Source organism: Ornithinimicrobium murale (assembly GCF_003352835.1).
GTDB classification, from domain to species: Bacteria; Actinomycetota; Actinomycetes; order Actinomycetales; family Dermatophilaceae; genus Ornithinicoccus; species Ornithinicoccus muralis.
In genome coordinates this window covers 109,325-164,003 of sequence record NZ_QLVD01000019.1, presented here as the reverse complement: position 1 = coordinate 164,003, position 54,679 = coordinate 109,325, and the positions used below count along the sequence as shown (strand labels likewise).

The 54,679-nt window shown below is 66.5% G+C and carries 52 protein-coding genes, 27 tRNA genes and 2 pseudogenes (2 of these 81 cut by a window edge); 45 read left to right on the top strand and 36 right to left on the bottom strand.

Features of this window, described 5'->3' with window-relative positions; genetic code table 11:
• The 6 genes from DPQ65_RS07350 to DPQ65_RS07325 all read right to left on the bottom strand — a co-directional run.
• A protein-coding gene (locus tag DPQ65_RS07350) for a hypothetical protein (protein WP_114906687.1) crosses the window boundary here: on the bottom strand, positions 1-479 show its beginning. The gene continues 1,024 nt to the left of window position 1, outside the view; 479 of the gene's 1,503 nt are visible here — the first part of the coding sequence; its start codon is at positions 477-479; its stop codon lies off the left edge, out of view.
• A gap of 109 nt (positions 480-588) precedes the next feature.
• Complete coding sequence (locus DPQ65_RS07345) at positions 589-1,893, bottom strand: SAVED domain-containing protein (protein WP_114906686.1); 1,305 nt, start codon at positions 1,891-1,893, stop codon at positions 589-591.
• Positions 1,890-2,420: a Mov34/MPN/PAD-1 family protein gene (locus tag DPQ65_RS07340; RefSeq protein WP_114906685.1), complete on the bottom strand. Its 531-nt coding sequence runs from the start codon at positions 2,418-2,420 to the stop codon at positions 1,890-1,892. Before DPQ65_RS07340 ends, DPQ65_RS07345 begins: the two co-directional genes overlap by 4 nt.
• A 23-nt stretch (positions 2,421-2,443) precedes the next feature.
• Positions 2,444-3,742 carry a HesA/MoeB/ThiF family protein gene (locus DPQ65_RS07335; protein WP_114906684.1) on the bottom strand — a complete coding sequence of 433 codons (1,299 nt, stop codon included), beginning with the start codon at positions 3,740-3,742 and terminating at the stop codon, positions 2,444-2,446.
• Positions 3,729-4,265, bottom strand: coding sequence for a ubiquitin-conjugating enzyme family protein (locus DPQ65_RS07330; protein ID WP_238146739.1), 537 nt, complete (start codon positions 4,263-4,265; stop codon positions 3,729-3,731). Before DPQ65_RS07330 ends, DPQ65_RS07335 begins: the two co-directional genes overlap by 14 nt.
• A gap of 74 nt (positions 4,266-4,339) precedes the next feature.
• Entirely contained in the window at positions 4,340-5,305 is a 966-nt protein-coding gene (locus DPQ65_RS07325) for an SMODS domain-containing nucleotidyltransferase (RefSeq protein ID WP_114906682.1), read from the bottom strand.
• A 306-nt stretch (positions 5,306-5,611) separates the two neighbouring features.
• On the opposite strand from DPQ65_RS07325, the gene DPQ65_RS07320 reads away from it, so the two are divergent.
• From DPQ65_RS07320 to DPQ65_RS07310, 3 genes are all read left to right on the top strand, one after another.
• Entirely contained in the window at positions 5,612-5,980 is a 369-nt protein-coding gene (locus DPQ65_RS07320) for a helix-turn-helix domain-containing protein (RefSeq protein WP_114906681.1), read from the top strand.
• A gap of 3 nt (positions 5,981-5,983) precedes the next feature.
• Entirely contained in the window at positions 5,984-6,556 is a 573-nt protein-coding gene (locus tag DPQ65_RS07315; RefSeq protein ID WP_114906680.1) for an ImmA/IrrE family metallo-endopeptidase, read from the top strand.
• Positions 6,557-6,750: 194 nt separating this feature from the next.
• Complete coding sequence (locus DPQ65_RS07310; protein ID WP_114907000.1) at positions 6,751-7,143, top strand: hypothetical protein; 393 nt, start codon at positions 6,751-6,753, stop codon at positions 7,141-7,143.
• Positions 7,144-7,154: 11 nt separating this feature from the next.
• Here DPQ65_RS07310 and DPQ65_RS07305 read toward each other — a convergent pair whose 3' ends face one another.
• Complete coding sequence (locus DPQ65_RS07305; protein WP_114906999.1) at positions 7,155-7,463, bottom strand: helix-turn-helix domain-containing protein; 309 nt, start codon at positions 7,461-7,463, stop codon at positions 7,155-7,157.
• A 178-nt stretch (positions 7,464-7,641) separates the two neighbouring features.
• Between DPQ65_RS07305 and DPQ65_RS07300 the strand changes: the two genes are divergently transcribed.
• The 4 genes from DPQ65_RS07300 to DPQ65_RS07285 all read left to right on the top strand — a co-directional run bounded on the left by DPQ65_RS07300 (position 7,642) and on the right by DPQ65_RS07285 (position 7,978).
• Positions 7,642-7,715 (top strand) — tRNA-Ile (locus DPQ65_RS07300).
• A gap of 17 nt (positions 7,716-7,732) precedes the next feature.
• Positions 7,733-7,805: transfer RNA gene (locus DPQ65_RS07295), tRNA-Val, on the top strand.
• 10 nt (positions 7,806-7,815) lie between these two features.
• Positions 7,816-7,892, top strand: a tRNA-Pro gene (locus DPQ65_RS07290).
• A gap of 9 nt (positions 7,893-7,901) precedes the next feature.
• Positions 7,902-7,978: transfer RNA gene (locus DPQ65_RS07285), tRNA-Arg, on the top strand.
• A gap of 598 nt (positions 7,979-8,576) precedes the next feature.
• Here DPQ65_RS07285 and DPQ65_RS16480 read toward each other — a convergent pair.
• From DPQ65_RS16480 to DPQ65_RS07240, 8 genes and pseudogenes are all read right to left on the bottom strand, one after another.
• Positions 8,577-9,623, bottom strand: a pseudogene (locus DPQ65_RS16480) (recombinase family protein); the annotation flags it as partial.
• Between the two features lie 184 nt (positions 9,624-9,807).
• Complete coding sequence (locus tag DPQ65_RS07270) at positions 9,808-10,017, bottom strand: hypothetical protein (RefSeq protein ID WP_114906679.1); 210 nt, start codon at positions 10,015-10,017, stop codon at positions 9,808-9,810.
• Positions 10,014-10,628: a hypothetical protein gene (locus tag DPQ65_RS07265; protein WP_202863043.1), complete on the bottom strand. Its 615-nt coding sequence runs from the start codon at positions 10,626-10,628 to the stop codon at positions 10,014-10,016. The genes DPQ65_RS07270 and DPQ65_RS07265 overlap by 4 nt, the downstream gene beginning before the upstream one ends.
• Positions 10,629-10,648: 20 nt before the next feature.
• Complete coding sequence (locus DPQ65_RS07260; protein ID WP_114906678.1) at positions 10,649-11,140, bottom strand: single-stranded DNA-binding protein; 492 nt, start codon at positions 11,138-11,140, stop codon at positions 10,649-10,651.
• 91 nt (positions 11,141-11,231) lie between these two features.
• Complete coding sequence (locus DPQ65_RS07255) at positions 11,232-13,004, bottom strand: type IV secretory system conjugative DNA transfer family protein (protein ID WP_114906677.1); 1,773 nt, start codon at positions 13,002-13,004, stop codon at positions 11,232-11,234.
• Positions 13,001-13,564, bottom strand: a complete 564-nt coding sequence (locus tag DPQ65_RS07250; protein WP_114906676.1) for a hypothetical protein — start codon at positions 13,562-13,564, stop codon at positions 13,001-13,003. Before DPQ65_RS07250 ends, DPQ65_RS07255 begins: the two co-directional genes overlap by 4 nt.
• Positions 13,564-15,060, bottom strand: coding sequence for an ATP-binding protein (locus DPQ65_RS07245; RefSeq protein WP_114906675.1), 1,497 nt, complete (start codon positions 15,058-15,060; stop codon positions 13,564-13,566). The genes DPQ65_RS07250 and DPQ65_RS07245 overlap by 1 nt, the downstream gene beginning before the upstream one ends.
• Positions 15,061-15,941: 881 nt before the next feature.
• Positions 15,942-16,310 (bottom strand): annotated as a pseudogene (locus DPQ65_RS07240) (hypothetical protein); the annotation flags it as partial.
• A gap of 116 nt (positions 16,311-16,426) precedes the next feature.
• Between DPQ65_RS07240 and DPQ65_RS07235 the strand changes: the two are divergent.
• Complete coding sequence (locus tag DPQ65_RS07235) at positions 16,427-17,494, top strand: CHAT domain-containing protein (RefSeq protein ID WP_114906674.1); 1,068 nt, start codon at positions 16,427-16,429, stop codon at positions 17,492-17,494.
• 3 nt (positions 17,495-17,497) lie between these two features.
• Here the strand turns inward: DPQ65_RS07235 and DPQ65_RS07230 are convergent, their stop codons facing one another.
• The 17 genes from DPQ65_RS07230 to DPQ65_RS07155 form a co-directional block, all read right to left on the bottom strand.
• Complete coding sequence (locus tag DPQ65_RS07230) at positions 17,498-18,967, bottom strand: SCO6880 family protein (protein ID WP_114906673.1); 1,470 nt, start codon at positions 18,965-18,967, stop codon at positions 17,498-17,500.
• Between the two features lie 6 nt (positions 18,968-18,973).
• Positions 18,974-20,401 carry a TrbL/VirB6 family protein gene (locus DPQ65_RS07225; protein ID WP_114906672.1) on the bottom strand — a complete coding sequence of 476 codons (1,428 nt, stop codon included), beginning with the start codon at positions 20,399-20,401 and terminating at the stop codon, positions 18,974-18,976.
• A gap of 41 nt (positions 20,402-20,442) precedes the next feature.
• Positions 20,443-20,784: a DUF6112 family protein gene (locus DPQ65_RS07220; protein WP_114906671.1), complete on the bottom strand. Its 342-nt coding sequence runs from the start codon at positions 20,782-20,784 to the stop codon at positions 20,443-20,445.
• 106 nt (positions 20,785-20,890) lie between these two features.
• Positions 20,891-21,157: a DUF6112 family protein gene (locus tag DPQ65_RS07215; protein ID WP_114906670.1), complete on the bottom strand. Its 267-nt coding sequence runs from the start codon at positions 21,155-21,157 to the stop codon at positions 20,891-20,893.
• 6 nt (positions 21,158-21,163) lie between these two features.
• A complete protein-coding gene (locus tag DPQ65_RS07210; RefSeq protein ID WP_114906669.1) occupies positions 21,164-22,825 on the bottom strand; it encodes a M23 family metallopeptidase in 1,662 nt (553 codons plus the stop codon).
• An 18-nt stretch (positions 22,826-22,843) separates the two neighbouring features.
• Positions 22,844-23,536, bottom strand: a complete 693-nt coding sequence (locus tag DPQ65_RS07205; protein ID WP_114906668.1) for a hypothetical protein — start codon at positions 23,534-23,536, stop codon at positions 22,844-22,846.
• Positions 23,537-23,599: 63 nt separating this feature from the next.
• Positions 23,600-24,607 carry a ParB N-terminal domain-containing protein gene (locus DPQ65_RS07200; protein ID WP_114906667.1) on the bottom strand — a complete coding sequence of 336 codons (1,008 nt, stop codon included), beginning with the start codon at positions 24,605-24,607 and terminating at the stop codon, positions 23,600-23,602.
• On the bottom strand, positions 24,604-25,527 hold the full coding sequence (locus DPQ65_RS07195) for a hypothetical protein (RefSeq protein WP_114906666.1): 924 nt from the start codon (positions 25,525-25,527) through the stop codon (positions 24,604-24,606). The genes DPQ65_RS07200 and DPQ65_RS07195 overlap by 4 nt, the downstream gene beginning before the upstream one ends.
• Positions 25,528-25,616: 89 nt before the next feature.
• Positions 25,617-26,084, bottom strand: coding sequence for a hypothetical protein (locus DPQ65_RS07190; protein ID WP_114906665.1), 468 nt, complete (start codon positions 26,082-26,084; stop codon positions 25,617-25,619).
• Complete coding sequence (locus DPQ65_RS07185) at positions 26,081-26,869, bottom strand: DUF2637 domain-containing protein (protein WP_202863042.1); 789 nt, start codon at positions 26,867-26,869, stop codon at positions 26,081-26,083. Before DPQ65_RS07185 ends, DPQ65_RS07190 begins: the two co-directional genes overlap by 4 nt.
• The gene (locus DPQ65_RS07180) at positions 26,866-27,777 is read right to left on the bottom strand and encodes a bifunctional DNA primase/polymerase (protein ID WP_202863041.1); all 912 of its coding nucleotides are present in this window, start codon (positions 27,775-27,777) and stop codon (positions 26,866-26,868) included. Before DPQ65_RS07180 ends, DPQ65_RS07185 begins: the two co-directional genes overlap by 4 nt.
• Positions 27,777-28,913: an ArdC-like ssDNA-binding domain-containing protein gene (locus DPQ65_RS15845; protein ID WP_202863040.1), complete on the bottom strand. Its 1,137-nt coding sequence runs from the start codon at positions 28,911-28,913 to the stop codon at positions 27,777-27,779. The genes DPQ65_RS07180 and DPQ65_RS15845 overlap by 1 nt, the downstream gene beginning before the upstream one ends.
• Before the next feature lie 231 nt (positions 28,914-29,144).
• A complete protein-coding gene (locus DPQ65_RS07170) occupies positions 29,145-29,966 on the bottom strand; it encodes a helix-turn-helix transcriptional regulator (RefSeq protein ID WP_238146737.1) in 822 nt (273 codons plus the stop codon).
• Positions 29,967-30,098: 132 nt separating this feature from the next.
• Positions 30,099-30,230, bottom strand: a complete 132-nt coding sequence (locus DPQ65_RS16290) for a hypothetical protein (protein ID WP_269457387.1) — start codon at positions 30,228-30,230, stop codon at positions 30,099-30,101.
• An 18-nt stretch (positions 30,231-30,248) separates the two neighbouring features.
• Entirely contained in the window at positions 30,249-31,061 is an 813-nt protein-coding gene (locus DPQ65_RS07165) for an ABC transporter permease (protein ID WP_092105123.1), read from the bottom strand.
• Positions 31,058-32,770 carry an ATP-binding cassette domain-containing protein gene (locus tag DPQ65_RS16385; RefSeq protein ID WP_331712243.1) on the bottom strand — a complete coding sequence of 571 codons (1,713 nt, stop codon included), beginning with the start codon at positions 32,768-32,770 and terminating at the stop codon, positions 31,058-31,060. Before DPQ65_RS16385 ends, DPQ65_RS07165 begins: the two co-directional genes overlap by 4 nt.
• Complete coding sequence (locus DPQ65_RS07155; RefSeq protein WP_092105121.1) at positions 32,770-33,222, bottom strand: MarR family winged helix-turn-helix transcriptional regulator; 453 nt, start codon at positions 33,220-33,222, stop codon at positions 32,770-32,772. The genes DPQ65_RS16385 and DPQ65_RS07155 overlap by 1 nt, the downstream gene beginning before the upstream one ends.
• A gap of 576 nt (positions 33,223-33,798) precedes the next feature.
• Here DPQ65_RS07155 and DPQ65_RS07150 point away from each other — a divergent pair.
• The 27 genes from DPQ65_RS07150 to DPQ65_RS07020 all read left to right on the top strand — a co-directional run bounded on the left by DPQ65_RS07150 (position 33,799) and on the right by DPQ65_RS07020 (position 47,563).
• Entirely contained in the window at positions 33,799-34,317 is a 519-nt protein-coding gene (locus DPQ65_RS07150) for a TIR domain-containing protein (RefSeq protein WP_070162311.1), read from the top strand.
• A gap of 53 nt (positions 34,318-34,370) precedes the next feature.
• Positions 34,371-35,156, top strand: a complete 786-nt coding sequence (locus DPQ65_RS07145) for a macro domain-containing protein (RefSeq protein WP_238146736.1) — start codon at positions 34,371-34,373, stop codon at positions 35,154-35,156.
• A complete protein-coding gene (locus DPQ65_RS07140) occupies positions 35,153-35,629 on the top strand; it encodes an HIT family protein (protein WP_114906661.1) in 477 nt (158 codons plus the stop codon). The genes DPQ65_RS07145 and DPQ65_RS07140 overlap by 4 nt, the downstream gene beginning before the upstream one ends.
• Positions 35,630-35,747: 118 nt before the next feature.
• Positions 35,748-39,287: a MobF family relaxase gene (gene mobF, locus DPQ65_RS07135; protein ID WP_114906995.1), complete on the top strand. Its 3,540-nt coding sequence runs from the start codon at positions 35,748-35,750 to the stop codon at positions 39,285-39,287.
• A 146-nt stretch (positions 39,288-39,433) separates the two neighbouring features.
• Positions 39,434-39,790, top strand: a complete 357-nt coding sequence (locus DPQ65_RS07130) for a sulfate permease (RefSeq protein WP_114906660.1) — start codon at positions 39,434-39,436, stop codon at positions 39,788-39,790.
• A 132-nt stretch (positions 39,791-39,922) separates the two neighbouring features.
• Positions 39,923-43,552, top strand: a complete 3,630-nt coding sequence (locus DPQ65_RS07125; RefSeq protein WP_114906659.1) for a YobI family P-loop NTPase — start codon at positions 39,923-39,925, stop codon at positions 43,550-43,552.
• A 95-nt stretch (positions 43,553-43,647) separates the two neighbouring features.
• Positions 43,648-44,175: a hypothetical protein gene (locus DPQ65_RS07120; RefSeq protein ID WP_114906658.1), complete on the top strand. Its 528-nt coding sequence runs from the start codon at positions 43,648-43,650 to the stop codon at positions 44,173-44,175.
• 493 nt (positions 44,176-44,668) lie between these two features.
• Positions 44,669-44,740: transfer RNA gene (locus DPQ65_RS07110), tRNA-Met, on the top strand.
• Positions 44,741-45,029: 289 nt separating this feature from the next.
• Positions 45,030-45,102: transfer RNA gene (locus DPQ65_RS07105), tRNA-Arg, on the top strand.
• Position 45,103: 1 nt separating this feature from the next.
• Positions 45,104-45,180 (top strand) — tRNA-Met (locus DPQ65_RS07100).
• Position 45,181: 1 nt separating this feature from the next.
• Positions 45,182-45,263: transfer RNA gene (locus tag DPQ65_RS07095), tRNA-Tyr, on the top strand.
• Positions 45,264-45,294: 31 nt separating this feature from the next.
• Positions 45,295-45,370 (top strand) — tRNA-Gly (locus DPQ65_RS07090).
• Positions 45,371-45,442: 72 nt separating this feature from the next.
• Positions 45,443-45,515, top strand: a tRNA-Lys gene (locus tag DPQ65_RS07085).
• A gap of 140 nt (positions 45,516-45,655) precedes the next feature.
• Positions 45,656-45,730, top strand: a tRNA-Phe gene (locus DPQ65_RS07080).
• Positions 45,731-45,780: 50 nt separating this feature from the next.
• A complete protein-coding gene (locus DPQ65_RS07075) occupies positions 45,781-46,044 on the top strand; it encodes a hypothetical protein (protein ID WP_162802077.1) in 264 nt (87 codons plus the stop codon).
• Positions 46,045-46,181: 137 nt separating this feature from the next.
• A tRNA-Thr gene (locus tag DPQ65_RS07070) sits at positions 46,182-46,254 on the top strand.
• 5 nt (positions 46,255-46,259) lie between these two features.
• A tRNA-Leu gene (locus DPQ65_RS07065) sits at positions 46,260-46,343 on the top strand.
• Between the two features lie 12 nt (positions 46,344-46,355).
• Positions 46,356-46,439: transfer RNA gene (locus DPQ65_RS15600), tRNA-Ser, on the top strand.
• A gap of 43 nt (positions 46,440-46,482) precedes the next feature.
• Positions 46,483-46,555, top strand: a tRNA-Val gene (locus tag DPQ65_RS07060).
• 2 nt (positions 46,556-46,557) lie between these two features.
• A tRNA-His gene (locus DPQ65_RS07055) sits at positions 46,558-46,630 on the top strand.
• Positions 46,631-46,632: 2 nt separating this feature from the next.
• A tRNA-Glu gene (locus DPQ65_RS07050) sits at positions 46,633-46,706 on the top strand.
• 27 nt (positions 46,707-46,733) lie between these two features.
• Positions 46,734-46,808 (top strand) — tRNA-Gln (locus DPQ65_RS07045).
• Between the two features lies 1 nt (position 46,809).
• Positions 46,810-46,886: transfer RNA gene (locus tag DPQ65_RS07040), tRNA-Asp, on the top strand.
• Positions 46,887-47,063: 177 nt separating this feature from the next.
• Positions 47,064-47,136 (top strand) — tRNA-Asn (locus DPQ65_RS07035).
• Between the two features lie 13 nt (positions 47,137-47,149).
• Positions 47,150-47,225 (top strand) — tRNA-Gly (locus DPQ65_RS07030).
• A gap of 27 nt (positions 47,226-47,252) precedes the next feature.
• Positions 47,253-47,339, top strand: a tRNA-Leu gene (locus tag DPQ65_RS07025).
• Positions 47,340-47,490: 151 nt separating this feature from the next.
• Positions 47,491-47,563, top strand: a tRNA-Lys gene (locus DPQ65_RS07020).
• Positions 47,564-47,567: 4 nt separating this feature from the next.
• On the opposite strand, the gene DPQ65_RS07015 is transcribed toward DPQ65_RS07020, so the two are convergent.
• Entirely contained in the window at positions 47,568-48,419 is an 852-nt protein-coding gene (locus DPQ65_RS07015; protein ID WP_114906655.1) for a C40 family peptidase, read from the bottom strand.
• A 166-nt stretch (positions 48,420-48,585) separates the two neighbouring features.
• On the opposite strand from DPQ65_RS07015, the gene DPQ65_RS07010 reads away from it, so the two are divergent.
• The 4 genes from DPQ65_RS07010 (at position 48,586) to DPQ65_RS06995 (ending at position 48,997) form a co-directional block, all read left to right on the top strand.
• Positions 48,586-48,670: transfer RNA gene (locus DPQ65_RS07010), tRNA-Ser, on the top strand.
• A gap of 5 nt (positions 48,671-48,675) precedes the next feature.
• A tRNA-Cys gene (locus DPQ65_RS07005) sits at positions 48,676-48,749 on the top strand.
• 1 nt (position 48,750) lies between these two features.
• A tRNA-Glu gene (locus DPQ65_RS07000) sits at positions 48,751-48,826 on the top strand.
• A gap of 99 nt (positions 48,827-48,925) precedes the next feature.
• Positions 48,926-48,997: transfer RNA gene (locus DPQ65_RS06995), tRNA-Arg, on the top strand.
• Positions 48,998-49,197: 200 nt separating this feature from the next.
• Here the strand turns inward: DPQ65_RS06995 and DPQ65_RS06990 are convergent.
• The gene (locus DPQ65_RS06990) at positions 49,198-50,490 is read right to left on the bottom strand and encodes a DUF7007 domain-containing protein (RefSeq protein WP_114906654.1); all 1,293 of its coding nucleotides are present in this window, start codon (positions 50,488-50,490) and stop codon (positions 49,198-49,200) included.
• 24 nt (positions 50,491-50,514) lie between these two features.
• A complete protein-coding gene (locus tag DPQ65_RS06985; protein WP_162802076.1) occupies positions 50,515-51,492 on the bottom strand; it encodes a hypothetical protein in 978 nt (325 codons plus the stop codon).
• Between the two features lie 38 nt (positions 51,493-51,530).
• Here DPQ65_RS06985 and DPQ65_RS06980 point away from each other — a divergent pair, with 38 nt between their 5' ends.
• The 6 genes from DPQ65_RS06980 to DPQ65_RS06960 all read left to right on the top strand — a co-directional run bounded on the left by DPQ65_RS06980 (position 51,531) and on the right by DPQ65_RS06960 (position 53,896).
• Positions 51,531-51,737: a hypothetical protein gene (locus DPQ65_RS06980; RefSeq protein ID WP_114906652.1), complete on the top strand. Its 207-nt coding sequence runs from the start codon at positions 51,531-51,533 to the stop codon at positions 51,735-51,737.
• 12 nt (positions 51,738-51,749) lie between these two features.
• Positions 51,750-52,064 (top strand): hypothetical protein, encoded by a 315-nt coding sequence (locus DPQ65_RS06975; RefSeq protein WP_114906651.1) that lies wholly within the window; start codon positions 51,750-51,752, stop codon positions 52,062-52,064.
• Positions 52,061-52,702 (top strand): peptidyl-tRNA hydrolase, encoded by a 642-nt coding sequence (locus tag DPQ65_RS06970; RefSeq protein WP_162802075.1) that lies wholly within the window; start codon positions 52,061-52,063, stop codon positions 52,700-52,702. The genes DPQ65_RS06975 and DPQ65_RS06970 overlap by 4 nt, the downstream gene beginning before the upstream one ends.
• The gene (locus DPQ65_RS06965) at positions 52,699-53,052 is read left to right on the top strand and encodes a hypothetical protein (protein WP_114906649.1); all 354 of its coding nucleotides are present in this window, start codon (positions 52,699-52,701) and stop codon (positions 53,050-53,052) included. Before DPQ65_RS06970 ends, DPQ65_RS06965 begins: the two co-directional genes overlap by 4 nt.
• Positions 53,049-53,216 carry a zinc finger domain-containing protein gene (locus tag DPQ65_RS16585; RefSeq protein ID WP_475120344.1) on the top strand — a complete coding sequence of 56 codons (168 nt, stop codon included), beginning with the start codon at positions 53,049-53,051 and terminating at the stop codon, positions 53,214-53,216. Before DPQ65_RS06965 ends, DPQ65_RS16585 begins: the two co-directional genes overlap by 4 nt.
• Before the next feature lie 86 nt (positions 53,217-53,302).
• Positions 53,303-53,896, top strand: coding sequence for a hypothetical protein (locus tag DPQ65_RS06960; protein ID WP_114906648.1), 594 nt, complete (start codon positions 53,303-53,305; stop codon positions 53,894-53,896).
• Here DPQ65_RS06960 and DPQ65_RS06955 read toward each other — a convergent pair.
• Positions 53,893-54,679, bottom strand: partial view of an RNase H family protein gene (locus DPQ65_RS06955; RefSeq protein WP_162802074.1) — the 3' portion only. The gene runs 59 nt beyond the window's last position; only the last 787 of its 846 coding nucleotides appear in the window; the start codon falls outside the window, past its right edge; the stop codon is at positions 53,893-53,895. The genes DPQ65_RS06960 and DPQ65_RS06955 overlap by 4 nt on opposite strands.

Here is a 54,679-nt window from a genome sequence, read left to right as displayed (position 1 = left end):
TCGCGGAACGGAATTCCGTCGAGCATGGCCGCCAGCGAGTCCTCCGTGATCACTCGGGTCTCGACGTCGGGCAGACCCTCGACCATCCAGGCGTGGGAGCGAGCAAGTTCCTCGAACATCGACTCCTGGTAGGGGAACTGCTCGTACGTGACCCGAGTCATCAGTTTGACGAGGAAGTCCTCGGACCCCACATCAGCATCGTCGATGTCCATCGCGATCTGGAACTTGTGCATCAGCTTCCGCAGCGCCTTCTCATCGACGGCCTTCGAGCGATACTCATTGCCGTAGAGAAGCGAATCTCGCGCGGCCGCAGCCAATCCCCACGGCGGCATCCGATGTTTCACAGCATCTGGATACGGCGGTTCGCCGAGCGATGCCGAGGCCTGCGCGATCGCCGGGATCAGCTCGCTGGGTTTGAAGGCGCGGCACGCTTGAGTGAATGCCGAGTAGGGCAAGCCCGGATCGCGCGAGAAGCTCATAGACGTCCGTGTCCTTCGGAGCGCCGTTGTCTAAACGTCGAGCGAATCCTCCACGCGAGAGTGACGCTCAACATGGTGTTACGGGCGACCGCAAGGTCGGTTGGCGCAGTCAAGACGCATCCGGGAGGAGCACATCTTCGATGACACCTGAGCTTGCAGATGTACGTAAACGCATGGTGGGCACGTACCTTGCGCGGTAGTCTTCACCGTCGATGGGGTCGGAGTCGTCCCATTCATGGACTACTACGCGCAGGGTGTTGGTCAATCGCCCGATGAGAAGCGCAAGTGGGAACGGGCACCGCAGCAGGAGGTGCACCTCGGCGTTGGAGTTGTCGTTCGACAGGGCACGGATGTGCGCGGCGACGTCGGCGGCGATCAGGCCTGCATCAGTGGGGTCGAGGAGCGTGCCGCTCGCACTTGTGAGATGACGCCAGGCCGCGAGAAACGGCCTATGGTCTTCGATATAGCGGGTGAAGGCGGTGTCGCTGCGTTGGGGCAGGAGATCGACATACACGGCTGCGGAGGGGCGGCCGGTCGTGATCGCAGATGGCTCGCCGCCTTGATTTGCGATTTGCACTTGCGTTTGCGTGATGAACCGCGCTTCGCCATCGCTCGACCAGGTGGCGCCCTGTTGGTCGATCACGTCCATGTGTCCGATTCGAGACGAAGGCAAGGCCGCCCCGACCGCGAAGGCCACGGAGAGATGAGCCCCTCCAGCAACACGTAGGCGATGTGCCCCGGAACGGGTCACGGCATCGGGGAGGAGACCGATGGTGTCCTTGAGGTCTCGGAGCCCATCGGCGCTCGGAAGCCGTTCGTGATCGGAGGGCATGAGCCGGATGTCCAGTTCGTCACCGGTTCGGTCATAGACCTGTGGCGTGTTCCTGGTTTGGAGGCTCAGGTGGAACGTCTGGTCGGTTGCCTCGATTCGCTTGCGAAGAGACGCGATCCGGTGCCAGACCAAACCGCGGATCAATGCCAGCAGACCATCGCGCTCGGCGGATTGCTGATCTACACCGCTCAAGGTGCCGGGACGAATCTCTAGGAGCCGGTCAGGAGCGTCGTAATTTGTTCCGCCGTCGTCTGTCTTCACCGAGTTGATGATGCCGAGTGCAAACACTTCGTGGTCGCGGTGTAGCTCAAGGAGTTGAGGTGCTTCCAACGTCTTCACGACTCTGCTGTTCACCACGTCCGGTGTCGTCACGAGAACGCCGCCGGAGATGCCGGCCGCTATCGCTTGCTTGAGTCGGGCCTCGGTGTCGCCTGGCGGCAGATCGTCTCGGTCCCGCCAGACAGGGATGCCGGCGGCCCGGAGGAGCCAGGCGAGCTCCGTAGCAACACCAGTACCGTCCTTCTGGCGGTACGAGATGAAGACAGGGTCTGCTGGGTCAGGGGCGGCGGAATCGGATGTCATGGCGTCTCCTTGTGTTCTTCAGTTACGAAGGTGGCGTGCCTCACCGCGTCACTGGCGTGCGGGCTGTTTACAGCAGGCGCCGTAGGAAGCCTCTCGGGTAACACTGCCAAGATGCGGTCCCGTTCTACGAGCCAAATTGCAACGACCACTTGTGCCGATGAATCGAATCCAGCGATGATCGCGACGAACTTGTCGAACCCCAGTTCGGGGTCGTGCAGATGGCGCATGTAGGAGTGGAGATCAACCTCGCTCGGGGAGAGTCCTCCGGTCGGGTGGGTGTGCCATTCGCCTATCCACTGGCTACGGTCCTCCGACCAGGCGTAGTCCGCGAGACGCCGGGCATGGTCGAGGTCTCGCATAAAGGTGCGTTCGCCGCGGGTGGCGTTGGGTCCAGGTCCACCGGCGTGTCGGATGTCGATCCCATCAGTCGCGTCGTTCCCGAGCAGGATGCCGCCAGTTTCGAGTCCATCGACGGACCGCAACGCCTCGCGCGCGATCGTGCTGAGTGCGACGTCAGTGATCGTCACCGGAGGCACCTCTCTTCGACCTGTCATCCTGGCGAGCAGGTCGGGCACGATGCACGAGGTCTGGGAATGGACGACCACCGAACATCGCCGGCTTGGCTGAGGTCGAAAGGGGCTGCGAGGTCGCCTGCTGGTCGGAGACCGATTATGGCGTGTTCGCCGGGAACCTGCTGGGTGTGGTCACCGTGAAGCGATTCCAGCAGTGTCGCGATCGCTACTTTTGCGGCGAATGTGCCGATGTATCGGAGATCAGGCGGCACAGCCGTCATTGGCTGGTGGACGCGCCCGGTGCCGTAATCCAACTCCTGATCCGCCTCAGCGTCCATCGCTCCCTGATCTGCAAGCTGCTGCCGTAGACAGAGGAGACATCCGAACCGGGGTGTTGGTCGCAGCCTGATGACTTCTCCGATCGAGCCATTGTCGAGCACGCACGCCAGGATCGCCGGCCTCCGTGCGCGCCTGGAGAGGTGGCTGACGACACGCCTGGGAGCAATACCGTCTGCGGCACAGAGCACCAGATCGACGCGGTCGACGATGCGCCGGATGTAGTGCGCCTCGGCAACCACGTCGCGTTGGTGGGCAAGCACTGTCTGTTGCGGCCAGCGCTGGGCGAGGTGATCTTTCATGGCCGCCACCTTGAACCGCCCGACGCTTTCGGCGCCGAGAGTGTGGCGGAGCATGTTGTGCCAGAGGAATCGGTCCGGGTCGACAAGTTCCACACGTCCGACTCCGTATCCTGCGAGCGCCTCTGCTGCGGCGCTGCCGATGCTGCCGCAGCCCACGACCATGACGCTGTTGGCGGCGAGCTGCTCGATCGGCCACTTGCCAGCCAACTGTGCCAGGCCAACAACTTCTGGCTCTATCTCGATAGCGAGCGGTTCCACACCGCTGCGCCGGACAGCCCATCCCGCAAACTCCGAGGCACCGGCCTCCACCAGCTCCGGTGGAAGATCGGGGTCGTGAGTGACGACCACGCCAAGGTGGTTGCCGGGATCGGCAACGCCCGGCACCAGCTCCCTGAATTCTTTGAACCCTATGGAGATATCGGGGCGTCTGGACAAGAAGAGATGGTGAAGATGGGCGTCGTTGGGTGCCACCCTGATCCACTGAGCGGCATGGTGAGGGTCGCCTGAACGAAGCGCGGAGTACTCGCGTGGGACTTCGGCTGGAAGACGGATGTCTTTGCCGGTTTCCACGGTCTGGACGACATACATATCGTCCGCGGGAACGCGGCGGAGCACCAGCGATCCGCCCGACAGGTCGGAGCCTGCGATCTTGGTGACCGCGTCTCTGGGCATCACGATGTAGGGGTTATGGGGAGACATCTGTGTCTCCCGCCTCGGTCGGGTCCGGTGTTGGAGCTGCTCGCTGAATCGCTCGGTCAATCAGGTGGTCGTGTGAGGGGTCAGAGACGATGCCATTGACCGACATCTCATTGATGACTCCAGCCTTCATGAGGGCGTACTCGATTCGCCACCCCGATGCCTTCGCCAGAAGCTCGGTGAGGCTGGCTTCGGGCTGCCAGCCGCCATCGCTCTGGAGCAGACAGAGCGATCCTCCTGGGGCTACGTGCCATGCGGACTGTGTCTGTTCCCAGATCGACGGCTCGGGATCGAGGGAGTAGATGGTCGGCGGCACCATCGGGTGCGCCGCGGAGTAGGCGACGAGCACCCGCAGTTCCTGGTCCCCGAGCAGCTCGTCGAGAGCATTGGGCTGCGGCCGCTCGAACGGCCAGCGGGGGAGCACGCCGATCCATCCGCCGTGCGGCAAACCGTCGTCTGCTGGACTCTGGTATTCGAGCAACGGCGCGAATGCCTGGACTTCATCTTGGTCGCGCGCCAGTCGCACAGGTTCACGTTCAGTCCAGAGCACGGGGTTGAGCGCCGCGGTGCCCGCGCCGCGATCCGGCCCTGTTGCGCGAGTCATCCCTGCGGAGTGTCCTTCACCGGTCGGGGCGCCGCTGGTACGACCGCAGGCGCCGGGTTGCCAGTGGAGGCGGGAGGCTTCGGGAAGTCGTCCCCAAACACCTCACCCCAGTGCTTGATCGCAGCGGCAGTGTCGTTGTTCGCCTGTGCCTGGAAGGCCTTGATCGCGTTATCTCGTGCAGATCGGAGGGAATCGGCGAACTCGCCGTAATCGATGTCAGGCTGAATCGGTCCACAGAGCCCAGCAGGATCGGCGACTTCGTTCCCGCCCTTAATGTGGTAGCAGGCGCTGACGAAGAACTGCTTGATCGCAGCGGGCTGGTTGACGTCCGTCGGCAGGAAGTCGAGCGCGAGGACCTCCATGACGAGAGACTTGATCTTGGTGTCTTGCTCGGCGGCCCACCACTTGAGCATCCGAACAGTGCCGGCGAACTTGTTCCACTGTGCGTGCCTATCCGCGACCTCGGCGATCAGGGACTCGGGGTCGCAAGCGACCCAGTCTTCCGAGAGTGCTTCAGGAATGAGGAGCCGCCCATCGCGGCGAAGTGCTGGCATGGCATCAACCGTGAAAGCGTCAGGATCGTCGGGGTCATCTAGGAAGCACTTGACGGCATGGTTGCGCCACCGGGCCAGTCGGACGGCGTGGTCGTAGGTGCCGTTCGTCGCCCCGAGCAGCGCGTTGACACGCTGGCGCGTGTGATCGAGAGCGTCCGCGGCGGAACCTCCTGGCGCTCCCCACTCAGGATGCTCGTCCTGATCGAAGACGACGATCACATCGACGTCATGGATCGGGTCCTTGTGCGTCCCTCGCGCGAGCGATCCGGACGCGATGACTTCCTCCACATCGTCCTCGGTGCCGAAGGCACTCTTGAAGAGATCGCGCCGGGCGCGCGCTTCGCGGACGTGTGTGATGTCAGCGTTCACGACGTCCTGAAAGGTCTTGAAGGCGTCCGTCACGCTCATAGTCGTTCTCCTGGTTGGTTTGTCGTTCGATCACCGTAGTTACTGCCACCGACATTGCTGCGTCGAGCAGGTGCGGCTCGTTGCCTACTTCTTCTTGCTGCGCTTGCCGGTGGTCTCGTTGGTCGTGGTCTTCGGGTGACGCTTCACCGTGGACTGCTTCACGAACCGACCCGTGACCGCGCTGCGCCCTCGCTTGCCTGCCATGCTCCTCACCTCCTCGGTGTTCTAGACTCGATGCTGCGTTTCAATTCTAACACACTCCGTGTCGGAGGCGACGGACTGTCGCAGATGTGACACACTGGGGGTATGGCCAAAACCACGATCAATACGGCCGCGCTGTACTCCGCCCTAGACGCCGCGCGTCAAGAGCGCCAACTCTCATGGCGAGCACTGGCCGGCGAGATCGGCGTGAGTCCCTCCTTGCTCTCCCGGCTCGGCAACGGCCTCAAGCCAGATACCGACGGCTTCGCCACGATCATCGCCTGGCTCCGACTCCCGGCCGAGGACTTCTTCGAGCACGAGGGAGAACGTGACGCCGACGACACTCGCGAACCCGACCTCATGGCCCAGCTCGCACCGCTCCTGCGCGCCCGGAAGGACCTCAGCGAGACCGACGTCAGGTACCTGCAACAGGTGATCGGCGCGACCATCGAACGTGCACGGGCCCAGGGATGACTCGTGCGTCGAGGATTCAAGACCGAGGCGAAGAGCCTCGCGCTGGAGCTACGGGCCGAGATCGGCCTCGACGCGCATGCGCCTTTCGACCCCTACGCCTTCGCTTCTGAGTACGGCATCCCGGTCGTCCAGCTCAGCGACCTTGATGGTGTCGCGCGTGACCACTTCCTACGAGCGGACGGGAGCGCACTATCCGGGGCGCTGATCCCGAACGGCAGCGGGGTGGTCATCCTGGAGAACGATGCTCAGCCCTTGACTCGTCGGCGCACCACCATGTGCCACGAACTTGCCCACGTCGTCCTGGAGCACCAGTTCGGCGTTTCGCTTTCCGACGAGAGGAAGTGTGGGCTGGGCGGCGACCAAGAAGCCGAAGCCGACTGGCTCTCGGGGGAGATGCTGATCCCCAACGACGGAGCCTTCCGGCTCGCCCGAGCGAACGCCACCGACGAGGAGGCCGCGGATGCCTACGACGTCAGCCTCGCTGTCGCCCGCTGGAGGATGAACCACAGCGGCGCCCGCAAGGTCATGGAACGCGCTCGCGCCAAGTGGTCCAAGGCGCCCAGCTCCTACCGATAGTTGCGACCCAGCAGCGGGCGATCGGCCTGGGCTCGGTGCGAGTTCGCCCGTCCCTTCCTTCACGTCCGGCCCGAGGCGTAGACTTGGCCCTGAGGCCGGATTTCTCCTCTGTAATGCGCCGCTCGCGGCAGACCCTCGGGTCACTCTTCAACGCACCGCCTCGTCAGATGAACTGTGCGATGGAGAGGAAGACCATGATCCGTCTGATCTGGACCGTCAGCGTCCACACCCGCTACTTCCTGCGGCGCTACATGCCTACCAACATCCTGCTGGATGCGATCCGAACCCGCCGACGCGGCTTGAAGTGGGGTATCCCCGCGATGCTGCTCGCAGTCCCGTACCTGCTGATCGCGAACGTCTGTGTCCAACTCATCGACGACGGCGCCCCCGGATGGCTCCACCTCGCAGTGCTGTGGGCGATCTGGAACATGCTCAAGATGCTCTGGATCGGGCCGGTCAGCGCTGTGCTCCTAATCCGCGCCCGTGTCCGCGAGTCCATCACCGCCCGTCGCGAGCGCGCCAGCTCGCCCGGCGAAGCAGACGTCGCCGAAGAGCGGTCCGTGGTGGACGCGATAGATATCCGCTGAGGTGTGAGAACTCAGGCACCGACCCGGCGACGACCGCCGGCACGGATCGTCCCGCCGCACGCGAGCACAGCCGAGCGCACGGCCTCATGGCTGACTCCGAGTCGCGCGGCGACCTGAGCGAGCGTCATCCCACCCGCATAGAGCTGAGCGGCGTCCTGTCGGAGCGCGTCCGGCAACTCCGGGCGACGCGCCGCCAAGCCCGCCTCCCGAGCTATCTCCCGCACAGTGCCGCGGTGCACGTTGAATCGCGTCGCCAGCTCCCGCACGGGCACACCATCGGCGTAACCGGTGATCAGCTCGGCTCGATTGGAGACGCTCAAACGGGTTTGAGACTGCCGCGAATTCTCACGCACCGGACCGCGCTCATCGGTCATCCGAGCACCCCGAGCGCGCGGCTGACGAGCCCGAGAACCCCGTAGAACACGGGAAATCAGCGATCCGAGCGGCTTCCGGGGGTTTGAGAAGCTGCTACGGAGGTCCACTTCTCGTGCACGTCGTTGGTGCGTAGCTCAGTCGGTTGGAGCGTTGCCCTGATAAGGCAGAGGTCGCAGGTTCGAGCCCTGCCGCACCAACCGCGTGCACGAGCCCAGGTCGCGTAGCTCAGTTGGTAGAGCACCTGCTCGACGCGCAGGGAGTCGCAGGTTCGATTCCTGCCGCAACCACGCAACACCGCGGGGTATGGCGCAGCTTGGTAGCGCGTCCGCTTTGGGAGCGGAAGGTCGCAGGTTCGACTCCTGTTGCCCCGACCAGCACCAAATGCCCTCGTAGCTCAGACGGATAGAGCACCGGTTTACGGAGCCTGGTGTCGCAGGTTCGAGTCCTGCCGAGGGCACCAGAGCGTCGTTGTTCAAACCAGCGACGTTTCCGGTTTGATCTGCCCCGTTTCTGCCTGCTGTCTGGCGTGCGAGGGCGGTGGCCTGGACTTCGGGGTTGAACAGGGTGTCGAAGGGCACTCCTGGTTCGGCGTCGATGGCGTCGTCGTCGGTGACGGTGAGGCGTTCGAAGAAGGCCTGGTTGGCGATCCGGCGGAGTGAGTCGTCGATGCTCATGTAGATCGCGTGGGCGTTGCCGGCCAGGGCCAGGCAGTCATCGAGGTGGGCGCGGGCCTGGTCGTACTCGATCTCGCTGGCCTCGATCCGTGAGTCGAGGAACGCGATCTGTCGGGCGATGCGGTCCTGTTCGGTCTTGAGCAGGTCCAGCGGCACGGCCCCGGCGTAGTGGGCCTGGAGCAGCTTGGTGCGCTCGTCGTAGAGGCGGTCTCGTTCGGCGACCTGTGCCTTGCGTTCGGTCTTGGCGGTGGCGAAGAGCCGGTCGAACTCGCCGGTGATCAGCTCGCGCAGCGCGGTGACGATGTGGGCGGGTATCTGCACGCGGCGGTAGTAGTCCTCGACCGCGGCTTCCACGTCGGGCACGAACATGGACTTGCGGTCGCAGTTGGTGCGCTTGGAGTGTCGGCCGGCGCAGATGAAGTAGGGGTAGATCACTCCGCTGCGGCTGCGGGCGTTGGACAGGATCAGGCGGGAGCCGCAGGTGCCGCAGAACACGGTGCCTTTGAGGTAGTGCTCGTGGGCTTGGGTCTTCTCCCCGGACGCCTGGTGGGCTGCGAGCACGGTCTGGACCCGGTACCAGACCTCGGGTGCGACCAGGGGTTCGTGCAGGCCGTCGTAGGTCGCGCCTTTGAACTGCACGTTGCCCTTGTAGTACGGGCTGGCCAGCATCCGGTGGATCGAGGACAACGCGGGGGCCTTGGCGGGCCGCTTCGGTGTCGCCACGGTGGTCAGGCCACGGTCGATGAGTTCTTCGCGCAGTGTCGCCACCGAGTAGTTCCCGGTCGCGTAGGCCTCGAAGGCCCACCGGATGATCGGGCCGCGCTGCGGATCGACCTCGATGGTGCGGACCTCGCGGCCGAGTTCGTCGCGCCGGGTGACGTTCAGATAGCCCATCGGGGCTTTGCCGTTGGTGCCGCCGGTGACTGCCTTCTGGTTCATGCCCTTGGAGACCTCGTTGGCGAGGTTGCGGGAGTAGAACTCCGCGATGGTGGACATGATCCCGTGCAGCAGCATCCCCGAGGGCGTCTCGTCGATGTTCTCGGTCGCAGAGACCAGCAGGACGCCTGCTTCTTTGAGCGCGAGGTGGATCGCGACGTCGTCGGCGCGGTTGCGCGCGAGCCGGTCGACCTTGTGGACGATGCAGTAGGCCACCGGGTGGGTCTTGACGTACTCGATCATCTGCATCAGCGCGGGCCGGTCGGCCTGGCGGGCGGACTCGCCGGCGTCGACGAACTCCTCGACGATGACCGCGTTGACCTCCTGGGCCTTGCGCAGGTTCGCCTGACGCTGGGCCGGGATGGAGAATCCTTCGTCCTGGCCGCCCTTGGACGCCTGCTCCTTGGTGGAGACGCGCAGGTAGGTCACCGCCAGTGTCGTGGTCGCACCGATCTGATCGGGCGCCGTTGCCAGCGGAGGGTGCGTGGTGCTCATGGGTCGTGTTTCCTTCCCCAACAGGTGGGGCCAACACGAGAGCGCGGGGCTGCTCGTGCGGTGCGACGTAGGAAATAAACACGACCCGTGCCATCCGCTTGCGGACGGGCTGGGTAGGCCACGAAGGGCTAGTGAACAAGACGCCACACCACGACCACCTGGGTGGCCGCTGGCATGCGTACGCTTACGATTCTACGCTCTGGCCACCAGTGTGCTCAGGAGGACTCTCCTGCCCAGCGTTCTCCTGGTGTTCTTGGCGGGCGCGGGCCTGGGCCATCCCGATGAACACCTGGGCGAGCTTGTGCAGGTCCGGGCTGGGACGCAGCTCGGCCTCGACGCGGTAGTCGCGCATCCGCTCCGGCGGGACACTCGGGCTTTCGGCTCCGGTGGTCATGGCAGCTCTCCGGTGTCGAGGTCGAGTCCGGCGAAGAACGCGTCTTCGGCTTCACGGCGGGCCTGAACCTGCTCGAACACGTACTGCACGAAATCCTCACCGCGGTCGGCGATCGTGGTGTCCTCGATCGCGGGGGCTGGTTCCTCGCCGGGCCAGACCGCCTGCCGGGTGGGTCGGTCATGATCCAGTCGAGTGCCCGAGGCGGCCACCCAGTCACGCAGCCGAGCGCGAGCGTCGGCGAAGTCACGGTGCCAGCCGATCGCGGCCGAGGCGTTCTGCTCGGGGTCGTAGGCACCCAGCCAGTGCAGATGCAGCGCGGACAGCTCCCACACCAGCTCGGGATGGCGGTGCCAGAACGGCGGCAGCACGCTGACGGGCAGCCCGTAGGTGCGGCGCAGCCACGCGACCCAGTCGTTGAGTGCCAGCCACTCGGCTTCCAAGTCATCGGCGCTTAGCAGGTTCCAGTTCACCGGATGCGGCACCGCTGGCGTGTCGGCGTCCTCGAAACCGTCCACGTCACCGGTCTCCGGCGTCTCGTCTGCGTCCGCCGTGTTCTCGATGTCGTGGAAGTCCTCGTCGGACGGGTGCTCGTTCGGAGTCTCGTCGTTCATGCTCGTCTCCCCTCCTGCGGTCACAGGCCGATATGCGGCGTGGCGGACTGGGACTGCGGTACTCGCCGCTGGGCCTGGTCGACCTGCGGCGCCTCCGCGCTGGCGGCGTCCCGGCTCGGGGTCTGGCGTTCGAGAGTCCTGCGAGGGGCGCGCCCGCCGGTGTTCTTCGACGGCGGGGTCGCGGGCAGGAACCGGGTGGCCTCGAACTGCTCCTCGCGCTCGCCGGTGTGCTTGTTGGTGTACTCGCGCAGCGAGCCTTGGGCGATGAACCGGTCCTTCTCGCGCAGGTGCTCGATGCCGAACTGGGCAGCACCCTTGAACGCAACGACGTCGTGGAAGGTGGTCGGCTGGTTCTGCCATCCGACCTCGGGGTCGTAGTGGCGGTGGCGTTGGCCGGCCTTGAAGTACAAGCGGGCATCGCCGTTCTCGGTGTAGGTCAGTCGCGGCTTGGAAGCCACGAAGGCGTAGATGCTGTCCTTCAGCTCCAGCCCAGTCGTTGAATCGGTACTCATCGCACGTGCTCCTGCTCACGCAGCCACCGGAGCGGTGACCGCTGGGACAGGTAGGTGCACGCGCGCACCACCACGACCGAGGGCGGCGGGCTCAGCGCTGGAGCAACGCTTCGACCTCGGCCCGGTCCGCCTTCAACTGGGCAGCGTCGGGTCGGGAGGGCCAGGGGCGTAGGTCGGTGATGATCGGTGGCGTGGAACGCAACAGCGTTACCCCGGTGCCGAACGGGAGGGTCCTGATCCGGTCTGGCGGCAGGATCGGTACCCGGCGCACCGAGCGCTGGTTCGATCGGGTGCCGTGGTCGCCAAGGGTCACGCTGTCGGTGTACTCGTCGCGTTCGCCGATGAGGGTGGAGAGGTCTTGGAGGTCGCGGGAGTTGGAGGCGCCGCCGAGGATGATCTTGACGATGCTGGCATCCCAGATGGCGCCGGCGGCGTTGTCGGACCACTTCTCGCGTGCCTGGGCCAGTGACTGCAAGACCGGGAGTGCGGTGATGCCGGTGCCGCCGCCTTCTGCCATCAGCGTCGGGAGACTTGGCAATCGGGCGAGGTTGCCGATCTCATCGAGTGCCAGCAGTAGTGGTGGGTCGAGGCGGGCGCCGGGAGAGCGGGCCGCGATCCGGCGTGCGGTTTCGATGAGGTCTTCGACGAACGCGGCCACGAGTGCGGCGGATGCGCCGGCTCCGGCGCCGGTGGCGAGCAGGTAGAGGGTGCCGCGCTGGCGGATGAAGGTCTCGGGGTCGAAGTCCTCACCAGCTCGTGGTGAGACGGCATCGAGCACCCTCGGGTCGGCGAGTGCTCCGAGGGCGAGGGCGACGCCTTGCCAGATGGAGTCGCGGGTTTTGGGGTCCGAGTCGATCATCGCCCCAAGCGAGTCGGCCCACCCGGTCGCGGCTTGGGTGGTGTTGGTGAGGATGGCGACGGCTTCGGCGGCAGCGGTGGGGTCGAGAGTCCACCGGAACAGCTCCGATGGCGGGCGTCCGTCGAGGGCGGCGGCGTGCAGGAGGGCTTGGAGGGCGGTGCGGGTCTTGCCTTCCCAGAAGCCCCCGGACTCCACACCGCCAGCGGAGAGTCCGGTGGCGGCGGCGAGTCCGGTGGCTCGGATCATGGCGGTCAGCGGGTCATCGCAGCCACGGATGGGTGACCAGCGCATGCCCGCGGGGATACCTTCGGCCAGGTGCTGGGGGTCGAACACGGCTACCGGCCGCCCCTCGCGCTGGCGAGCCTTCAGGGTGGCGGTGAGGTTGTCCGGGCGGGTGCTCGTGGTGACTACGGCGCCGGGTGCGTCGAGGATGGCGTTGATGACCACATGCAGGCCCTTGCCGGAGCGCGGTGGGCCGATGAGCAGGATCGAGTCCTCCACGCTCGCCCACACCTGCCTGCCTCGCGAGCGGCCCAGCAGGTAACCGACATCGGAGGGCGTTGGCTCATCGAGTGACGGGCGCAGTGCCGTGGCCCGGCGTAGGAGTGCCTTGGCGGAGGCGTTCTGGGTGACCTCGTGGGCGGTGGCGGTGCCGGCCAGGCGTCGCGGGTCGGTCTCGACCTTGCGCGAGTGGCGACGCAGCCGCACCCACACCCACGTACCCGCCGCACCCAGAGCACCGAGGAGCACGGCGGCGGTGATCCAGTACGCAACAGGGCTCAACCCCTCGGCATCCAACGCCATCGCGGGGTCGGCCTGATTGAACAGCACACCGAGCCCGGATGCAGGGCCGGACGCGGGTTGGGGTACGCCGGTGAGGAACGCCGCCACGCTCCCGGCGGCGCGTAGAACGAGCGCGAAGCCGAAGGCGCCGATCAGGGCGACGATGGCGGCGTTGGTCAGCTCATCGCCCATGCTCCCGGTCTGCCGCTGCCCGGTGCTCATGACACCCGCCGGATGTGCAGGGTGCCCGAGACCCGGCCCAGCAGCACAACCTCACCGGTCCCGCCCGCCAGGGCAGGCGCGAGGTGGCCGGTGTCGATCACGGCGCGGGCCTGGCCGGTGCCGGTGGCGTCGGTGTGAGCGACGATCAGCGCGACCCCGACGTCCTCACCGGGCACGAACCCCTCGCCGGTGACCTCGACGAGTCTGGAGGCAGGCTGGTTCTCGCCGCCACGGCCCCGATTCTCGGCGTCCTCGACTTCGGCCAGCTCGGGTCGTGCGGGGCGACGGGCGCGGATGAGGTCGGTGAACACGGACCCGTCGCTCTCGCGGACCTCGATCCGCACAGCGATGGTGCGGTCAGCGGTGACGGCATCCATCAGCTCACCGAAGGTGCTGCGCGTCCACGCGGAATCCTGTTGTGGTGGCGGGAACGGTGCGCCGTCGACGGTGACGTCCAACGTTCCGTTCTCGGCGACCGTGACGACGACGTGCGGGAGTACAACCGGGGTCTCCGCGGGGTCCTGCAAGGTGGTGCGGCGTGGCTTCTTCGAGGCCCCCATCACATGACCCCCTGAGTGAGGCGGGAGCTGGTGTCGAACAGCGACAGCTCAGCCGGGTGGAGCTGGTGCTGGGTGACGAAGGCTCTGTCCTTGATCCGCCACAACCCCTGCCCGACCCCGAGGCTGGGGAGGAGTTTCTGCTCGGTGCCGGTCAGTCCGAGGGCGGTCGCGGTGGGGCCAAGTTGGTCGGATTCTTGCCGGTAGACGATCCTGGTCTCCGCGTTGGCGAGGAGGCTGTTGGCGAGGGAGCGCATGGCTGAGCCCTGGTCGCCGACGTTGTCCAGGTCGGAGAGTTTGTGGAAGATCAGCATGTTCGCGATCCCGTAGTGCCGCGCGAGCCGCCAGTGGGCGTCCATGCGTTTCAAGAGCGCGGGGTGGGACATCAGGCGCCAGGCTTCGTCGTAGATCACCCACCGCTGACCGCCGGCCGGGTCCAACAGTGCGGACTCCATCCACGCGCTGGAGCACGTCATCAGCACGCTGATGAGGGTGCTGTTCTCGGTGACGCGGGAGAGGTCGAGGCTGATCATCGGCAGCGACGGATCGAAGGCCACGGTCGATGGGCCATCGAAGAGCCCCTGGAGGTCACCTGCCACGAGCCTGCGGAGGGCGTGGCCGACGAGCCGGCCGTCCTCGGCCAGCCGGCCGTCAGCGTCCGTATCTGAGCTGTTGGGGTTGAGGACATGGTCGACGACCATTGGCAGGATCGGCACGTCGTTCTCCCGCACCGTCTGCGTCAGCGCCAGGTCGACGGCGGTGTGCTCCAACGGCGTCAACCCCCGCGCCAGCACGGTCTCGGCCAGGGCGCCGATCAAGTCGCGGCGTCGCGAGGCCACGGTCGTCTTCCACTGCTCGTCGGTGAGCCCGCCGGGTCGGTGGCCTTCATCGAGGGGATTGAGTCGAGTGTTCAGGCCGTGGCCGAGGACGATAGCCCTCCCGCCGACGGCTTCGGCGACCGCGGTGTGCTCACCCTTGGGGTCACCGGGGACGTAGACCCGGCGCCCGAACGGCAGCGATCGTGTGTAGAGGGACTTGGCGAGGGAGGACTTGCCGGAGCCGACGATCCCGGCGAGCACCACGTTGGGTGCTGTGATGATCCCGCGGGCGTAGAGCACCCAGGGGTCGTAGACGAACGATCCGCCGGAGTAGAGGTCTTGGCCCACGAACACGCCATCGGAGCCGAGTCCGCCTTCGGCGACGAACGGATACGCCCCGGCGAGGGTCGCGGAGGTGTCTTGGTGGCGCGGGAGGCGGAATCGGCCCGGCGTGCGCAGCGCTGCCGGGCCGGGCTCACTGGCAGCGGGCAGGTAGGTGGTGGCGCGGCGTTCGGCGCGCTCGGACTCTGCCTTCGCCCGCGCGGCGTGCTTCTCAGCGGCGCGTTGCTCGGCCTGGAGCCTCGTGGCGGCTTGGCGGCGTTGTTTGCGGAGCCGGCGACGTTCTTTGGCGGGGGCGACCAGGACCGAGGTGTGCAGCCGTTCCCGCTCGGTGCCGGTCACAGCGACAACCCCCGCCCCGAATCGGCCGAGCTGCGGGAGGGAGTAGTGAACCAGTCGCGGTCCGCGCCCAACGCCGCACGCCGCGCCTCATGACCCTCCCGGTCCGACGCTGCCTGCTGCGCACGAGGCGACGGCCCCGTACTGATGCTGGCGGTCTCAGGAGCAGGCGGATCAACGCGGAGTGCCGGGTCGGGCGGGGTGTCGAATTGCCGGTAGAGGCCGACGTGGGCGAGGGCGTGGTTGTAGGTCACCGCGTACTCGCTGCTGGTGAGGGTCCGGTCGGTGCCACTCGCCGGCGGCTGATCGTCGTAGACATAGCCGTTCTCCAATGCCGCATCGGTGGTCTCATCGCCGTAGTCCCAGCCCTTCAGGTGTTCGATGGCTGCGTCGGCGCCGTCGCGGTCGATCAGGTCGAGCAACGCATCGGCCTCCTCGCCCTGAAGGAAGACCACGCTGAGCCACCGCCGCCCCAAGTGCGCGGCTTCGGGATCAGGGTTGGTGGGGCCGTGCTCGCTCAGTTCGGCCAGGGCGTCGGTGTTGGTGCGGGCGGCCTCGCCCACCCACGCGGGGAACAGGCCCTCGTTCTCCGGGTTGCTGCCGGGGTGGTCGAGGGCGTACTGGCGAGCCTCACCAGCGGCGCTCAGGAAGGTGGCCAGGTCGCGGAGGGCGCGGTCGGGCTCAACGGCGGTGCCGGCGCCCGTGAACAGGTCCCGGCCCTCCACCGCTTGGCCGGTGGTGGTGTCGGTGATCCGGTAGGCGTAGCGCTGATGCTCAGCCACCGGCGTATCGGGCCACACCGCTAACGTGAGCGTCCCCGCCTTCACGGTCGTGGTCGCGGTGGTGGGGTCGCCGTCGAGGCGTGCGGCCAGCCGTTCCCGCGCGGCGTCTCGATCCAGGACGGGTTCGGGGTGCCAGGCGATGCGCCCGGAGTGGGAGAAGGCGGTGTCGAGCCGGTCGTAGGCCTGATCGAGCAGGGTGCCGGCTTGGTGCAGCTCATCGGCGGCTGCCAGCGCGGACGCCGCACCCGCGGCGGGGTTGCCGTCGTCGTCGGACGCGCGATCCCGCGCGTTCAGGTGGGTGTTGGCGAGCTGGTCGAGGACTTGGCGCAGCGACCGCACTCCGGCCAGGAGGTCACCGAACACGGTGTAGGTGTCGGCAGGGTCGTCGAATACGCGGGAGGCGTGGGCGAGGCCGCGTAGCGCTTCGGAGGCTTCGGCCGCGTCGGCGAGCGGGTCGTGGAACGTCGGCATGGGAGCGCCTTTCTGACCTGGGATGTGTCAGCCAGGTGCACGACGATCTCCCCGGAGATGTCCGTGGCTCGGCGTAGCGTGACAACCAAGGACGCGATGGGGCGAGGAGAAGTCAGATGAGCGCGAGCCAGTACCGAGGACAGCTCGAACGCAAGCGCAAGCAGCGGGTCGAGGCGGAGAGGAAGGCCGGGGACTACCGATCGAAGGAGTCCGTGAAACGCGCCGAGGCCACCAAGGCTCGCCAGGCAGCGGCGAAGACCAAAAGCGAGTCCACGATGAAGAGCAAACTTCGTGGGGCCGAGCGAAAGGACAAGGAAGCTGAGACCGCGGGGAAGGAAGCGGGTCGCTGGCAGACGAAGGCCGCCGGTTATGCGAAGGAAGAGTCGTCGTTGCAGGCCAAGCTCGCGCGGGCGGAGCGGTCCGAAGCCGATGCCGCCGAGCGACGGCGTCAGCGAGAGCAACAGCAGGCCGACCGCCGTGCCGCGACCGAGAAGGCAGCTCTCGACTCGCGCATCAGCCAGACCGAATCCGCCGTGGATCACGCGCTGCGCCAGTTGCCCGCACCGAAGCCCGAGAAGCTCCGGGTGCTCATCCTGGGGGCGTCGTCCGCGGGGGACCTGCGCGTGGGGCGCGAGCAGAAGCGCATCCGATCAGCGGTCGAGTCGGCATTGCATCGCGACCAGATCGACCTCGACGTGCGGCCCGCTGCTACGACGGCCGACCTTCTCGACGGGATCACGAAGTTCCGACCGCACGTGGTGCACTTCTCCGGACACAGTGACGACGACCTCATCGTGTTCGAGGATGAGCAAGACGAACCCCACGAAGGTGTGATCGTCACCGCCACGGCTTTCGCGAACGCCATCCGAGCCACCGACGACCCGCCACTGCTGGTCTTGCTGAACTCCTGCAACTCCGCATCGCAGATCGATGCCCTCGTGGAGCAAGTGGTGCCGTTCGCCATCGGGATGGCCGATGAGATCGACGACGGCGACGCGATCAACTACGCAGCTCAGTTCTACGCCTCTATCGCCAACGGTCAGTCCATCAACTCGGCCCACCTGGCCGGCAGGGTCCGCCTCGAACTCGACGGCCTCGATGGCACCGACCTCCCGGCCCTGGCCTGGGCTCCCGACGTCGACCCGGCCGCAACCATCCTCGTCAAGCCAACCAGTTCAGAGTGACGGTCAGACGCGGCGGCACAGCGGTAGTGCGGCGGCGGTGAACGCCGCGGCCTGCTGACCGACCAACAACCGGGTCTCGCAGGAGGCTTGGATGGCGGCCTGCTCGATCGCCGCGACCCCGGCCTCGAGTTCTTCGACGGTGGGGGCGGATACGGAGATGAGGCCGGTGTATCTGAGGACGCCGTGTCCTGCGGTCAGGTCGGCTTCCTGCTGGAGCACGTCTTGGTACTCGGCGGTCTGGGAGGCGTCTTCGATCTGCCCGATCTTGGCCCGCTGCGCCTGATCGGAGATGTGCTCGACCTTCTTCTTGCGGATGTCCCTGGCGGCCTGATCGGAGCGCATCGGCGTGCAGATCAGCGAAAAGCTCCGTTGGATACCCGTGGAGAGCAGCACTGGCGACAGGAAGCCGGGATAGACCAGCGACCGTGGCCATTCGCTCACCCAGAGCACGGCGTGGTGGGCGGAGTCCGTGCGCAGGCGAGTCCATGACTCGTTGACCGCGACGGGTCCGGCGGTCGCGAGGGCCTGGCCGAGTTCGCCGTGGCGCTCCAACGTGGCGGCGATCGCCGGGTCATACGCAGACCGCAGGATCACCGCGATCTCACCCGGCGACAGCCATCCCAAAGGTGTCAGGTCGGCCGACCGCAGAGCAGCCACGAGCGTGCTCATCTCTTGGCGCAGGACGGCGGCGGCGCCGCGGATACCGCCACCGGCGGTTCTGATCTGCCGTGCCGCGTTCTTCATGTCCAACGACAGCGACAGGGTGGTGGCGTGCCGTTCGCCGGCGGGTCCGGCGCGATCGATCAACTCGGCGTAAGTGGTCGCGGCCCAGGTGTCGTCTTCGGTGCCGTGGGCTTCCCACCATTCGGCCAACCCTGTCCCCGAGTCCGGCAGCGTCCGCTCCAGCACCTGCAACGCGGCGATCCTGCCCGAGCGGCACACCGTCGCCAGGACTCGTCCCCAGGAGGTGACCCGGCGCTCCTGCTCACCCGGGTCCAACAGGACGAACGCCGGATGCGACACCTCGCAGACGACCGTCAACGTCTGCTGGTGAGGGTCGTGGATCATCCCCGCCCCAGTTTCGGGATCGGTGTACTCGCGCAGCCGCCCCATGTCACCAGGCAGCGCCAGCGTCCCGACCGGTCGCGGGGTGACGACCCGCCGCCGATACAGCAGCTGTCCGCCGGTCGAACGCCAGAGCCACCAGAACGCGACCGGCAGCCACTCCACCGCGGGCCGGCCCGCGATCGGTATCCACGTCAGGCAGGCGGCGACCACCCAGAGCGGTGCGGTGTACGCGAGCAGGATGCCGCCCCCGGCGTACAGCGCACCCACGACCGAGAGGATGCCGATGGCGAGGGTGATGAGCTGCGAGAGCGAGAGTCCGAGAAGGATGCCTCGGCGGGTCAGGCGGGAGAACTTCACCGGCACCAACTCCACCGACGTGGCGGGCTCGTTCTGCTTGATGGGCATGGCGGCTTACTCCTTCCCGGTCTGCTTCGGCGCAGGCGGCGGGGGCTGCCTCGGCGGGCGCGCCTCGGAACCGGACGGCCCGCCACTGGGCGCCTTGGGCTGCGGCGTCGACGGCGGGGGTGCCTGCGCGGCCGGCGGGGTGTTGCCGGTCTGTCCGGCGGCGTCTGCCGCGGTCTCGCCCTGCCCGCCGAGGGCCGTGCCGGCCTTGGGTCCGGCGGTCGCGGCGTCTTTGGCGACCTTCGCGGCCACCACGGCCGCGGCTGCGGGACCCGCCGCCGCAGCGCCAGCACCCGCTCCTGCGCCAGCTCCACCGCTGGCGCCTGCTCCGGCGGAACCACTGGTGGCGGCCTTCCCTCCACCGGCCCCAGCAGACCCGCTGCCGCCGGGTGCTGGGTTCTTGGGCTGCGGCGGCTTCTTCCCACCACCACCGCCGTTGCCGCCTCCGGACTTGCTGTCCTCACCGCCGTCGAGGACCTTTTTCGGCTCCGCACCGCCCTGCGGCTTCGAGGGGGTGGGGACAGGTCGATTGAGGGCGTTCTTGGCGTCCTGTTCGGACCCGATGGCGTGGTACATGTCGAAGCCGACGAAGTTCAGGAACTTGTAAGTCATGTACGGCGCGAAGGCGGCCATTGCCATGAGCACGATCCCGGCGATCGGGTCGGCGACCGAGGCCAGGTCCCCATCGATCGGCGCCGACACCTGCGTGATGGCAACGAGGAACATCACCACCAAGACCAACTTCGACACGATGAGGGCGATGACGAACATCGCCCACTTGCTGATCCACCCCTTCGTCGCATCCCACGACGCACCCGAGAACGCCAGCGGTGCCAGCACGATCGCCACCAGCAGCAGCGCCTTCCTCACGAGGAGCGAGAGCCACACGATGGCGGCTGCTGAGATGGCGAGCCCGGCGAGGAAGATCGTGATGATGGCCCCGACGCCGGGTGCGGCGATGTTGATCCCGACCAGCCCGGCGGCGAGCAGGGTGATCTTGTCGCCCATCGACTCGGTGGTCTCGCCCGCGGCTTGGATGATCCCGATGCAGAGCTGATCGACGATCTCCAACAACAGCGCGGTCAGGGTGATGACGATGAATGACCCGAGGACGCTCTTGGCGAGGCCGAGGGCAGCGCGGGAGAGGGCGGTCGGGTCGCGGCTGATGAGTCCGGTGATGAGTTGGAGGCAGAAGAACAGCAGCATCACGAACACGGCGATGCCGAACAGGATGTTGTAGACCGCCACGTACTCATCGCTGGTGACGTCGACCAGGGTGGTGGTGTCGAACACCGACCAGACGGCCTCGAACAGCCAGCCGGCGGCGGCGCCCATCGCTCCGGCGAGCCAGTCGAACGGTGCGGAGACCAGCGACGCGGCGGCTTCGCCGGCGGTGTCGCAGACGGCTGAGACGAGGGGGATATCGCACACACCCACCGCAGATCACTCCTTCAGGAAGCAGAGTCGAGTGGGTGGGGTCAGACCTGCTGGCCGACGTCCCAGAAGAAGTTGATCAACGTGACGCTGGCACCGCAGATCACGGCGGCGCCGCAGCTCACGAGGACGCCGATCTTCCCCCGGCCGGCCAGGTGCGGGTTGGAGGAGTTGGCGCCGAAGCCCCACACGATCGCGGAGATGATCAACGCGAGGACGGAGAGGATGAGGCCGATCGTCATCACGGCGCCGACGATGGTGCGCAGCTGGCTGATTCCGGGAAGTCCGGAGTCGTTGGGGTTGATGTCGATGTTGGCCGGCAGTACCACCGGCCACGTTGTGGCAGCCGCGGCGGTGGTTTCGGTGATCAGGCTCAGGACGGTCATGGCGGGTGCTCCTTCGGGGCGTCGGCGAGACAGTGGTTCTCGCCGATCAGGTGCACCGCCCGCCCCACGCCCTGTGAGCCAATGAGGGGTCCGCTCGTGGCGGGGTTCAGAGTTGCTGGCCGAGGTCGATCAGCCAGTTCAACCACGCGACTCCGCCGCCGGCCAGGACTGCGGCGCCCAGGGCGGACCAGGCTCCGATGCGGGCTTTGGTGGCGGCGGCGTGGTGGCCGTTCGCGGTCGACAGCGCCCACACGATGGCGCAGACGATCAGCATCAGCACCGCGATGATGAGCACGAAGGTCAGCAGGGCGCCGATGACCTCGCGCAGATCGCCGATCCCACCGAGGCCGTTGAAGTCGGGGAATATGTCCATGCTCGATCAGCTCCCGGCCCGCACGGTGACGTGGAGATGGTCGGCGTGAGATCCGGTGATGCTGTCGGGGTCGTGCATGCCGCCGCCGTCGTAGGAGCGCCACCCCTCAGAATCCCGAGCCAGGGACCAGATGAGCCCGTCCCAGATCAGATACTCCACCCCGAGGGTCTCGGCGTGCTCCTTCATCCAGTTCGTGACCTCCCACCCCAGTTCGCGCTGCTCAGGGGTCGGGTACTCGCCGATGACGTTGCCGAAGGTCCCGTCACACGCGCGCCCGAGGGGGTGCTCGGAGCTGGTGCCGGGCCGGGGTGAGTAGCAGGCCCAGGAGGTGTCGGGGAACGCGGCGATGGTCTGGGTGTAGAGGTGCAGCATCCGCGCGGTGATCTGCCCATCCGAGGTCGGATCGTCCACCAGGCGGTCCGGGTCACCATCGAGGGGGTCCGGCTCACCACCAGATGTTCCACCACCGGGATCGCAGTCGCCGCCGGGTGCGCCGGTCTCGGGCTCGGGCAGGTCGGCGGCGTTGTGGGCATTCAGCCAGGCGGCGGGGTCGGTGTGCTCACCGTCGGTGCCGCCAAGGCGGACCTCGAAATGCAGATGCGGCCCCGTGGAGTTGCCCGAGGAGCCGGTGTCACCGATGTGCTGCCCCGCGGTCACGGTGTCGCCGGCTTGGACGTGGATGCCGTGCTCCCACATGTGCGCATACGCCGTGGCCACCGTGGCGCCATCGATGGTGTGCTCGATGACGATGAGCCCGCCGTACCCTCCGGAGAACTCCGCCACCGTCACCGTCCCGCCCGCAGCGGCCAGGAGTGGTGTGCCGTCAGGGGCGGCGAAGTCGGTCCCGGTGTGGAAGGAGCCCTCGCCGGTGATGGGGTGGATACGTGGCCCGTACTCGCTGGTGAGCACCCAGGTGCCCTCGGGCATCGGGAACACCACCCGCGACGACCCCACCGCCACCGGCTGCACCACAGGGTCCCCAGTCGGTCCGCTCGTGTCGGCCGTCGTCGTTGTGGTGGTGAGGGTGGACAGGATGGTCTCGGCGACCGGCTCGTAGTTCCGATATCGGTCCGGATACGCGCTGACTTCGACGGCTTGGGCGGCCTCACCCTTGTCCATCTCCTCCCACCCGGGAATGTCCAACAGGCCCCGCGGTGAGGGGTGGTTGGGTCCGGTGGGGCCGCCGAAGAACGCCTGTGCCTGGTAGACGGGGTCCATCAACTCGGCAACCGTGCCCCAGCCCGATTGGGGACGCATCTGAAACAGGCCTAGGGAGTCGTGGTCGGAGCCGTCGCCGTCGTTCGGGTAGTCGCCGGATTCCGGGTAGGCGCTGGTGTTGGACAGCATCCGCAGCGTGCTCTCGGTCAGCGCCGCCATCAACGCGATCTGAAGGCCGTCGCGGGTGATCCCGTCGATGCTGCTGCCGCTCTCGATGATCGTCGCCGCGTGGGTGAGCTGGGTCCGGTTCAGCGTGAACGTCTCACCGTTCGCCGTCGTCACGGTGAGTTCGTCGGGGACGTCGCCGACCGTGACGTTCGAGCCGCCGGGGATGGTGCAGGAGCCCGTGGCGCTCAGGGCGGGGTTCATCACCACCCCGATCCCCACCAGCACCAGCGACGGCGCCAGGAAGACCAAGGCGAGGGCGACGATGAGCAGTTTCTTCAACACGACCAATGACCCCCAGACCTATCGGAGGGGGTTGTCGAGCTGGGACAGCCGCAGCAGATGACAGGTCTCGTAGGTCGGGCCGCAGACCACGAACACCGTGAACGCCACCTTGTGTTCGCTGGTGACGTGTTCGTCGTTCCACAGGCCGGCGCGGTGGCGGGTGCCTTCGATCGTGACCGCGACAGTGCCCTCGGCGAGCTGCCCGGGCTGCGCCTGCTCGACCGCGGTCGCCCACGCGTCGGGGATGTAGGCGTCGTCGATGGTGAGGTGCTGGATGGTGGCGTACTGCCGCAGCTCGATCCAGGCATCCCGGGACGGGAGGTAGGCGGCGATGTCGGAAGCCAGGCCCGCTTGCTCGGCGCCGGTGGGGTCGCCGACGTCGAGGATCACGCTGGTGTAGTCCAACGGCATGAACCCCGACGCGGTGTCCCACTCGAACAACGCGGTGGCGACGTTGCGGGCGAAGGCCTCCGGATCATCCGAGGCCCGCACGACCGGCAGCCGCGGTGTCGTGGTGGGGACCGGATCGGACGGCGCGGTCACCACCGGGCCAGGAGTCTCGCTGTCGTCATCACCGCGGCTCTGGTCGGGTGGGCCGACGAGGAGCCCGTAGACGCCGACACCGGCCAGCATCAACGCGCCCAGCACGGCGGTGAGGGCGGCGATGAGTCGGCGGCGAATGCGGGGCTCGGAGAGGTCGGGAGTCTTCATGCCCACCAGGTGCGCTCCCGCCACCAACCGACGCAGGACGAACGGGAAGGGCGAAGGTGGCCGTCAGAGGGCGCGCAAGTGGGCGCGAGCTGTTACCGGCTCGTCAGCGGTGTCGCGGTCGCGCAGGGTGCGGAGTTCGTCGGCGAATCGGCTGGTGCCCTCGACGGTGGTCAGGAACGACTCGATCTGCTCATCGCTCAGCTCGACCGCGAGGTGCTCGGCGTCATAGTGGGTCCACCACTGCTCCAGCTCGCCCCAGGTGAGCACGAATGCCCGCACCGGATACTGGGCGGGCTCGCCGTCGTCGGTGACCGGTCGGGGCCGAGGCGGGCGCTTACCAGTCTTCGTCTGCTTGGCGCGGGCGAGGGCGTCGGCGGCGAGTTGATGCAGGTCCACTTCTCGTCGCTCTCTGGCGGTCTCGGCCGCGTTGCGGATCGCTTCGTAGATCGGATGCACGGGTGCGCCGGCGTCGATGCGCTCCAGCTCGGCGGCCACCCGTGCCCGTAGCTCGGCGGGCTGGGCAGGGTCCTCGGCGATCCTCTGGAGCCATCCGACTTGCTCCAAGCGCTTATAGGAGGCGGTCCCGGTGACCATGCGAGCGGCCTGCTCGCGCGCTTCTCCCAGTGGTCCTGACGGTCCCGGCGATTCGCCGGGACCGTCGTTTCCTGGCTGTCGTTCCCGGCTGAACTGCGTCGCGGACTTCCTGCGCTCAGCGTCCTCAGCCATGAGGGTCTTCAGCTCCCGATACAGGGCTGCGGCCTCGGTCTGGGTCAGCGGCTTGTGCAGCACGTTGTCGTCCTGCTCGGCCAGGAGGTGGCCGAGGCGATCGGAGATCCCGCTCCGGACCCAGACGTTGACCTTGCGCCAGCCGAGCTGCTTGATCGCCGCCAACCGCCGCGCACCGCAGACCAGGGCCCCGTCGGGGGTGATGGTGATCGGTTGCAACAGCCCGTCGCGGTCGATCGAGGCGGCGAGTTCGTCGATGTTCCCGAACGCTGTCCGGTGCCGCCGCCCCACCCGGATGGAGTCGACGGTGCGCTCCAACTCGATGTATCCCGCCGGCGCGCTCACGACCCCTCACCACCATGGTCGTGGTGGCCGGGGGCTGCGAGGGAGATGGTCAGGATGAGGTCGTCATCGCGCAGCAGCACCGACAGGGTCTCGCCGATCAGCAGCCGCCGCAGCACACCCCGCCCGGTGCTCGTGGCGGCGTAGGCGGGGTGCGGGTTGCCCAATAAGGCGCGCAGCAGCGCAGTCCACGAGCGGCGCGGGATGTCCAGCAGCACGCGAGCGTGCTTGTCCCGCCGCAAGGTCTCGTAGGCGGCTTGGCGGGCCCCGGTCTTGGTCAGCGCCCCGCAGACATGCTCCACCCCAGCCCGGGCGGTGGCCGGCTCCCAGCCCAGCAGCGTGAACAGGGCAATTGCGTCCTCGGCCGCCGACCCGGCGGACATGCACGCCCGATCCGACCCACGCCCACCACCATCAGACCCCGCGCTGGCGGAGTCCGTCTCCGCGTCGCCGGTGTCGTGGTTGTGGGGGTCCGTGATGTGGAAGGCCGGGTGATAGTCCACCAGCGGGTTCTCCCGGTCAGAGAACCGCTCCGGGTCGTGGAACGCCGAGACGTGCGGGCGACGAGCCTGGTGCACCGAGCAGAGCAGGCCTTGGGCGCGTTCCTCGAAGATGCAGGTGATCCGCACCGCATGCGTGATCACCGCCCACGGATCACGTGCTTCGCGGGCGGCGCGGGTGATCATCACCTTGAACGCCGCCGACGCCGCCTCCCACGGGTCCAGGCCATGCTTGCGCGCCAGCGGCTCATACTTCTCAGCGGTGTGAGCCATCAGCTCCGCGGCCACCGGATCATGGCTCCACGCTCCGGGCCCAGCGGCGTGGAGCCGGGTCAGCAGTGCGCGCAGCCCGTCGCTGGCAGTGAAGTCCACACCGCCCTCGTCCTCAGCGGTGTGCGGGTGTGTGGGTGTTCTCGTGCTCATGGTCGGGCACCTCCTGACAGACAGGTGCACGCGCATCCCCACACCACCGGCTGCGACGGCGGCGTCATGGTGGGGGTGCGCATCTGTGGTCACCCCAGCCCGATCCCCGAACGGCTCACCCACGACTGGTGCCGGCCCCCACGGCCGAACTCCGACACATCCGGCAGCCGCCGCGCCCGCTCACTGACCGCCTTCCCGGCCCTGCCGATACCGCGACCGCTGACCCGGGCGACATGGCCGGTGGCCTGGCGGGTGCGGCGGGCGAGCTCGACCTCGAAGTCGATACCGCGCCCCGCGGCCGTTGCCGACTGCCGCGCGAGCAGGTCGGTGGGTCGCACCCACTCCACACCCCGAGCCCGCCGCGCACTGTCCGCCGCCGTCGTCCTGCCGACTCGGTTGCGGTGGGCGGTCTTCGCGGCCTGAACCGCCTCTGGCGTCGTCTCGGCTGCCGGGTCAGGGGTCTTGCGGCCGGTGTCCTGATCGGTCACCTGGCGCTCACGGTCGCGCGGATGCTCGCGGGCGTGCCGGTCGTGGGTGTGGTCGGTGGTGGTGCTCATGGTGTTCTCGCCTCCGTGACGGTGTCCTTGACGGTCGTGTCGTCGGGAAGGTGCGCGCTGGTGAACCAGCGGCCCACGGTGGAGGGATGGACCCCGAGGTGGCGGGCGATGCGCTTGTTCGACCACCCCTGGCCGCGCAGCTCGGTGGCGACCTCGCGACGACTCTCGCCCGCGTTACCCGCCCGAGGGTGCAGGCCGGGTTCGCTCCGTCGCGGCAGTTCCTGCGGTGTCTCATCCCGTTCTGGCGTCGGCTGGCGCCGCCTCGGCTTCGCGGGCGGAGGCACGATGACTTCGCCTGACGGATGCTCCGCGGGCGTGGTTTCCTCGCGCACCGCGCTGGTCGTGGCAGGTTCGATTGCCGGGAGGGGGCGGGTGAGGATGACGGTCAGGTGGGTGATCGCCAGCAGCACCAGCGGCGGCACCGCCGCCACACTCGCGGCCAGCACACCGGGCACATCGGCATCAGCCGCCACCACCGCGTGCAGGGCATTCGCCGTCACCGACACGATCGCCCCAGCCGCCAGCAGCGCCCAGGGATACCAGGCACCACGCTGGCCAGCCAGCGCCACGACAGACACCGTGGCCACGACGATGATCCCATCCACGATCAGCGGCCACGCCCACGCCTGCCCCTCATCCACACCCGAACGCCGGGCCAGATCGGCCAACGCCGTGAAGGAAAGCCAAAACGCACCAAGCGCGATCAGCACCGTCCCGGCCACGGCGGTGATCACGGCGAGTCGTCCACCACGACGCCGCACCACCAGACTGCTCAGCGGACTCATGACAGCACCCGCCCCGCTGCATGGTCTGGCACCCTGCGCGGTCCCGCCGCCGACCGGTCGACGGATGGTCGCGGCGCTGGGTGGGTGGTGCGGTAGGCCGAACGGATCGTCGCCGATACCTCCCGCATCGTGAGCCCCGCGTGCTCCGCGGCCGGGGCGAGGGCGGCGTAGGTATCTGCGGGTGGGGTGCCGTTCTCGGCCAGCCGGCACGCGGCCCAGAACAGGCCACGGTTCCGCTCACCCTCAGCTCGCCCGGCGACCCAGGCGGCCAGTCGTTCGACGCTGACCTCGCGCACCCGGCCTGCCGCTCGCGGTGCCGGTGCAGGCCGGGGGTCGAGGAAGTCCCGCAACCGATCTGAGTCCAGTGTCGACACGTGGCCGGTGCTGATCTGGCGCACCCGATAGGAGGCGCTGCCTCGATCACCGGCCACGACTGAGGGCGGGATGACGATGTAGCCGCCGTCGCCACGGAAGTCGACCCCAGCGCGGGCCGCCTGCCACGACCGCTGCCCACCACCGGGCGCGGCTGGGTAGTAGGCGTGCATCCCGCCCGAGGGCGTGGAGACCAGGAGCTGCCAGCCATCCACCAGCCCCGCCTCGTGCGCGCGACCGAAGGCATCGAAGCCGTTGACCGGGCCGTGGACATCGACATCGACCACCACGACCCCCGAAGCGGTCCCCGTGGACATTCCGATGTTCGCTGCCGGGTGCTGACGCCACCACGCCGCGACGGCTTCGGGGTGGGTGGTGGCGTCGTGGAAGCCGTGCTCGGTCAACGGGCGCTTGCCGCCCGGCACGCACGGGAACACCGGTACCGCGGTAGCGGCCAACTCGCGTGCCGCCGCTGAGAGCTGTCCCGCATCCGCGGCCCGCGCCAGCGCACCGGTCAGGGCGTCCGGGGCGACCATCACAGGCCCCGTCCCACAAGGGCCACCGATCCGGTGGCGGGACGCGCCGCCGGCTCAGGCACAGGCGCCGCCGGCCGCCTTGACGTGGTGCGTTCGTACGCCGGCCCACTGCGCTGTGGTTCGGTGCGCTGAGGCTGGTTGTGCTGGGGTGCCTCGCGGTCCAGGCCCGGTGGGGTGCCGTCACCAATCTGGGCGGTGTCGAGCTGCTCTAGGATCGCCAGGGCGGCCTTGCGGACCCGCTCACCAGTGGCCTTGACCACCTCGACCGGCTCCTTGCCATCCACCCGCGCCGCCCAGGTCGACACGTACGGGATCGTGTACCCGCTGGTGTCCATCCCGTGAGCGGCACCGACCATCAGCGCCACGCTCTCGGCCTCGACCTCACCGATGCCGCGATGCTGCCGGGCCTCCTCGGCATCGGGGCCATGCAGGAGGACGTGCCCGAGTTCGTGCGCGAGGGTCTTGACCTGCGCGGCCGGGTCCATGTTCTCCCGCACCGCGACCGTGTTCACGGTGTAGTCCGTCATGCCGTTGGCGCCGTGGATCAGCCCCTCGTGCGGCACCCGCACCACCGCGAACCCCGCCGCCTCGACCTGCACCGCCAGGCCCTCCCACAGCCCGGCCGGTGCTTCGCCTTCCAGCAGCTTCGGCGCGGGCGATTCAGGGATCGGATCACCGGCGGTCTGGCTCGCGTCCCACACGTAGGCCGGTCGGACGCCGACCATCTTGGTGCGCACGACCTCCCCGGCCCTCGGCTTCTCGCCCTTGCCCAGTCGCCGCCACGACTCCGCGTCGGCCGGGTTCGATGAAGCGAAGCGGCCTGTCACTGGCGCGAGAATCTGATACCCCGGCTGGCCCTTCTGCACCTGCCGCTCGAGGCCCTGCCACTGCCGATAGCCGGCCACATACGACGGGAACGGGTCGGGCACGAGGCCGGCCTCGAACGCTACCTGGTGCTGTTCCCAGATCAGCAGCGTGTTGGAGAACGATCGCGTCCTGAACCGTGCCGCGAATGCGAGCGCACGCGCCCAGTCCTCACCGGAGACGAGCCGTTCGACCGCGCCGGTCAGGCGCTCGTGCAGCTCATCGAGCTTGGCCTCCCGTGCGGCCTTGGCTTGCTCCCGTGTCGTCGCCATCGTCGTGTCCTCCCGATACCCTGAGCACCGGGCCGAACAGGGCCTCGGTGACCACCAGGTACGCCGGGACCACCAGCAAGACGAGACGGACAACGGAACGAGCGATGTGACCGTCAGGCGCGGCGGTGAACCCGACGAGTCCCTACCGGACTACCAGGTCGTTGACGGGTGGAGGCGATCTGCCCATGTGACGCAGGACGATCGCGGCCAGTCACAGGACGATCGAGTTCACTAGACGCCGTTCAGGACTCTGCTCCGGTACCGGCTCGGAGTGACGCCCACGCTGCGACGGAAGACGCTGGCAGCATGACTCCGGCTGTCCCAGCCGACCTGCTTCGAGGCTGCCTCGATTGTTGCATCGGAGTCGCGCAATAGCCGCGCCATGGCTTCGGCACGCAGCATGTTCAGGTAGGCCAAGGGGGTCTTGCCGTAGGCCTCGACGAACACCGCCGATAGCCGTGACCGTGATAGATGCACTTCACTGGCTAATGACTCTAGGGTCCATCGCCGGGCGATGTCGGCACGCAGTAGGGCTGCTGCCTGATGCGCCTCGGCACGCAGCGGCGCGAGATACCGATAGCGCGGCAGGCCGGGCCCGTTGGCCTTCCTTTGGGTCGGGGACCGCCGTGCCGGGGTGGTTTTCACATAGGGCGTGATGACGTCGAGAACCGCGAACAGCAGCGCCTGCATCCGGTAGAACTTCTCCGGCGACGGACCATCGAGGCTGAGCGACACCAGTTCGTCCAGCCACGGCATCAGCATCCCAGCACGGTCTTCACCCAAGTGGAGTATCTGAGCCGGTTCGGAGTACAGCTCGTCGGCGAAGTCCTGTGCGTCCCAGCGATCAGTGAGCAGCGCGGCGTGCTGCCAGAACACCTGGTCGATCACGTAATCCCGATCCAGGTAGAGGGTGGTGACGGTAATCGAGCCCTCGGGTTCACTGCCGCACACGGTGTTCGCGGCCAGGGCGACGATATCGCCTACCGCGACGGGCTTCTCGCCGAACTCGCTGAGCAGGATCGCCGAGCCATGGCGGACGAAGATCAGCCTCACGCAGTCATAGGCGACGGGTGCGATCGGCGCGTGGATGGTTTTGCTGCGGGCAATGATCGGTTGACAGTCGCGGCGGCCTGCCAGGAGCGCTGCGTGCTGGGGGTGCGTGCCCGACGACATGACAGGGCCGGGTCAGACGCACTTCATCGCGCAGACGGACAGCGCAAGGTCGATGACGAGCCAGCCGACGATCGGGCCCACCTGGACGTGGCCGCATCTTCTCGCAGAAGCGGCCACGTCCGGGTAGGCATCGCGCTGAGGCATGCTCTGGCTTGTCGGACTCTATGCGCGTCGGTTGTAGGCGATCAGTGACAGTGGGGCGAACACGACGACGAATGCCGCCATCCACATCAGGGTGAACATCAGTGGCTCACCGACGGGGCCGCCCATCATCAGCCCGCGCACGGCGTCGACCAGGTGCCCGATCGGGTTCCACGAGGCGAAGGTCTGCATCCATCCCGGCATCGTCTCGACCGGCACGAAGATGTTGCTGGCGAACGCGAGCGGAAGGATGATGACGGCGCCGAGGCCTTGCACTGCCATCGGGTCTTTGATCGCCAGGGCGAGGAGGATCAGCGCCCACGACACCGCGAGGGCGAACGCGAGGGCGAGAGCGCATCCGGCGAGCACCGACCACACGCTGGTCTCGAATCGCACGCCGAGTAGCAGCCCGAAGCCGATCAGCGCGGTGAGCGAGACGAGCTGGCGGACGATGTCGCTGCCGATGGCCCCGATGAGCGGAGAGATACGGGCGATGGGGAGGCTGCGGAAGCGGTCGAAGATGCCTTCGGAGAGGTCGGTGCTGAGGGAGACGCCGACGCCCATGGTGGCGAAGAGCGTCATCATGCCGAGGATGCCGGGAAACACGTACTGGAGGTACTCGCCGGTGTCGCCGGAGATGGCGCCGCCGAAGACGTAGCCGAAGAGCACGAGGAAGATCGCGGGGCCGATGATGACGTCTGCGAGTCCTGCCGGGTGACGGCGGAGCTTGATGATGCCGCGTCGGGAGAGAGTCGCGGATTGGACCAGCACCTGCCCGATGCTGACGTGCTTCCTCAGCGGTGTGTGGCTTGCGGGGAGCGCCTGGGTGGTCATGCTGCTGCCTCCTTCTCGTTCTTCTCGTCGGCGGGGGTCGCACGGTGTCCGGTGAGAGTCAGGAAGACGTCATCGAGACTCGGAAGGCGCAGCGAGAGTTCGCTGACTCCGATGTCGGCTTCATCGAGGCTCCGCACGATGGCGGGCATCACCTGCCCATCGGTCACGGCCGCGCTCAACTGTCCGGTGTGCGCATCGACGACCGGGGCGGCGTCGATGATGCTCTGGACTCGGTTCGTTGCTTCTTCGAGCTGGCTGGGGTCGCTCAGACGCAGGTCGAGCGTCTGGCTTCCCATGCGCCGTTTGAGGCTGTCGGGAGTGCCGGCTGCGATGACCTTGCCTGCGTCGATCACGACGATGTCGTTCGCGAGGTGATCGGCTTCTTCGAGGTACTGCGTCGTGAGGAGCACCGTGGAGCCTTGCGCGGCGAGTCTGCGGATCATCGCCCACGTCTCGCCCCTGCGGGCGGGGTCGAGGCCGGTGGTGGGCTCATCGAGGAACACGACCGCGGCTTCGCCCATGATGCTCGCCGCGAGGTCGAGACGGCGGCGCATCCCGCCGGAGTAGGTCTTCGCCGGCTTGGTCGCGGCGTCGGCGAGTCCGGCTTCTTCGATGAGTTCGGAGGCACGGGCTTGGGCCTGTTTGCGGGACATGCCCAGCAACCGGCCGATCATGGTGAGGTTCTGGTGGCCGCTGAGGTCCTTGTCCACCGAGGCGTACTGGCCGGTGAGCCCGATGAGCTGCCGCACCTGGTAGGCGTCTCGAACGACGTCGTATCCGCAGACGCGGGCAGTGCCTTCATCGGCCTTCGTCAGGGTCGCGAGGATGCGCACCGTGGTGGTCTTGCCCGACCCGTTCGGGCCGAGCAGCCCGAGCACGGACCCGGGCTCCACGGTGAGATCGATGCCGTCGAGCGCGGTGGTGTCACCGAATCTCTTGACGAGGCCGCTCACCTCGATTGCCGGGCCGTTGCTGTACTGAGCCATGCGCTTTCTCCGTTCTTCGTCCTGCGCGGCTTGAGCCCGCGCCTTCTTGCCTGCGGCGCTGTCCGCCTCAGAGCCGATGTGCTCCCGCACCGCGTCAAGGAACCCCTTGGCCTCGTCGGTCCAGAGGTAGATGCGGTCGATGACCTGCTCGCCGCCCTTCGGTGGCAGACCGGGAAGGGTGATGGTCGTCGGTCGATCCAGGACGACCTCGATGTTGGTCTGGTCGGTGATGTTCATCACCAGGGATCGGCCTTCCTGGTCATCGATCACGCTCGGGGTCTTGGGCTCGTAGTTGCGGTTCTTCAGCCCGACCGAGTACACGTCGTCCCAGGTGACGTGAGCATCCATGTCGAGGCCGTCTCGGACCCGGATGCCCTCGCTCCCGACCGTGTGGGGTCGCATGAAGTGGGCACACAGGAGCCCGGTCATCCAGACCAGTCCCCATATGCCGATGATGAGCAGCGGGATTCTCACCCAGAGCCACTGATGCACGATCAGGTCGATGATGAGGATTTCGACTGCCGAGAGCACGATGAAGATGACGAGAATCGCGAGGCTCTGAGCGTGGTAGTGGAAGCCCTTGGCGTCGCGGGCTTTCCACGGCTTACGGGCGATCGCGCGACCGATGGCGGCGTAGACGATCTTTTCCATCCCCGCACCGCGAGCCAGGAGCGCTCGGGCTCGACTCGGTTCGGTCTGCGGGGTGCGAGTGGCGGTGTTCATCAGCCGTCCTCAGCGTCCGCCTGCTCCGCACTCACCAAGGTGGCGAGGCGGGCGATGATCGCGTCGATGCCCTGTTCGAGCGCATCGAGATGCTCCGGCGCGACGGCGTCGCGCAGTTCGGCCTCCAGATGGGCGTGTTCCTCCTGCATCCGGGCCATCGCCGTCTCACCGTTCGGGGTGAGTGTCACCAGCACGGCACGGCGGTCGGACGGATGCGCAATGCGCTGCACGTATCCGTGCTGTTCCAGCGCGTCCACGAGGCCGGAGATGTTGCGAGGTGTCACCGACAGCGCCGCGGCGAGGGTCTGCTGGGTGGATGGCCCGCTCAGTGCCAGCGTCCACAGGACAGCGACACGTGACTCGGTGAGCGGAGTGCCGGCGAAGGCTCGGTCCATGTCCTGCTGGAACATGCTCGTGATGGCCATCAACTTGTCTACAATCGAAGTGCGCATATCGTTACCTTACTACATCATGTAGGTAGGTAACCAAAATGAGATGCTGGTTCGGCTGCCAAGACCCCATTGAGGACGGCAGACGTCATGCGAGAGTCCCTGCTCCCAAGTGCAGTGAGTTGCTCGTGCGGTTGTGAGACCGTGTGAGAGATCGGTGGCCCCCACGAACGCCCACGAGCCCTCCGTGAACACTGGCGCCGCATGGTGGAGTTCAGGAGGCACAGGCGTAGGACTCGTTCTGCCTCATCCACGAGTCACGACGCCCGTCCAGCGAGTCCAACCACCTGATGCGACAGCGCGATCGTTCCGCGCCGCCCCGCATTTGTCCTTCCAGGGGCTGCCACGCCTCTTGCAGGTCGAGGTCAGAGCGGCTGACAGCGTGCCCTCAAGGGTTGTCGACGACGCTTGAAAACGAGGGTATCCGCGACGACGAAGCGAGGGGCTGTCCGTGCGCGCTGGGCGTCTCTGGGAGAGGCGCCTAGAAGCAACGAGGTCGTCGCCGTTCGACGGTAGAATCGGGTCTAGGGTCCGGGTTTCCGTCGATCCTCAGCGACGACACGATCCAGGAGCCCGACGATGAGCTACCGCAACAAGACCTATGTCGCCTTCGCCAGCGAAGACATCCACAACTACCGACTCATGACGGCCTGGCGAGCGAACAAGAACATCGAATTCGACTTCACTAACGCACACGACATCTACGAGGCGCGTGACACGAGCACGCCTGAGACGATCAAGCGGCGACTGCGGGAGCGTCTGAACAACACGAAGCAGGTCGTGCTGCTTGGCAGTCCTGCCGCCCGACGCAAGGGGGGCGACGGCTCCTCGTTCCTCGCCTACGAGGTCGGAGCGATCATCTCCCTTGGCCTTCCTGTTGTCGTCGCCAATCTCGACGGAGCCCGTCGCGGCAAGAGCGGCACCAACATTCCTGCCCCCTTCGCTGACAAGGACTACTTCACGATGTCCGTGTCGTTCGGGCCGACGATCATCAAGTACGCACTGGACCACTACGTTCCTGACTTCAATAGCTCAGACAAGACCGGCCCACACAATTACAACGAGTCCGTGTATGAGAGCCTGGGGCTGAATAAGTAGTGCGCCACAAGCGGTCACTACGACGGTACGCGGGAAGATTTGCCCGGCGCTTCTTGGAAGCCCTGGGTGCGTTGGCTGTTGTGGCCGGAGCCCTCGCGCTCTTCGCACCCGATCTTCTGAACGGTCAATGGTGGCTTCTAGCCGTCGCGGGAGCACTTGCCGTGGGGTGGGCGCTGTTCTCCCTGCGACAAAAGGACCCCGAGCAAAGTTTTCCCTCGGAGAGCATCAGCATCCGCTTGGTCGAGGGCGACCTGTTCGAGCAGAAGGCATCAGCCCTCGTCGGGATGACGACTACGTTCGACACAGAGCCGGGCATCATTGAAAACGGCAGCGTTCAAGGCAACCTGCTTCACAGGATCTACGGTGGATCACAGACGCGACTTGATGCCGAAATCGCATCCGCGCTGACAGGTACCGGACCAGTGGGCACTATCACGAAGCCCGGCAAGAAAGACGTCTATCCAGTCGGGACCGTCGCTGTCCTCAACGGAGAGGGCACGACTCGCTACTACTGCGTCGCGTACACCTGCATGGACGAACACAACCGCGCCCAGGGCACGATCCGAGGCATCCTGGACAGCCTCGACAGCGTGTGGGATGCGGTTGATCGCAACGGCAACGGAGAGCCGATCTGCGTGCCGCTGCTCGGCCAGGGGCAGTCCCGTATCCCTGAGCTGACGGCCGAGGTCGCCGTCAGGCTCATCGCATTCTCCTTCCTCCTTCGCGCCCGGCGCGGACGGTTCTCGAAGGAGTTGCGCATCGTCGTGCATCCGAACGAGATCGGCAAGATCGACCGTGCCGAGTTCCAAGCGTTCCTGCGATCCTTGGTCGCCGGATGAACGACAGCGAGAGCAGCCTCGACATCCCCGAGCAAGAGCCCTGCGCATTCTGCGACTACCTCAGTGGGGTGCGTCCATTCACGGTCCTCTATCGTGACGATCTGATCGCTGTGCTCGTCACAAGAGAACAACGCGGCATCGGGCACCTGCTCGTGTTGCCGGTGCGGCATTACCCGACCCTGTTGGAATCCGAGTCCGACGAGCGTCATGCGATGATGGACACCCTCGCGTGGGCCGCCGCAGCGATCGACGCTGCGTTCGAGCGGCCAGGAATCGCGGTTTGGCAGAACAACGGCACAGCAGCGCACCAGGCCGTTCCACACCTCCACTTTCACATCGCCGGCACTCTGAGCGGAGGAGGCACCGACTTCGGCGACGTTCCTGAACTCACCGTGGAGCAGACCGATCAGATTGCCGCACAGATTCTGGCGGCAATCCGCATCGCCCCCGATCTCGGATCAACACCCCGCTAGTCTCGTTCCAGGAGTAGCGCGGCCGTCCACCCCACGTCACCCCAAGGTGATGACGCCTGCGCGTCGTCGTCGCTCGCTCACCTGCCTACCGAAAGGCGGTGGCGCGGTGACGGTCTCGATGCGCGTGATGAGCGCAGGCGACGGATACAAGTACCTCCTGCGCACGGTCGCTGCCAGCGACGGTGACAGGTCGCTCTCGACCCCGCTGACTAGGTACTACGTGGAGGCGGGGACACCGCCGGGCCAGTGGCTCGGCTCCGCTATTACCGCTCTCGGGAGGGGTCAGCTCGCGGTGGGTGATCGGGTGTCGGAGGCCCAGCTCCAACTCGTGATGGGGATGGGGCGTGACCCGATCACCGGCGACCCCCTCGGGCTCGCTTTCCCTGCCTACAAGTCCGTGCCGGAGCGGATCGAGGCCCGCATCGCCGACCTTGACCGGGGCTTGAGTCCGGGCGCGAAGGGCGAGGCGGTCGCGCAGATCGAGGCCGAGGAGACCGAACGCGGTAGACGGCGGGCAGTTGCGGGGTTCGACTTCACCTTCTCGATCCCGAAGTCCGCATCGGCGTTGTGGGCGGTCGCCGACGCAGGCACGCAGGCGCTCATCGGGGAGGCGCATCATCGCGCGGTTGCGGAGGTGGTTGCATTCATGGAGCGCGAGGTTGCAGCCACCCGCACAGGCGCAACCGCCGGCGACGGCGCCGTTGCACAGGTCGACGTGACCGGGCTGGTCGCGACGGCGTTCGACCACTTCGACTCCCGCGCCGGCGACCCCCACCTGCACACCCACGTCGTCATCAGCAATAAGGTCCAGACCGCGTTCGACGGCAAGTGGCGGAGCCTGGACGGGCGGCCGATGCACGCCGCCGTGGTCGCCCTGTCGGAGCTGCACGAGGCGGTATTCGCCGACCACATGACCCGCACCTTCGGCGTCGAATGGGAGGCCCGCGACATGGGCCGGGACCGGAACCCGGCGTGGGCAATCAGCACCGTGCCGGAGGAGCTGGTGGCCGAGTTCTCCACTCGTGCCCGGCACATCGACGCCGAGACCGATCGGCTCATCGCCGACTACGTCAGCAAGCACGGACGGCGACCGTCTCCGGCGATGATCGTGAAGCTGCGCGCGCAAGCCACTCTGTCCACGCGTCCGGAGAAGGAGGTCCGGTCGCTGGCCGACCTGACTGCCGACTGGCGCACACGTGCTTCTGGCGTACTCGGCGAGGATGCGACCACCTGGGCACGCACTGTCACCGACAACGACAAGCCGTTGCTGCTACGAGCCGACGACGTCCCCTTGGATGCGATCGCCGAACTCGGGCAGACCGTGGTCGAGGTGGTGGGTGAGAAGCGCTCGACGTGGCGGCGGTGGAACCTGATGGCAGAGGCGTCACGGCAGACGATGGGCTGGCGCTTCGCCACCATGCAAGACCGCGAGGCCATCGTGGGGATGATCGCCGACGCCGCCGAACAAGCATCGCTGCGGCTGACGCCGCCCGACCTCGCCACCTCATCCGCGGCGTTTCGCCGTGTGGATGGCACGAGCGTGTTCCGCCCGAAGCACTCGACGGTGTTCTCCTCCGAGCTGCTGCTCGCCGCTGAGGACCGGCTGCTCGGCCGCTCCCGCACCCTGACCGCTCCCACCGTTTCGGTGGCGACGGTGGAGCGGATCACCGCCCGTCCCGATGCTGAGGGGCGGATGCTCGGTGGGGATCAGGCCGACGCGTTGATGAAGATCGTCGTCTCCGGTCGGACGCTTGATGTGCTCGTCGGTCCGGCTGGCGCGGGGAAGACCACCGCCATGAACGCACTGCGGCGTGCGTGGGAGAAGGCACACGGCGAGGGCTCCGTGGTCGGGCTGGCACCGTCCGCAGTGGCCGCCCAGGTGCTCGCCGACGACCTCGGGATCAGATGCGAGAACACGGCGAAGTGGTGGCAGAACCACCTCATCCACGGCGAGGACTTCCAAGCCGGTCAGCTCGTCATCATCGACGAAGCCTCCCTCGCCGGCACCCTCTCGTTGGACCGCATCACCCACCTGGCCGAACGAGCCGGAGCGAAGGTGCTACTGGTCGGCGACTTTGGCCAGCTCCAATCCGTCGACGCGGGCGGCGCCTTCGGGCTCCTCGTCGGCGACCGGGACGATGCGCCCGAACTGGTCGACGTCCACCGGTTCACCAACGCCTGGGAGAAGACCGCCTCCCTCGCGCTGCGGCACGGCCGCACCGAGGTGATCGACACCTACTTGAACCACGACCGCATCCGCGAAGGCGACGCCGAAGCGATGGCCGACGTCGCATACGCCGCGTGGCGCTCGGACCGGGAGCGAGGGTTGGTGTCGGTGCTGGTCGCCGAGACCCGCGACCACGTGAGCGCCCTCAACCAGCGCGCTCGTGCCGATCTGATCCTCGACGGCACATTGAAGCCCGGTCGGGAGGTCGAGCTGAACGACGGCACCACTGCTGGGGTCGGGGACACGATCATCACCCGCCGCAACGACCGTCGCCTACAGTCCGGGAAGACCTGGGTGCGCAACGGCGATGCCTGGACCATCACCGGCGTCCGCGACGACGGCTCGGTCACCATCCGCAAGACCGGCCGCCGGTTCGGCGGCTCCATCGTCCTCCCGGCCTCGTATGCGTCTGACCACGTCGATCTGGGTTACGCGATCACCGCCCACAGGGCGCAGGGCGTCACCGCCGATACCGCGCACGTCTTGGTGGAGCCGACCACGACGAGGGAGAACTTCTATGTCGCGATGACCCGTGGCAAGCACTCCAACCGCGCCTACGTGATCCTCGACCGGGCCGACGAGCACGCCGAGGCGCATCCGGGCGAGAATCCCGACGCGACCGGCCGGTCGGTGCTGTTCGGGGTGCTCCAGCACGTGGGTGCGGAGTTGTCCGCGCACGAGACCATCACTGACGAACAGGAGCAGTGGGGTTCGATCGCCCAGCTCGCCGCCGAGTACGAGACCATCGCCGCCGCAGCCCAACACGACCGATGGGCAACTCTCATCCGCTCCAGCGGCCTCACCGACGAGCAGGCCGACGCCGCGATCAAGTCCGACGCGTTCGGGGCGTTGACCGCCGAACTCCGCCGGGCTGAGGCGAACCACCACGACCTCGATCGCCTGTTGCCGCGGCTGGTCGCCGCGCGCGGGTTCGAGGACGCCGATGACATCGCCTCCGTCCTTCACCACCGCGTCGCCGGTACCACTGCACGCCCCGCCGGTTCTGGCCGTACCCGCAAGACGCCACGGCTGATCGCCGGACTGATCCCGTCCGCCGACGGTCCGATGACCGAGGACATGCACCACGCTCTCGATGAACGTCGACAGCTCATCGAGCACCGGACCACCACCGCCCTGGATAGCGCCCTCACCGACCAAGAGCCCTGGACTGCCTCGCTCGGCCCGATACCCGAGGGCGAGAAGGAAGCGAAGGCGTGGCGGCGCGATGCCAGGGTGGTGGCGGCCTACCGCGACCGCTATCGGATCACCAGCAGCCGCCCTCTCGGTCCCGAACCAGAGAGCGCGGCGCAGAGGATCGACCATGCCCGCGCCGATGCCGCTCTCCTCCGCGCACAGGCCATCACCAAGCCTCAGCAGGACGGACCGGGACGGCGTCCAATCGCAAATCAGCCGATCGGCCCGCGGCTGTGAGCCCTTCAAGATGTCAGAACTCGGGCGTATCGTAGAAGCGAGGCAGGTTTCTCCTCACCACTCGGCCGCACGCGGTCGGCCCGACTTCGGGCCCATCTCAACGCACTGCCTCCTCAGGTGAAACGTGCGATTGAGAGGAGCCGAACATGTTCCGCCTCCTGATAGTGGTCAGCATCCACATCCGGAACTTCCTGCGCCGCTACATGCCCACCAACATCCTCGCTGACCTCATACGGACCAGACGCGGCATGAAGTGGGGACCGGCAGTGATGATGCTGGCCATCCCGTACTTCGCCGCCGCCGTCTGGCTCGTCGGCCTCATCGATCAGGGAGCGCCAGGCTGGCTGCACCTGCTCGTCCTGCTGACGGTTTGGAGCGGCTTCAAGATGCTCTGGCTCGGACCTGCAAGCGTCGCTTGGCTCATCCGAGCCCGCCTCCGTGAGGCCGCTGTACTTCGACGACAGCAGCGAGCCGCCGCACTGAGTTCAGGCTCGACCGTCTAGACAGACGAACCCGAGGACCTTGATGCTGCGTCGCTCAGACGCCCGAGAACCGCAGTCATGTCGGGCACCTGCCATAGAATTTCACCTATGTCATCTGATCGACCGGCGCGGCAACCAGCACCGAGTTCTGCCGTGCCCGTCCTTCGGAGTCTCGGACCCGCGTACGAAGAGGACCTCCACGGACGCAACGCTGCAGTCCTCCTCGACGTCCTGACCGACAAGTCTGTGACGGCCGCGAAGAACATCGCTCTAGCGGGTCACTACGGCAGTGGCAAGAGCAGCGTCATCCTTGGTGTCCAGGGCGGTTTAGACGAACGCAAGATCAAGTGGGTCAATCTGTCGTTGTCGAGCCTGGGAATCGATGACACGAAGCGGGCACGCATCCGGCAGGACGGATCGCTTGCACCCTTGACGAACCTCATCCAGAAGGAGATCGTCAAGCAGCTCCTCTATCGGAAGCCGCCTTCGAAGATGCCGGGGTCGAGGTACTTTCGCATCGACTCGTTCAAACCTTGGCCAGCCTTGATGTGGGGCGGTGTTGTAGCAGTCGTATTCTTCGTAGTTGCCGTTCTTCTTGGCCTGGTCAATCGCATCCGGGACGTGGCACCCGCGCGCGTAGTCGACAATCATTCGTGGGTGGCTTGGGCCGCTGTCGGCGTCCTCGGCGCGTTCGTGGGCGGGGTGTGGTTCTTGGGCCTCCGTGTCCTTCAGAGCCGGATACGAGTGGAGAGCGTCTCCGCGGGCGGAGCAGCGGTCAAGCTGAGCGCGAAAGAGAACTCGTACTTCGACGAGTATCTGGACGAGATCGTCTATTTCTTTCAGCGGACGAAGACTAAGGTCGCGGTCTTTGAGGATTTAGACCGGTTCAAGGACCCGCACATCTTCGAGACCCTGCGGGAGCTAAACACCGTCTTGAACAACTCCGAGCAGATCAAGTCACGGCCGATTCAGTTCGTTTACGCAGTCCGGGACAGCATCTTCGAGGAACTTCAAGTAGACGCGGAATCCGACGGTGAGGATGCCAAGACTTCGGCCCTTCATGCGTCGGCGTTGGAGTCTGCACCTTCGGCGAACAGGACGAAGTTCTTCGACCTGGTAGTGCCGATGGTTCCGTTCATCACCCACCGTTCGGCACGGGACCTGCTCGCTGCCGAGTTCGCTAAAGCGGACCACCAGCCGTCTACCGCATTGGTCAACCTTGTCGGCGCCCATCTGACCGACATGCGCGTAATCCGCAACATCCGAAACGAGTACGAGATCTATCGCGCATCCGTGCTCGGCGAGAATGGGCTCAAAGGACTGACTGCAGACCGCCTCTTCGCGATGATGGTTTACAAGAACCTCCACCTGGAAGACTTCGAGGCCATCCGGCTCGGCACAAGCAAAATCGACGAGGCACACCGGGCGTTCCACAAGATGGTCGAGTATCAGACCCGGCATCAGGCAGTACGCAGCAAGGCGGCGCAGAACCGAGTGAGATCGAAAGCCCTCTGGGACAAGCATGCTCAGGCAGCCGGGGAGCGGCTGCAGGAGGTATTGCCGATCGTCTCCCGGGGGACGGGCCGCGGAGGTAAGCCGGTCCTTCGGCACCAGTCGGGCGACTACGAGCCGGCAGGCCTGACATCGGGTGATTTCTGGAGGTCGTTGTACGAGAACCGCGATGACGTGCAACTTCTCCGACCTGGACAGGGGACCTTGAAGCTGTCGTTCGACGAGTTAGTCGCGTTAGTGGGGAACCGAACGGATGGGCTGGACGACGCCGTGGACGTTGATGTTGCTCGCCTTCAGCGCGATTCCCGGGTGGCGCTGGAGACTAAAGACTTCGTCATGAAGGCCACAATGGCGGAACTAATGGCCAGGACGGACCTCGTCATGCCAACCGAGGATGGCGACGAACGCAATTTGGACTCCGTTATTAGCGAACTCGTGTCTCCTTTGGGTCGTGATCTGCTGGCTAAGGGTTACATCGACGAGAACTTCACTCTGTACTGCTCCGACTACCATGACATCGCGATCAGCGTGAGTGCGATGAACTTCATCCTTCACTGTGTCCAGGTGGATCGGGCAGCTCCGCACTTTCACTTCGATGAGGCAAGCTCGATCGAAGCAGTCGAGAAGGAGATGGGTTCCCGCTTCCTCGACGGCGAAAGTGTTTTCAACGTCGAAGTGTTTGACTACTACCTACCTGCGCACCCTGAGCGCCTCGATAAGGCCATCGATAAGCTCGCCGTGCGTTCGGGGGATGACTCCTCTTTTCTCGACGCCTACCTGATAGATGGCAAATCTCGCGATGTGCTCATAAGTCGATTGGCTCCGCGCTGGGACGGTGTTTTCATTCATCTGGTCGAGAAGGCACCGCTAGAACTCGAAGTAGTCGCGACCCTCGTTGATACGGCTATCACGTGCGCAGCGAAGGACACGGACTACGAAACATCTGACCAGGTCGCGGAGTTCGTATCGGAGCACTATGCCCAGATGCAGGCATTCGTTGGCGAGACGGATGCGGTGAAGGCGACCGACGTGATGGCTCTGCTGGGTCGGCTCGGCGCGCGGATAGGCGATCTCGGTGTGCTCGGAGAGACACAGTGCAAGGCGGCGGTGGCCGCAGGCCTGTACCCGGTCACGCGGATGAACCTGTCGGTCGCTCTCGACGAAAGCACCGGTCTGGCACTTGACGTGATGAACGCTGCCGATGGCTCCGTCTACGGGCATGTGCTCGCGAACCTGGACGACTACCTTGACGTCCTCCAAGACGACGAGGTGACCGTCGAGAGTCCAGACGCATTCGTTGCTGTGCTCGGCGATGTTGCAGATGCAGCCGAGTTTGCCGTGCGAACCGTCGCGGCACGTGCGGCGGACTCTTGCGAAGTTGCTGACCTGACGGACCTCGATGACGGAGCTTGGGGGCACGTGGTGTCGGCCGGTCGGTTCGCGCCGACTGTCTGGAACGTGAGCCAGTTCGTCAGCAAGTTCGGAGTCAACGAGGAACTGATAGAGAACCTCGGCACGCTCAACCTCACCAAGGCCGAGGAAGTAGAAGAAGAGCCCAGGCTGGGGCTTGCATATGCACTGGCCAACTCCGGTGCGTTGTACTCGGCAGCAACCGTCCGACTACTCGGGCAGCTCAACCTGGCCGACGGCTTGGACCCCGAACGCTTGTCCGATGTCGGCCTCGCCCTCCTTCCAACGCTGCTAGAGAAGGACCTGGTGCCTGATACCGCCGACACGTACGCCCTCGTGAGTGACCGCCCGTTCGCATTCCGCGAGGAATACTTCGCAGCGTCCAAGCAACTGGCGTCGTACGTATGCGAGTTGGAGTTGTCGAGCGACGATCTGGCTCAAGTGATGCGGAGTCGACGCCTGGCACCACTTGTGAAGCGCGCGATCGCCGACGACGTCGAGTTCGTCAGCGCCCGGCTGTCTCGGCAGAGCGTGATCGCGTTTTGCCAGTGGGCAAGCAAGGGCAACAACGTCTCTGTTGAACTACTAGTCAAGCTTGCCGAGGCTGGTGCGCCGGCCGAGCACGTTCTGGGCCTGCTAGAGCCGCATCTCCCTGACATAGAACTAGGGCTCCTAGATCAAATCCTGCTCGGATTGGGCGACGACTATGAGCCTCTGACCAGAACCGGACACCATCGTCCGCGTTTGAAGGACCGCGACGGAACTGAGGAATTGCTCAAAGCGTTGCAGAGTCGTAACAGAGTCAGTTCGTTCGGTCCAGCAAAATTGCTCGGCGGAATCCGAGTCAACATGCGGCACTGACAATGGCAGTCATCTTGACCGTAGCTGAGATAGACCCGGGTAGCTTGCTTGGCTAGAGACCTCGATGATGCCAGAGGGTCGAGAAGGATATCTGTATGCGGCTTGTTGATTTCACGGACCTGGCGCAACGATGCCGCGAGAGCGGCTACGGCTTCACAGAGTTCCAACGACAAGACATGGTCGCCGACCTGCGTTGGCCGGCCGACGTCATCGAGCAGTGGATCTACGACCACGCAGGAAATGCTTCCTTCCTCCGAGATTATGAGAACGTCGATCTCGCACAGGTCGGATGGCAGGTTGAAGCGCTGCCAATTGACACGTTCATGACGATGCAAACTGGACCATCGGACCGGAACGTTATTGAGGTTGTCGCGGCCGATCCGGATCATTGGATCTCCGTGCGTAACCAAGGCCACCACCTGGGCGTGGGACTCGCCTGGGAGGTCCACGGCACTTGGAAGCGATGGCCGATCGTCCTAGATCAGGCGCTGCTCAACCCCGCATCGAGCGGCGTTCAACTTGTTGAAGGACGCACTCGTGTCGGTATCCTGCGCGGTCGTCTGCGGCAAGGAGAACTCGTCGCCAACAGGCATCTGGCTTGGGTCGGTCGCCAACGTGGATGATACCGGCCCTCTCCGAACTCGACTAGGGAGACGGAAGACGGCCACGTGGGCGAATCATCCCGCCAAGAGCGACGACCGCAGAGCGCACCGTCTCGTCACCGACCCTCAGTTCAGCAGCGACCTCTTCGAGCGTCATGCCCTGCCTGTACAACCGCGCAGCTTCACGACGCCCAAGCTCGTCCAGGCCACGACGGCGCACCTCGACACCTGCCTGAGCGGCGAGGCGATGAACGGTGGTGCGATGTATCCCGAACCGCCGCGACAGCTCATCGACCGGCACCCCTTCGGCGTACTCCTCAGCCAGCGCAGCCCGATTCGGGACACTCAAACGGGTTTGAGGACGAGGCGAATTCTCCGCCACCGGGCCGCGCACGTCCTCGATAGGCTGGCGCTCAGGACGCGACACAGGCCGCCGTGATCCCCGCAGAACCCGGTGAATCAGCGTCATGAGGGGCTTGCGCGGGTTTGAGAACCACCCAGCGAGGTGCGCCGACGTGGCGTAGCTCAGTGGCAGAGCGCGGCCCTCATAAGGCCGGCGTCGGACGTTCGATCCGTCCCGCCACGACGAAGCCCGCTCCCCAGTCGACAGGTGCAGCCGAGCCGAGGAACCCCGCCCGCAGCTCACGAAGGGTGTGGTACTCGTCGACGAGCTGATCGTCCTGGTCGTACACCGTCCAGCCGAAACCGTGCCCGCCGTACATGAGTGTGTATGTGCTGCCCCCGTAGGTGAACCAGCGGCACGTTCCGGGTGCGTTCTTCTGGTGAATGATGATCCGTTCTGACTGTCGCTCCATGTCTATGTAAGGCCAGGTCTGGGGCCAGATTTCTCATCGCCAGCCAGTCCAGAACGAATTGCCCTCGTAGCTCAGCGGATAGAGCAGCGGCTTCCGGAGCCGAAGGTCACAGGTTCGAGTCCTGTCGAGGGCACTGCGCGGTGGAGGAGTTCGGTCGTCCTCGCAGGCCTCATAAGCCTTGAGATCGCGGGTTCAAATCCCGCCCGCGCCACTGGTGCGTCGCATAGTGGCTATTGTAGCGGACTGTAAATCCGCCACCTTCGGGTATCGCAGGTTCGAGTCCTGCCGCACCAACTCGGCCGCCTCGGAGTTCGGGCCGGCTTTCGCGGACGGAGCTCGATTGGTTGAGCATCTGCCCTCCAAGCAGAAGCGTGCGGGTTCGAGTCCCGTCGTCCGCTCCAACTTCCTCACGGGTGCTGCCGGTGGCCCGCGAAGTCGTAGCCCCTGACCCTCATGGGGCCACATCGGCACCTGCCGCTCTAGCTCATCAGGTAGAGCATCCGACTCTTAATCGGAGGGCGCGAGGTTCGAGTCCTCGGAGCGGCACGTAGAGGGCCCAGTCGGCCAGCGGGAGTCGCACGACCCGCAGCGAATGCAGGCAGGACCACCCGGTGGGCCAAGCCCGTGGCCAAGCCAAGTCCGGTAGCGCCGGCGCCGTACTGGGACTCCTCGACCTCTTGCATCAAGGCCTTCTAGCTCAGTTGGCAGAGCACGCGGTTGAAGCCCGCGGTGCCCTGGTTCGATCCCAGGGAGGGCCACCAGAAGGACACCGCGGCTGGTGGCGCCACACCCGAAAACCATGGAGGTCACGATGAACGACGAGCAGACTTCAACGCCAGCCCTGGACGGCTTCACCGACCAGCAGCTCATCAGCGAAGTGTTCCGTCGTCGAGGCGTCCGTCAAAGCGTCATCGCCCGGAGCAGGTGGCCGGGAGACACTGACGTCGATCTGTACGTCGACCCGTGGTCAGCACCCGAGAGGTCCGACCGTGGTGGCGGACAGTTCGGCGAGTTTACCTTCGATCCCAACGGCCGACTCACCCGGCTGTCGTTCTTCGAGACGGTGGCTCGATGAGCTGCACTGCCATGGCGACGTCGACGCGGAAGGCGCCAGCCTCGAGCAGTGCGCCCCTCCCCCGCTGCCTGCACGACGTGCGACGCGCCGTGCGACGGGGCCTGCTGACGCCCACGCCTTCCGTTCAGCGGCACCTCGCCCGCCTAGCTCAACTGGCAGAGCATCCGCCTTGTAAGCGGCAGGTTCCCGGTTCGACCCCGGGGGTGGGCTCGCAAGCCTCGGTGGCGGAACAGGCAGACGCCCCGGTCTCAAACACCGGTGTCCACGAGGGCGTGAGGGTTCGACTCCCTCCCGAGGCACGCATCAACCCTGGAGGGTGCCGCCGGTCGGTCGGCAAGCGGTCTTGAAAACCGTGGTGTCCATTGCGGGCAGGGGTTCAACTCCTCCACCCTCCGCTCAGCAACTAAGGTGCTGGCACCGTGCGACATCGGTGCACCAGGTCGCGTAGCTCAGATGGCAGAGCACCTCGTTCACACCGAGGGAGTCGCAGGTTCGATCCCTGCCGTGACCACTGTGGCCGTAGCTCAACTGGCAGAGCGCCTGAATGTGAGTCAGGAGGTTGCGGGTTCGATCCCCGCCGGTCACCCCGGCCCGTTGGTCTAGTTGGTCAAGACGCCACCCGCTCAAGGTGGAGATCGCGAGTTCGAACCTCACACGGGCCACCTCAGTTTCATTGCCGCACAACTCATTTCCCGTTCGTCCAATTGGTAGGACGCTGGAGTCTGGTTCCAGTAATCGAGGTTCGAATCCTTGACGGGAAGCCAAGGCCCTGTAGCTCAGTTGGTTAGAGCGCCCGGTTGTCAGCCGGGAGGTCGCCGGTTCGAGTCCGGTCAGGGTCGCCAGTCCCGGTGCCATCCGGGTCGCAGGCAAGTCCGGCCAGACCGGTACGCCTCATGTTGTCCGTCGTGACGGCTAGCGATCCGCCGGCACCAGGACGCGTGTCTCCGCGAGGGCCGGACGAACATGCGGCGACGGTCGCAGTTCGTGGGACCGGTTCGACTCCGGAGGCACGCACTCATTGCCCAGTAGCTCAGCTGGCAGAGCGTCCGACTGTTAATCGGAATGTCGCAGGTTCGAGCCCTGCCTGGGCAGCTCGCAGTACCTCGTGGACGTAGCTCAGTTGGTAGAGCGCCACCTTGCCAAGGTGGAGGTCGCTGGTTCGAGCCCGGTCGTCCGCTCCAGGGCACCCTCACAGGTCGCCCCGCAATGCCTCGGTGGCGGAACTGGCAGACGCGCTGGTCTCAGAAACCAGTGCCCGTACGGGCGTGAGGGTTCGACTCTCTCCCGGGGCACCACAACATCGCCAGCGACGAGGAGGTCGTCATGGACAGCAAGCAGGAGCTCGAGTGCGGACACCGACTGCAGGTCAGCCTTGGCAGCAGCGCCGTCTGGTGCCCGATGTGCGACGGCATGGTGATGGTCCGGGAGCCCGCGGCCTGAGCCCACGCCCCCGTAGCTCAGTTGGTAGAGCCACCGACTTTTAATCGGAGTGTCGCAGGTTCGAGCCCTGCCGGGGGCACCTCTCAGACGCGGCCGTAGCCGCTGACCCCGGAGAACACCGACCGGTAAATGACACCGGTGCCGGGGTTGCCCGCGTCGTAGACCATTCCGTTGCCGGCGTAGATGCCGACGTGGTAGGCCGGGTAGCCCCAGAAGACCAGGTCGCCGGGGGCCGGGTTGCTCACCGGGGTGGCGTAGGACTGCTGGGCGGCCGCGCTGCGGGGCAGGTTGATGCCGACCTGAGCGAAGACGTAGGAGGTGTAGCCGGAGCAGTCGAAGGCACCCGGGCCGCTCGCGCCGAGTGAGTATGGCGTGCCGACGTAGCTGGCCGCGATACCCAGGACGCCGCCACTGTTGGACGGGGGTGCCGGGGCAGGCGCAGGCTCAGGCTCTGGTGCCGGCTCGGATTGCACGGCCGGCGCCGAGGTGAGCTGGGCGGGCACCTCTGCGGGTTCGGAGACCGGCTCGTCTGCCTGGACGGGCTCGGAGACCGGCTCAGCGGCGGGCTCCGGGGCAGGCTCGGGCGCAGGGGTGATCCCGGTGAAACCCAGGGGTGGGGAGTAGACCGGCTCGATGTCGGCGGGTGCCTTCGTTGCAACGACCGGCTCAGCTACGACGGGCTGGGGCGTGACGCCCTCGGAGATGACCAGTTCACGATCCCGGCTCCGGCTGGCCGCGGGCTGGTCGCGCTGGGCGGCTGGCCCTGCGTCGGTCATCAGCATGGCGACGGGCGACTCGTTCACCTGGGCGGCGACTGTCTCGGCAGTAGGGGCAGGGGTCTGGCTGGCGCCGCCGGTCAGGCTCGCGGCCACCAGCGCAGTGACTGCCACGGTGCCGGCGAGGCTCAGGCCGAGGGCGCGGTTGGTGTTGCGCATGGGTTTCTCCAAGGTCGGGGACGCGCACGGGACGAAGGTGTCCAGTGGTGAACATGCCCACTTGGGGTGTGGCGCCACGGTGCCCCAAGGGGCCCGATCGACGGACCTGGGTGCATCTGCGCAGGTCAACGGCTGGTTGTGTCGTTCGTCAAAGCGCCCAGAGCAAGGAGGATTGGCCGAGAGGCAAGGCGCCCGCTTGCTAAGCGGTGGCCGGGGTGACACCCGCGCAGGTTCGATCCCTGCATCCTCCGCACATGGTGCTGTGCCCGAATGGCTAGGGAGCGGACTGCAACTCCGCGTACGTCGGTTCGAATCCGATCAGCATCTCCAGGTCCCCATCGTCTAGTGGCCCAGGACGCCGGCCTTTCACGCTGGTAACGCGGGTTCGAGTCCCGCTGGGGATACCAGCCCACGTTCGAGGGGCGAGGACCAGCGAACGCCACACCAGCAGGGCAGCCAGGTGGCCGAGTGCGTCCCCGATCCCCAACTCGGCCACCTGGCTCTTTGCCTTCGTAGCTCAGCGGAAGAGCACCCGTTTCCTAAACGGGGTGTCGCAGGTTCGACTCCTGCCGGGGGCACCGAGAAACGTCAAGCAATCCTGGTGCCGCACAGCGCAATCAACCCATTTTCTTGCCGGTACAACGAGGGAGGTCCCATGCTGCACGCATGGCATACCCGGACGGGACGGCGCGCCAGGTGCGTGGGCTCGGCATGAAACGGGGCGAGTTCGCGACCAACATGGACGTCGTGGACCTGGGTCGTCTGCGGTCGCCGCCGGTTAGTCGGACTGCTCGGCCAGGCGCTGGTTGACAAGCTCGTGGTAACGGGCCTCACGTTCCTTGTACATCGCCGACTCCTCCTCGCGGATCTTGGCGAGCTCCTCCGCGGATGTCTTCTGCCGTGCCAGAGCTTTCTGCCCGGCTGGCTCTGCCAGGGTCCAGTTCGCCTGGTGGCGCTCCACGTTGGCCGTCGCCAGTCCGTTCTCGGTGCGCGCCCTTGTCGCCTCCGTCGTGTGGTCGGTCAGTCCGGTCAGCGCGTCGTAGCTGGCCTTTGACACCGGGCGCACGAAGGAACCGGACAGGGTCACGTGGTGGGCGACCTTCTCGCCGTCCCAGTAGCAGGACTTCCCACGGGCACCCTCCCGAACCAGGTGCTCAGACAGGGTGTCGACGTCGCCGGCGGGGAGACGGCAGAGCTTGTTGAGCTCGGCGGTGGCCCGCTCTGCCTGGTTTGCAGTCAGGTGAGAGGTGTCGATGCCCAGTTCCTCGATGCTGGTGACCGGGGTCAGGTCATCCTCGGGGCGGCCGGTCTTCACCTCGGCGTGGAACTGCTTCTGGATGTCGGTCACGTCGACCATCGAGTCGGGGTCCAGCACGACAGGAGTGTCGGTCCGCTTGGTCCCGTTGCGCTCCCACCACCCAGAAGCCACGACAAAGGACTGCTGAGTGCCGGTGGAGCGCTGCTCGGCGGTGACTACCTGGTAGCCGGGAGGGCACCAGGCCGGGATGGAACCCTCGGTGGTCACGAAGTCGTCTGCGTGGGCCTCGCGGTACGCATCCTTATCGGCACGCTCCTTCCGCTCGCGCATGATGTAGGAGTTGGTCTCGTCAGCGGTCTCGCCGAACGCCTCGGTGAACTCGTCAGGGGACCAGTTCCGCAGCGACTCCTTCGCGTCCTCGTAGACCTCGTCGGCATCCTGGCTCCCACGGGCGAACGCCTCCGGGTGGGCCGCGGCAGCCGCCTGCCACTCACAGTCCTCCTCATACCAGCCGGACGATGAACGGAACACCGTGTGCACCTCGGCGTTGCGCTCACGCGACAGCTTCACGCCACCATGGCCCGCGCAGGACACCGACACGATCCCCGGAGCGATCTCCTGCACGTGCTGTGCCTGGCCCCAAGGGGTCCGGCTGCCCTCACGGACGTCAGGGGTCTGCCCCCATTCCTGGTTCTGGCCGGCGTCGAGGGACAGGTCGGACTCGGTGGCCGGCTGGGTGCCGAACTTGCCTGAGGGGTCACGGTGTGCTTCCCGGGCGGCCTCGGACTGTGCGGTCATCTGCTGGGTGCTCATGTCCTGCTCACTGTGCGGGGCCGATCAGGGGCGGTCGTCAGCCCACTCCCCGGTGCACGCCAGGCAGCAGCCCTTGACGTTCGGGCTACCCATGTCGTCCAGTGGTTGACCGCAGTCCCGGCACAGCGCGTCGTTCCCGGTGAGCAGGCTGACGTGACCATCCATGTCGACCCTGGCCACCGGGATGGCGTCCGGCGCCGACCAGGCGAGCATCGGGGTCGAGCTTGGCGGGGTCCAGGCGTTCGCGTCGTACACAGCCAGACGGCCCTTGTCGCCGCTGGCGCTGTACGTCTGGGCGATGATGCTGCCGTTGCGTGCCCCGACCCGCCGGACCCGGTGGGAGATCTCGATGTGGTCGCGGGCCGTCTTCACCGCGTAGTCCAGTGACTTCTGGTCGAGGTCGACGGTGCGGTGCGGCCAGAAGTCCTCATCGCCGGTCAGGGTGACGTCAGTCGGTGTCTTCGCGGCCTCGTCGGACTCTGCCAGGTAGTCGGCCAGGTCCTGCGACATCACAGTGCGCCCGTCCTCGCCCTCGCGCAGGTGGGCGGCCAGCTCGGTGGCAGACCCATCGGGACCGGACAGTTGCTCAACCGTCCTGGTCTGCAGGTCGGCGTGCTGACCGGGGGTCGCGTCCTCGTGCTCGATCTCCCAGGAGACTCGGGCCGACTCGACGTGCCGGTCCTCGCCGGGAGTCAGCTTCGCCCCGTAGTTGTCCTCAAAGTAGGCCTGGAGCCGGTGGAAGCGCTTGTCCAGGTAGGCCGGGTCGTCGGCGTGCTCGGCCGGGACCGCGGCGCCCAGGTACAGGCTGGGTCCCTGGACGGTCACCGTCTCGCCGAAGCGGCTCGGTTCCCAGGACATCTCACCGAGCATCTCGACGACTTCGGTATTGGTGGCCTCGACCGTGGCTGACGACTCTGCTGCCGGCTGACTGCCGAACTTTCCTGAAGGGTCGCGGTGCTGCTCGCGGATGGCCTCGGCCTGGCTGCTGATGGGGGTGCTCATGTCCTGCTCACTGTGCGGGGCCGCCACACCAACAGGCCATGAAGATCACCTGCACGTACTGCGGCTCGGAGGTTTCTGCCTTCTGGGACGACTCCGGCCTGGCGTGGGACGCGAAGGTCACCATCGAGTGTGAGAGCACGTCGTGCGGCGCCATCTGGGACGCCAGCGGCGACGTCACCCGGACCCCGCAGGAGTACCAGGACGAGGTCGACAAGCTGGCTGAGTCCTACCGAGCGAGGCACTAAAAGGGAGCAACCATGAGCTTCAAGGAGTCACTGTCCCGCTGGGGCGCATCCAAACTGTCCGAGGTCAGCACTCATAACCCTGGCGACTTCGCCCTGGACACCATCGACGTCGAGTTCGACTACGAGAAGCCCTGGTCCTACTCGGAGCACACCGGTGGCGGTGGCGTCGCTTCGGTCAAGGTGACCGGCTACACCAATGACGGTGATCTGGTGCAGAACGTGCTCGCCGAGGAGTCCGGTGACCTGAGCTGGTCCCTGTCGAATGTCGCCGGGCAGATCGCAGAGTTCGACGACCAGGCATTCGACGACTCAGCCAAGATGACGTGACCGTGGACGACCTCGATCTCGTGCAGCCCATCGTGCTGCTCGACGCTGGAACGCACGAGGATGCCTGCCGTGCAGTGGCCCTCGCCTCGGTGACCGCCTGGCTGACCCACCACGAGCACCCGAGTTGGGGGCCCTGGTTGGCCGGCCGGTTCACCAAGACCGTGCGCCGCGCCAAGAACGAGCACGCCCTGACCCGTGCACTGGACGCCGGGCCTGTCGTGGTGGAGCGGGTTGGTGAGGCCGCTGCGGCTGCCCTGGTGCCGGTCACCTACTTCGAGATGGACCGCTACGTCCGCAAGCTCCAGGTGACCGGACTGGAGCTACCTCGCTGCGGGTCCGAAGACGTCGCGACCGAAGGTGGCCCGACCATCCTGGTGAACACCGACCTGGGGATGTCGACCGGCAAGAGCGCCGCCCAGGTGGCCCACGGACTGTTCGCGTGGCTGCTGAGCCTGGACGAGGATGCCCGGACCGACTGGCTCTACGGCGGTCGGCGCTTCGACCTGGCCGAGGTCGCTGCAGCCGAGTTGGCCACCTCCCCCGAGTTGTCCATCCACGACGCCGGGTTGACCGAGATCGCTCCCGGCTCGGCAACCGTCAAGGTGCTCGAGCCTGGCCGCCACACCATCGAGGCATGAGCTATACACGCTGGTCCGACACCTCCGACGTCTATATCTACGGGTCCGACGACGGCTTCGTCATCCATGTTGCTTCCCGTAGGTGGGACTGGACGGACGAGCTGCCTGTCCAGTTGCCCTTTGAACCTGGCGACCCGGAGGCGGTCAAGGAGTGGCTCATCCAGCAGGCGAGGATCAGCGCGAGGGTCGGTAGCCCCGAGTACGGTGCCTGGCAGGCTGTCCCGGCACCGTACGGCGGGCAGAGCTACATCCTCGACACCAGCGGAGAGTGCGCCCAGATGCTGACTGAGATGGCCGAGGCCGGGGTCATGGTGCCCGACGGTCTGGTCGACGAGATGGCGGCCGCGTGAGGACCCGGCGAGACCGCCCGTTCCGACTCCCCGCGTGCGGCAACGCCCCCTGCCCGGTCTGCGAGGTGCAGGCGGGCAAGATGTGCCTCACCATCAACGACCGACTCGCTCGACCACCTCATCCGTCACGGTGGCGAGCCTGGCTGGAGCAGACGACCACGTAGTCTTGACGGCGGCACCTGGTCCCGGCAAAGGATCCCAGGTGCCGCCAAACTTTCACCTAGTTGCCTCGCCGCACAGTGATACCGGCATGAGCACGCAGACCTTCCAGGAGCACCAGCACCCCCGCGGCCAGGGCGGACAGTTCGCCATCAAGCCCGCGGCCGAGGCGAGCACCGCCGTCATCGAGAGCCCATCCTGGTCTGTGCGGCTGGACCGAACCGACCCACAGGACCGCCCGAGCTCGCTGGCCTGGACCTCCGACCTGCACAGTGGCGTCAGCGTCCCTGGCAGCCCGGCCGTGTTCGACACCGACGAACACTACGACGTGAGCACCGGGCACAGCGAGGTCCGAGCCGACGTGTTCGTTCCCGCCTACAGCGAAGGTGACCAGGTCACGACACCGGCACCCAGTGGCAACGGCACGCTCACCTGGGACGTGGACGAGCAGGACCGCCTCACCCTGGTCCACTCGAGCTCCGAGAACGGACTGGCACCTGAGGACGTCACCTGGAGCGAGTTCGTCGGATCGGTCGACGACGTGGCCAGCGTGCCGGCCCCTGACAGTGACTTCGACGACAGGTTCGCCGCCGTCGAGTTCGAGGGCGTCCGCCTGGTCCGTGACGAGCAGGGCAACCCGCTGCGGGCTACGGCCCGGAGCTCCTGGGTGCAGGTCGAGGACTAGGAGACAGCGGGTGTGGTGAAGGCAGCGCCCTCGCGCCCCACAATCTCCTTCATGACGCTCCGGCGCGGCTCGATTCCGGCAATGGCGCACCGGCGGGCGTAGGTGGCGAGCTGGTCGGCGGCCTCGTTAAGCCCGTGACCCTGGTGGCCTTTCACCCAGCTCGCCTGCACATCCATGACGGCCAGCCGGTGCAGCGTCCTGGTCGGGAAACGTGAGCCGAAACGCACAGGCTTGGCGTCCATCGCCAGCCGCACGTCCTCCAACACGGTCCGGGAGTCAATCAGCAGCTCGACCCGACGGTCGGTGTGCACGCCGTCCATGGCTGAGACGACCGCGGCGATCTCGGCACGCAGGGCATTGACCTGTCGCCGACCACGCTGACGCCACCCGCCAGCGGAGTAGCGGCCGTCGTCACCGACCCAGCCCAGCCCGACGTAGCTGTTGTTGTCGGCCGAACCATCTGTGGCGACCAGGAGCGTGGGCAGTTTGGTCACTGTCTCGGTCTCGAAGCGACCGAGCGCACGGTCGATGTCTGATGAGGTGCCGGGGGTCAGGTCCAGACACGCCTGCTCACCCATCTCTGCAGCGATCCGCTCGACCCCTGACCCACGCAGCACCACCGAGCCGGGGTAGTGCTCGGTGATCCAATTGGCAAGAGTGGCCGGGTCGTCGCGGAAGTGTCCGGACTGGACCTGCGTGCCGTCGTTGAGCGCCCAGACGAACAGCCCCCACTCGTGCATGACGGGACGCACCACCACATCCAGAAGGGCCGTCTGTTCGGCA

Excerpts from the sequence above, each read along its gene's own strand:
- DPQ65_RS07345 (WP_114906686.1), bottom strand. The coding sequence starts at position 1,893 with ATGACATCCGATTCCGCCGCCCCTGACCCAGCAGACCCTGTCTTCATC.
- DPQ65_RS07335 (WP_114906684.1), bottom strand. The coding sequence starts at position 3,742 with ATGTCTCCCCATAACCCCTACATCGTGATGCCCAGAGACGCGGTCACC.
- DPQ65_RS07325 (WP_114906682.1), bottom strand. The coding sequence starts at position 5,305 with ATGAGCGTGACGGACGCCTTCAAGACCTTTCAGGACGTCGTGAACGCT.
- DPQ65_RS07320 (WP_114906681.1), top strand. The coding sequence starts at position 5,612 with ATGGCCAAAACCACGATCAATACGGCCGCGCTGTACTCCGCCCTAGAC.
- DPQ65_RS07310 (WP_114907000.1), top strand. The coding sequence starts at position 6,751 with ATGATCCGTCTGATCTGGACCGTCAGCGTCCACACCCGCTACTTCCTG.
- DPQ65_RS07270 (WP_114906679.1), bottom strand. The coding sequence starts at position 10,017 with ATGACCACCGGAGCCGAAAGCCCGAGTGTCCCGCCGGAGCGGATGCGC.
- DPQ65_RS07265 (WP_202863043.1), bottom strand. The coding sequence starts at position 10,628 with ATGAACGACGAGACTCCGAACGAGCACCCGTCCGACGAGGACTTCCAC.
- DPQ65_RS07260 (WP_114906678.1), bottom strand. The coding sequence starts at position 11,140 with ATGAGTACCGATTCAACGACTGGGCTGGAGCTGAAGGACAGCATCTAC.
- DPQ65_RS07255 (WP_114906677.1), bottom strand. The coding sequence starts at position 13,004 with ATGAGCACCGGGCAGCGGCAGACCGGGAGCATGGGCGATGAGCTGACC.
- DPQ65_RS07250 (WP_114906676.1), bottom strand. The coding sequence starts at position 13,564 with ATGGGGGCCTCGAAGAAGCCACGCCGCACCACCTTGCAGGACCCCGCG.
- DPQ65_RS07235 (WP_114906674.1), top strand. The coding sequence starts at position 16,427 with ATGAGCGCGAGCCAGTACCGAGGACAGCTCGAACGCAAGCGCAAGCAG.
- DPQ65_RS07230 (WP_114906673.1), bottom strand. The coding sequence starts at position 18,967 with ATGCCCATCAAGCAGAACGAGCCCGCCACGTCGGTGGAGTTGGTGCCG.
- DPQ65_RS07220 (WP_114906671.1), bottom strand. The coding sequence starts at position 20,784 with ATGACCGTCCTGAGCCTGATCACCGAAACCACCGCCGCGGCTGCCACA.
- DPQ65_RS07215 (WP_114906670.1), bottom strand. The coding sequence starts at position 21,157 with ATGGACATATTCCCCGACTTCAACGGCCTCGGTGGGATCGGCGATCTG.
- DPQ65_RS07205 (WP_114906668.1), bottom strand. The coding sequence starts at position 23,536 with ATGAAGACTCCCGACCTCTCCGAGCCCCGCATTCGCCGCCGACTCATC.
- DPQ65_RS07195 (WP_114906666.1), bottom strand. The coding sequence starts at position 25,527 with ATGAGCACGAGAACACCCACACACCCGCACACCGCTGAGGACGAGGGC.
- DPQ65_RS07190 (WP_114906665.1), bottom strand. The coding sequence starts at position 26,084 with ATGAGCACCACCACCGACCACACCCACGACCGGCACGCCCGCGAGCAT.
- DPQ65_RS07185 (WP_202863042.1), bottom strand. The coding sequence starts at position 26,869 with ATGAGTCCGCTGAGCAGTCTGGTGGTGCGGCGTCGTGGTGGACGACTC.
- DPQ65_RS07180 (WP_202863041.1), bottom strand. The coding sequence starts at position 27,777 with ATGGTCGCCCCGGACGCCCTGACCGGTGCGCTGGCGCGGGCCGCGGAT.
- DPQ65_RS15845 (WP_202863040.1), bottom strand. The coding sequence starts at position 28,913 with ATGGCGACGACACGGGAGCAAGCCAAGGCCGCACGGGAGGCCAAGCTC.
- DPQ65_RS16290 (WP_269457387.1), bottom strand. The coding sequence starts at position 30,230 with ATGCCTCAGCGCGATGCCTACCCGGACGTGGCCGCTTCTGCGAGAAGA.
- DPQ65_RS07165 (WP_092105123.1), bottom strand. The coding sequence starts at position 31,061 with ATGACCACCCAGGCGCTCCCCGCAAGCCACACACCGCTGAGGAAGCAC.
- DPQ65_RS16385 (WP_331712243.1), bottom strand. The coding sequence starts at position 32,770 with ATGAACACCGCCACTCGCACCCCGCAGACCGAACCGAGTCGAGCCCGA.
- DPQ65_RS07155 (WP_092105121.1), bottom strand. The coding sequence starts at position 33,222 with ATGCGCACTTCGATTGTAGACAAGTTGATGGCCATCACGAGCATGTTC.
- DPQ65_RS07150 (WP_070162311.1), top strand. The coding sequence starts at position 33,799 with ATGAGCTACCGCAACAAGACCTATGTCGCCTTCGCCAGCGAAGACATC.
- DPQ65_RS07140 (WP_114906661.1), top strand. The coding sequence starts at position 35,153 with ATGAACGACAGCGAGAGCAGCCTCGACATCCCCGAGCAAGAGCCCTGC.
- mobF (WP_114906995.1), top strand. The coding sequence starts at position 35,748 with ATGCGCGTGATGAGCGCAGGCGACGGATACAAGTACCTCCTGCGCACG.
- DPQ65_RS07130 (WP_114906660.1), top strand. The coding sequence starts at position 39,434 with ATGTTCCGCCTCCTGATAGTGGTCAGCATCCACATCCGGAACTTCCTG.
- DPQ65_RS07120 (WP_114906658.1), top strand. The coding sequence starts at position 43,648 with ATGCGGCTTGTTGATTTCACGGACCTGGCGCAACGATGCCGCGAGAGC.
- DPQ65_RS07075 (WP_162802077.1), top strand. The coding sequence starts at position 45,781 with ATGAACGACGAGCAGACTTCAACGCCAGCCCTGGACGGCTTCACCGAC.
- DPQ65_RS07015 (WP_114906655.1), bottom strand. The coding sequence starts at position 48,419 with ATGCGCAACACCAACCGCGCCCTCGGCCTGAGCCTCGCCGGCACCGTG.
- DPQ65_RS06990 (WP_114906654.1), bottom strand. The coding sequence starts at position 50,490 with ATGAGCACCCAGCAGATGACCGCACAGTCCGAGGCCGCCCGGGAAGCA.
- DPQ65_RS06985 (WP_162802076.1), bottom strand. The coding sequence starts at position 51,492 with ATGAGCACCCCCATCAGCAGCCAGGCCGAGGCCATCCGCGAGCAGCAC.
- DPQ65_RS06980 (WP_114906652.1), top strand. The coding sequence starts at position 51,531 with ATGAAGATCACCTGCACGTACTGCGGCTCGGAGGTTTCTGCCTTCTGG.
- DPQ65_RS06975 (WP_114906651.1), top strand. The coding sequence starts at position 51,750 with ATGAGCTTCAAGGAGTCACTGTCCCGCTGGGGCGCATCCAAACTGTCC.
- DPQ65_RS06965 (WP_114906649.1), top strand. The coding sequence starts at position 52,699 with ATGAGCTATACACGCTGGTCCGACACCTCCGACGTCTATATCTACGGG.
- DPQ65_RS06960 (WP_114906648.1), top strand. The coding sequence starts at position 53,303 with ATGAGCACGCAGACCTTCCAGGAGCACCAGCACCCCCGCGGCCAGGGC.